This window comes from Chryseobacterium piperi, assembly GCF_002285635.2.
GTDB classification, from domain to species: domain Bacteria; phylum Bacteroidota; class Bacteroidia; order Flavobacteriales; family Weeksellaceae; genus Chryseobacterium; species Chryseobacterium piperi.
On record NZ_CP023049.2, the window covers coordinates 4267683 to 4325353 of the forward strand.

Sequence of the window (57671 nt, forward strand, 5' to 3'; positions counted from 1 at the left end):
TGTACATCCGCAAGATGGTTTTACATTAGCAATTACCAAAGGTTTATCCCCAGTATTAGTTACTGTAAAAAATCTTGTACCGTCAGAACTAGGCTTAATAGTACCATAGTCGAAAGTAGTCTTATCAAAAGTGATAGTTTGCGCAGATGCAAGAGCAAATGTTCCAAATAGTGCAATTCCTGCAATTAATTTTTTCATATTCTTGAATGTTAATATGTTTGTTAGATAAATTTTGAGAAACAAAGTTAAAAATTATTTTAATTCATACTTAAAATTTTTTTTCTTTAGACTATTTTTGCAAATTGTAAGCTAAAGAAATAGAATTTATGCAGATTTCAGAAAAGTATAATCCACAGGAAACAGAACAAAAATGGTACAACTTCTGGATGGAAAATAAGTTTTTTCATTCGGAACCTAATGACAAGCCACCTTATACTGTGGTAATTCCTCCACCTAACGTAACGGGGATATTACACATGGGGCATATGTTGAATAATACCATCCAGGATGTTCTGGTCCGCCGTGCAAGAATGCAGGGCTTTAATGCCTGCTGGATTCCGGGAACAGATCACGCTTCTATTGCTACCGAAGCTAAAGTTGTTGCTAAATTGAAGTCTGAAGGAGTCAGTAAATCAGATATTACCCGTGAAGAGTTTTTAAAACATGCATGGGACTGGACGGATAAATACGGTGGAACCATCCTTGATCAGCTGAAAAAGTTAGGCTGTTCTTGCGATTGGGACAGAACCCGTTTTACGATGGAAGATAAATTATCTGCCCAGGTAATCAAAAGCTTTGTAGATCTTTATAATAAAGGATTAATCTACAGAGGGTACAGAATGGTTAACTGGGATCCGGAAGCAAAAACCAATATTTCTGATGAAGAAGTAATTTTTAAAGAACAAAACGGGAAACTGTATTTCCTTAAATATAAAATTGAAGGTTCAGAAGAATTTCTTTCCGTAGCGACTACACGTCCTGAAACGATTTTCGGGGATACTGCAGTTTGTATCAATCCTAATGATGAGAGGTATGCTCATTTAAAAGGTAAAAATGTAATTGTGCCTATCGTTAACAGAGTGGTTCCTATTATTGAAGATGAATATGTGGATATAGAATTCGGAACGGGAGCATTAAAGATTACACCAGCTCATGATACCAATGACTACGAAATCGGGCAAAAACATCAATTGAAAATGATTGATGCTTTGGATGATGATGCTAATCTTAATGAACATGGATTGCATTATGCCGGGAAAAACAGATTCGAAGTTAGAAAACAGATTGCCAAAGAATTAGAAGAAAAAGATCTTTTACTAAAAGCAGAAGATTATGTCAATAAAGTAGGAACTTCTGAAAGAACAGGAGCGGTTATAGAACCTAAAATATCTGTACAATGGTTCCTTAAAATGTCTGAAATTGCTAAACCTGCACTGGATGTAGTAATGGATGATGAAGTTAAATTTTACCCGGAAAAGTTTAAAAATACCTATAAGCACTGGATGGAAAACATCCGTGACTGGAATATTTCGCGCCAGCTTTGGTGGGGACAGCAAATTCCTGCTTATTATTATGGTGATGGTGAAAATGATTTTGTAGTTGCAGAAACAAAAGAGGAAGCGCTGGTTCTGGCAAAAGAAAAGACAGGAAATAAGGAACTGACAATAGATAGCCTGAGACAAGATGAAGATGCCTTGGATACGTGGTTCTCTTCATGGTTATGGCCAATGTCTGTATTTGACGGATTACTGGATCCTGAAAATAAAGATATCCAATATTATTATCCTACATCAGACTTGGTAACCGGTCCGGATATTATTTTCTTCTGGGTTGCGAGAATGATTATGGCAGGATTGGAATACAGAAAAGAAGTTCCGTTCAAGAATATTTATTTTACAGGAATTGTAAGAGATAAGCAGAGAAGGAAAATGTCCAAGTCCTTAGGAAATTCACCAGACCCATTGGAGCTGATGGATAAATATGGAGCTGATGGTGTTCGTGTTGGGATCTTATTAAGTTCTGCAGCAGGAAACGATCTTCTGTTTGATGAAGACCTGATGCTTCAGGGAAGAAACTTCATGACTAAAATATGGAATGCTTTCCGATTGACTCAGGGATGGAATAAAGAAGATAAACCTGCCAATGCAACTGATAACGAAGCTATAGAATGGTTCGGAAATCAAATGGATAAAACGATTATTGAGGTAGAGCAACAGTTTGAGAAATTCAGAATTTCTGATGCACTGCATTTAATCTATAAATTGATTTGGGATGATTTTTGTGGATGGTATCTGGAAGCAATTAAGCCGAACTATGGAGAAGGGATTTCAAAAGAAGTATATCAGAAAACGATTGCTTTCTTTGAAGAGCTGATGAAGCTTTTACATCCGTTCATGCCATTTATGTCAGAAGAACTATGGCAGCTTATTTCAGAAAGGAGTGTGGAAGAAGCTCTGGTTATTGCTCAGCAGAGAAAAGCAAATGAGTTTGATGAGACAACTATCAAGAACTTTGAAATAGCTAAAGAACTTATTTCAGGAGTTAGAAATTATCGTCAGACGAAGGGGATTTCTCCAAGAGAAACCGTAGAGGTTTATACCAATGCTTCTCAGTTTGAAAATGAAGCGGTGGTAAAAAGATTAGCCAATATCTCTGAAATACATTTTGGAGAAAAAACAGATAAGCCAAGCTTTACATTCCTGGTTGGAGCAACTGAAATTTCTATTCCTTTAAGTGAAAACTTAGATTTAGGGGAAGAGAAAGTGAAGACAGAAGAAGAATTGAAATATTTAAAAGGCTTCCTGGTTTCTGTAGATAAGAAACTTTCTAATGAGAAGTTTGTAGCTAATGCAAAACCGGAAGTAGTAGAAATAGAGCGTAAGAAACAAAAAGACGCTCAGGACAAGATTGCTATTCTTGAAGAGAAACTGAAAAGCCTGTAAGGCTTTTATGCAATAGAGTCTGAAAAATTTGTCTGCTGAGCACAGGTTTACAGATCTGTGCTCAGCCTGACTCATAAAACAATTATAATAGAAATGACACACATAGAAAATATAAAGAAGCTGTTTTCAAGGAATTTTGTAGAAAGTCCCTTATTGGAAAGTTTTGAAGTTGGAAAAATTTATCTTTCCAGTGGAAAATTAGTGGCTTGTGATCCTTTGATCACCAATGATATGCTTCCTTTTTCCGTAGATTTTCCAAAAGGAGATTTCTCGGTTTTACTTCATAAAGAAAGAGAAAGTAATTGTGTGGCATATGCTGAGATTATTTTTAGCAACTCTGAAATTTCTGATTGGAAACTGGCCACTACCGATGGACAAAATATCAAAGACTTAGCTGAAGAAGAAGTTTTCGGATATCCTGTAGAGAGTGGGATGGGATGTTTTATGGATGTTGATACCCAGGAACAGCTAAATGATCTGGAAAAAAGATTATACCATAGTAAAGGCGTTGATTTCATGGGGATTTATGAAGAATTTTTCCATGATTATTTTTTTGATGAGAACGGAGCGATTGACCAATATGCTTTCCTAAAACCAGCTGAAGAACACCCAGGAACTATTTTTGCTTTTGAAACCGGATATGGAGAAGGTTTCTATGCCAGCTATATTGGCTATGATAAAGAAGGGACTCCGGTAAAGATCGTAACAGAATTTATCGAAATAAGTTAATTATTTGTCTTTTAATGTCGCTATTTTTCTATTTTTGTATAAATCAATCTGAAACACAATGAATTTCTCTTCAATACAGCCCAAAATTATAGTCGTTGGTAGCTCTTCAATAGATTTAGTCTTAGAAACTGAAAAGCTTCCGGCTCCGAATGACACTGTTTTAGCTGTTAATTCGGATAGTTACTTTGGCGGGAAAGGTGCCAATCAGGCGGTAGGTACTGCAAGATTAGGAGCCAGTGTATACTTTATAGGATGCGTAGGAATGGATCCACTGGGCCAGCAAATCATGAGGAATCTGGTGAATGAGAATGTCAATGTGGGTTTTGTTGCAGAAACAGACAGGGAAGCAACTGGAACGGCTTATGTAACGACATCTGAAGGAAATGCTGCTATTGTAGTGGTTCCTGCGGCCAATAAACTTTTAAGTACAAAACATATTGAGGAAGCAGACCGATACTTCCACACCGTTGACCTTATTCTTGTTCAGCTTGAGGTTTCCATGGAAGTTGTAGAGTATACGGTAAGAAAGGCTAAGAAATATGGAAAAAAAGTAGGATTATATGCTTCGCCGGCTATGAGAGTCAGTGAAGAGATTTTAGAAAATGTTGATTTCGTTATTGCTAAAAGTAGCGAACTTTATATCGTTTTTGGTGAGGAGCAAAAAGAGGAAGTCCTTAAGAAATATTTCAATAAAGTTTTTGTAAGGGATGACACGAATTCCACCATTTATTTTGATGGGACGGAAATGAAGTACTTCAGAAATCATAATGATGATAAAACGGCTCATAAAATGGGAATGGGTGATGCTTTCACATCAGGATTTGCCATTGCTTTGTGTCATAATAACTCAATAGAAGATTGCGTAAAGTTTGGTAATGAAGTATCTCTGAAGGTTTCTACAAAAAAAGGATCACAGACCGGATTGCCGAGAATATCGGATTACTTAGCCTAAAGCTATTTGCTACATATCGATAGTTTATCAATTAACATAAAATGAGTACTAAAATTTCCACTTTTGAGTGGATTTTTTTCTTTATAAAATATGGAAAAGTTAACTCTTACTACAACGGATCATATTCCTATTATTGCCCACCTTTTTTCACCGAAAAATAGTAACAACAAATTATTGCTGATTAATTCTGCTACAGGAGTAAAGCAGCATGTATATTTTTCCTTTGCTAACTATTTTTCAGAGAAAGGATTTACGGTAATTACTTATGACTACCGTGGGATCGGACTTTCCAAGCCCAAGCGAATGAAAGATTTTAAAGCATCTATGAGAATCTGGGGTTCTGAAGATTATAAAACATTGACCCAATATATCAAAACCCATTTTGAAGGGCATGAGAAATATTGTTTGGGGCATTCTGTTGGAGCATTGATTCTGGGAATGAATAAAGATTCAACAATGTTTAAAGAATTCTTTTTCGTTGGGACTCAGAATGCTTTTGTCGGCAACCTGAAATTTAAAACAAAAATAGAAGCATATCTTGGCTTTGGAATTGTACAACCTCTGGCGACACAATTACTGGGTTATTTTCCGGCACATTGGTTTGGCTTAGGAGAAAGTCTGCCTAAAAATTGCGCTTATGACTGGAGAACCTTAATTTTGAATAAAAAATCAACCAATGGTCTTTTAGAAAAAATTGATGATTATTCTAAAGAATTGACCCAAAAAGTTTTTGTCATCCGAGCAGAAGATGATGTATGGCTTACGGAGAAAGGAGTAAAGAGTTTGCTAAACACTACTTATCCTAATCTCAAACCTACATACAGGCTCGTAAAGACAGCTGAATCAGAAAAGGGGGAGATAGGGCATGTTAATTTTTTTAGAAGCTATAACCGTAAGCTTTGGGATATTATTTTAAATGAACTAATACATAATGGAGAGTACAATTGATAAAACAATAGAATTTGTAAAAGAAAAACTGGCAGGAGCCGAAGCAGGACATGACTGGTATCATATTGAAAGGGTATGGAAACTTTCTCAAGAGATTGCTCAGCATGAAAACAGCAATAAAGAAGTTGTTGAACTGGCAGCCTTGCTTCACGATATTGCTGACCCTAAATTCCATAATGGCGATGAAACGATTGCCTTAAAAGTTTCCCGTGAATTTTTAGAAGGGCAAAATGTGAAGGAAGAAACCATAGAAGAAGTTCTGTTTATCATTAAGAATATTTCATTTAAAAATAGAGGAGAGGTGCCCAAAGATCTACCAATTGAACTTAAGATCGTTCAAGATGCTGACCGATTGGATGCTATAGGAGCTATAGGTGTAGCAAGGACATTTAATTTTGGAGGATTTAAAAACAATTTGATGTATCATCCTGATATTGAGCCTAAGCTAAATATGTCTAAGGAGGAGTATAAAAAATCAAACGGGACTACTATCAATCACTTTTATGAAAAACTATTGCTTTTAAAGGATTTAATGAATACTGAAACAGGAAAAGGTTTAGCTCAGGAAAGACATGATTTTATGTTAAAATTTCTGGAGCAGTTTTATAAAGAGTGGAATGTTGAATAACATTCCCTCTAAAATTTCTTAAATGAGTATATTTGCAGTATGGGATTAATCATCTTTGTTATATTTCTTTGTTCTGTTCTCTCCCTTATTTTATCTAAAGTGAAATCAGGAAAAGGTGCGGAATGGGCGAAATTATTTCGTATAGCTACACTTATTTTTTCAATATCCGTTTTCACCTATTGGTTTATTAAAAAGAGCGCCGTGGGAGTGGTTAGTAATTCTGTGGGTCTCCAGGTCGTTAATAAGCTTCCGCAGACTTTGGATTTTTATGTAATCAATGTAAATAATCCGGACAAAAATGCCACATTGGAAGCGAAGCATATTGGAAAAATCCGTCCGGAATATTACAGAATTGAATATCTTAAAATGGATAAATCTGATGAATATTGGGTAATAGGATATCTTGGTAAGAAAAATCTTGTTTATTATTCCCAGCATTCGGTTCCTAATAAAAATATAGATCAGATTGTAGAGGTGAAAAATTATATCAATCAAAGCGCAAAACTTTCTGAAATTGCCAGAAAACAAATAGACGCTTATAATTATGATAACGTAAAACTTGGAATCTGGGTAACACTTGATTTCTTGCTTTTATTCCTTAACTTGGTTTTATTAGTAAGGGTAAAGAAGTAGAGGTGATAAAAATTTAAATTATCCTTTTTAAGGATAATTTAAAATCAGCATTATTCTTTCTTTAAGTTCTTCGGGGCAATTTTTAATCAGCCTGTCTTTACTTTGATGGCTTATCTGATCAGCTTCCAGCCATTCTATGATGCCTGTACGCAGACTATTGCTGTCATATACCCTTTTTATTTTTTGATTTTCATAAAATGTGTATATATCACTAAGCGACTTATTGGTGATATCAATCTTGCAAATTTTCTTTTCCATAATTTTATTAGTTGTGCCTGGTTATATAATGGGTTATATTTCCTAATATATTAAATTATGGAAGATGAAAAGTCTTTTTATCAATAAAAAACTTTTTTACACTAATTGGTGAATTATATTTCTGAAAAATTCAAAAATTCAAAGTAAAATCTTAAAAAATACAATGAAAAAATAATGATTTACGCTCCCTAAAATAGCGTTTGCATTCCTTCATTTGCCATTTTGGGTATGTGTAGATCTGTTTTCCACTCTTCATTCATTCTTTTTATCAGGTAAGCCGATAGTAAAGGAGAGGCTTTTTCGATATTTTGATGGACAAAAAAGTACAGATTTTGAAGACCTTCTTTTTTCCATTGAGCTAGTCTTTTCAGCCAATCATCAAGTCTTTCGTAATCACTTTCTGCATTCGCTCCCACATAGCGGATGAATGCATTAGGGGTTGTAAGCCTCATATGGAGCATATCTCTCCGCCCTGCTGTGTCTACAATAATGTTGGTAATATTGTTGGCTTCAAACAGCTCGCAGGTAGTATTCAGGATATTTTCATCAGTAAACCATTCCGTATTTCGCAATTCTATTGCCAGAGGAACTTCTTTTGGCCATTCTTTCACAAACTTTTCTAACCTGTCATAATCCTTTGGTTTGAAATTATCGTGAAGCTGTAAAAATGCCATCCCTAGCTTATGATCAAAATTAAGCACTGACGTGGCAAATTGAGTCACAGGTTCTGTAACGTCAATGAGTCTTCGGAAATGAGAAACTGTATTGGTAATTTTCGGAAAGAATTTAAAATTGTCTGGAGTTTTGTCTTTCCAAGTTAATACCTGTTCCGGAGTAGGCATTCCATAAAAAGTTGCATTTAACTCTATAGAATTAAATTGAGTTGCATAATATGTCAATTCATCTTTAGTTCCTTTAGGATAAAAGCCTTTAAGGTCTGTCTTATTCCATTTTGCACAACCGATAGAGATATTTTCTAATCCTTTTTTGTTTTGCTTTAGAATTTCTTTAGTTCTCAGGTGATCTTTTGGTAAGGTAAAATCTATTTTTGATGGATCTTCTACTTGTCCGAATTTCATATTTGAGGTTTTTAGGAATTAACGATCTAACAAATATAAAACAAAACCACACAAATTTTTATGATTTTCATTAAAAAAATGGTGTGCAATAATGCTATTCCTTTATGATTTTTTTAGAAATTTCATGTTTCTCTGTTGCTATTTTTGCAGTATATATTCCTTTAGAGTAACCTGAAATATCTATACCAAGTACTGTGCTGTTAGCATTTTGATTTAATAACCTGTATTTGTCCATCACCATTAGAATCAACAACAATAGAATTTCCGTTGAAGTCTTTAGCAATTCCGTTTCCTGCTGAAGAATTTAATATTAACGCTTTAAATTTTGAATCAGCAAAATTGAGATTTTGTGTGTAAGCTAAAAAAGAAAAACTTAAACAGAAAGTAAGTAAAATCTTATACATTATTGTGTTTTTAAAATATTGTTTAGTTTTTTATTATGTTTTAAAGAGGGAGTAGTTAAAACTTATGTATGCAAAAATAATGTTTTTTGTTATCAAAAAGCGCATAGTAAAATTATTATTCAACTGAATATTAGTTATTTATGGTATGTTTCTTCGATGTGTTTTTTATATTTAAAAAAGGGTCAATGATTTTTTATGTCCTTTAAAATATTCTTTAAAATGAGACATTAATTTAATAAAATTATACAAGTTCACATTGGGTTCATCTTTAATTAAGAATGGATAGTTATTTAAATGGCTTGTTAATAAGTAGTTATATTGGATTTTGGCTGTGATGCTATATGGGGGAGTTAAGTTTTTTTTAAGGAAATATTAAACATTATGTTATATAATGTTAATTGTATGTTACCACGTTTCCTATTTCTTGCTTCTAATTTTGTCGGACAATTTAGAAGTATAAAAATATGAAGAGAAAAATTATCTGTGCTTTTGCGATTTTGTCATTCGGGTTTGCATTTTCACAGGAAACCAGCTCTAAAATTTTCGGAAGATTAAAGGGAATCACTTCTGAAGTTACTGTGAAAGTAACTCACGTTCCTACCAACAGTACCTTTGAAACTAAAAGTAACAACAAAGGTCAGTTCAGTTTAGATAACTTACAACCAGGAGGACCATATGTCATAGAGATTTCTGATGGTTCACAGGTTATCTATTCTAATGCCAATTTGCAACTTTCATTGGGAAGTAACGATTTACCGGTAGTGGAAATCAAAAACCGTGAGAAAGTAATTGATGAGGTAAAACTTACTTCTAAGAGAACCGTTGTAAAAAATGGGGTGGGAATCACCCAGGCGCAGATCTCAGGACTTCCTAATATCAACAGGGGAATCCAGGATGTGACCAAACTTGTTCCCCAAAGTGCCAACAACTCTTTTAACGGAACTAACTTCCGTTATAATAACGTGACTATTGATGGATCTATCAATAATGATGCTATCGGTTTCAGTCCGTCTTTAGGAGGTCAAACCAATACATCAGGAATGCCGGGAAGTAGTACCCGTTCCAATTCAATAAGTTTGGATGCTATCCAGGATGTTCAGGTTTATATTGCTCCGTATGATGTGAAATTAGGAAACTTTTTAGGAGGAAGTATCAATGCAGTTACCCGTAGCGGTAGTAATAATGTAGAGGGATCCCTTTATTTTTACGGACGTAATGCAGCTATTACAGGAAGAAACAGGGTAGGTGATAATTCAAAAATGCCAAGCTCTTTTCAGGATTTTATTTATGGAGGAAGAGTAGGGCTACCTGTTATAAAAGATAAGTTATTCTTATTTACAAACATGGAGTATACCAGAAGAAGAGATCCTGTTTTCTATAATGCCAATGACCCTAATGCTTTAGTCAATGAAGGAGTTGCTCAGGAAATCTCCAAATTTGTACAAGATAGATATGGCTTTAATGTAGGAAGCTATAATCAGTATACTAACTTCTCTGAGAGTGCTAAACTTTTTAATAAATTAGATTGGAAAATTAATGATAAACATACTTTATCCATTAAAAACAATACGGTATTTTCACAGGCATCCAACCTTGAAAGAGATGGGGCTAACTTCAGATTTTCCAGTATGGATTTTATCCAGAAAAATAATGCCTCAACAACCACATTGGAATTAAAAAGCCGTTTCAATGATAAATGGAATAACAATTTGGTGTTAGGCTATTCTTCTATTAATGATTACAGAGACCCGACTTCTTCTAACCCGATGTTCCCACAAGTGGAAATTGCTTACAATGGCGGAACAATCCTTTTAGGAAATGAAAGAGAGGCTACTGTATTTAACATGAAGCAGAAAACCTTCGAAATCACCAATAATCTAACGTATAAAACAGGAGTTCACACGTTCTTATTAGGAACCCATAATGAATTATATAATATCAATTATGGTTTCGTTAACGCTCTTAATGGAAGGATCTCTTACAGAACTCTTGCAGACTTCTACAACTCTACTCCTGCTAGGATAAGAGGGACGTATCCGTTTAATGGAGACAGCAGAGAAACTCTTTTCAATAACCCATATGCTCAATATAAAGCTAATCTTCTTTCCTTGTATTTCCAGGATGAAATCAACTTAGGAAAATTAAGATTATCACCAGGGGTAAGAGTAGATTACACCGATTTACCCAATAAACCACGTTTAAGTCCACAGGTTAATAATTCACCTATGGATCCAAATTATGGAAATACTTATACGTATACACCACTAAGCCAGCTTACCAATAGCTACCTTAACAAGCCAACGATTTCACCAAGATTAGGATTTACACTCGATCTTACAGATAATAGATCTGTAGTATTAAGAGGAGGTTCAGGTATTTTTGTAGGAAGGATTCCTTTTGCATGGTTAGGATATGCTTACTATAATGATGGGGTAGGTTTCGGAAGTTATGATTATAATTCGCCGACAGCTGCTCAGATTGCTGCCAACGGAGATCCTTTGATAAGTGGAAATTTTGCTAACTGGCAAAATTCTTCAAAAGTACAGGTAGACCTTATTGATAATAACTTCAAAATGCCAAAAGTTTGGAGAAGCTCATTAGGACTTGACTATACCGTGGGAGGATATAAAATGACATTAGAAGGTATTTATACCAAAGTGCTTTACGATTTGAAATTCCAGCAAGTGAATAGAAGGGATAAGGTAACGTATTACAGTTATGATGTAAATCAGGAAATGCCGATCTATTCAGGAAGCATCAATAGTAATTTTTCTAATGCTTATTTGTTATCCAACACAAAACAAGGATATAGATATAATGTAACGGCACAAGTTTCCAAAGCATATAATTTTGGATTTAACTTCTTTGTAGCCTATACTTATGGTGATGCCAAAGATATTACCAATGGTATCAGAAACTCTATGGAAAGTAACTGGCAGATGAACCAGTCTTTGACTCCTAATAATCCTCAGCTTACTACTTCTAACTTTGCGATCAAAAACAGAGTAGTTGCCAATTTGGGATATGCTTTCAATACTTCACAATCCAACAGGATATCAGCGAATGTATATTTCAATGCTCAGTCAGGAAATCCTTTTTCATGGGGGTTCATCAACGGGACGATTGCTAATTCAGGACAGGCTGCCGGACTGGCTTATATCTTCAAAGATGCCGCTGAAGCTGCCAAGTATATCGTTCCTATTAGAGATGCCGCAGGAACTGTTTTAGTGACAGCACAGCAACAGGTTGCTGATTATGAAAGTTTTATTAGTAATAATAAATATCTGAACAGTAGGAGAGGAACATTTACTCAAAGAAACGGAGATGTTACTCCGTGGAACATACAAGCTGATATCAGAATTATGGATGAAATCAGATTGAGTCAAAAATCTAAAAACAGTCTTCAGATTTCTTTAAGCATTATCAACGTTACGAATCTTTTAAATAAAGACTGGGGGAAAGTATACTTTGTACCAAATACCTTTAACTCTACGGCAAGTGTAGGCCTTACGAGAAATGGAAGTGTAGGTGCCGGACAACCTGGTGCGGGAGATCCAACTTACAACTTCAGATCTCCGGGGTTACCTTATACGATTGATCAGTTTGCATCAAGATTCCAGGCTCAGTTAGGAGTTCGATACAATTTTTAATTTTTACTTTATATATTCTTTCAAGAGTCCAGATTTTCTTTCTGGGCTTTTTTTATATATCATTCTGGATGCATTGAGATATTCTTGTAAGTTAAGTTCCTACAATGTTGTGTAACTATAGAGTGATAAAATCGCTGGTTGGCTAAATTATGAAAAGGTGTTTGTTTTTTTACATTAGTCATAGCAGCTTAAACTTGATGGGTTGAATGATTTTATATTTATCTAATTATCTAAGAGGTAGGTAAATAAATTATAGATATCGTATTTGTAAGAGTTCTATTGTAGTTATTTGCTTCGGTATTAAGGTTGTATTGACCTTCAGTACTTCCAGGTGTAATATATTTCACAATGGGGACTGTTTTTTCTCCGGTTTTAAGATATATAATACTCTTTAAATTTAAATAAGTTATAAAATTAGCTCCTCGTGCAGAGTCCAGATTTTCAATAGCATTATAAAAGATATTGTCTGTGAGGCCACTGGTAGGAAATGAGTTGGTATATGGTTTTGATAATCCTAGAAGGAGAGGTGTTTTAACATTGTTGTTGGGGTCAAAATTATTTTTCCACGGCTTAAGAAGTATGTTCATATTGACCAGGTAATACCCGGTGAAAGGCGCCGTAAATTCTCCTGTTGTTGTATTAAAGGTATTTAGTTTGTCTGTAACCTTACTGTCAAATATAAATCTTCTGATATTATTTCCCAGATCACTGCTCACGAAACTTAAATCATTTCCTGAGGGCTTCATATTGACTAATGTAATAAGCCTATTTAAAAGAAGGTCGCTTATTTTCTGGTTGAGTTCTTTTTCTTCTGTGAAAAGATGCCATCTCCCATTACTAAAAGAATAGAACCTATTTTCCAGCACATCATCTGTAGTGTCTGCAGGAGTCTCGTTATTGGCATTTACCAAATTGAATACCAATAAGCCTTCTGCCGGCTTGGGAATTGTGGTGATATCAGTGGTTCCGGATAGTGAAACCCGTGAAATTAATAGCCCTTTATGGGTTGCATTGGCATGAAGTATTGCACTTTTATCAGGGAAGTTGGTGTTTATTCCTACTTGAGAATAATGAAATAGGCTAGATAAAATGCTAAATAATAGAATTGTTTTCATATTGGCTAATTAGTGATAGGGAGATAAATAATGGTAATATTGTTTGCCTGCGCTCTGTTGTACCCTAAGCTTTCAGTTGACATAGAATAGATATTATCACCTGAAGTTGTGCCTGGGGTGATATATCTGGTTAAAAAACAAATCTTTTCGTCCTTATTCATATATATGACACCGGAGACTTTAACTGTCAGAGGCTGCTGAGCGTCTGTTACAGCATTGAGAGGTTGATTAAGAAAAGCAAATGTTGCATTTCCATTATAAGTAAATGTAGTATAGGGCTTACTTACGCCTAGCCTTACAATATTGGTTGTATTTTGAGACTGATAGCTCTTTAAAAGAATTGAAGCGTCTATCTGATAATAACCGTTTTTAGGTGCTTTGAATTCTGAGTTTATAGCATCGTAAGTATTATTTCTGTCAAAGACTTTATTAGTGAAGAAAAGCTTTCTGATATTGGCTCCTAAATCATTTCCTGCATAGGAAACATCATTTCCACTCGAAGAAGCATTGGCTACTACTTGTAATTGAGTGACACCAAGACCTTCAATGGCATCATTGAGTACGGTATCAGTTACCAAAAGCTTCCATGAGTTATCCGCTGAGGAAAAAGTATAAAAATTATTTGCAATTACCTGATTATTGGTATTGGTAGAAGAGTTTGAGTTTGATAAATTATAGACCAATAAGCCATTTGCCGGATTGGGTATTGTGATAAGATCTGTTTTGTTTACCAGATTGACCCGTGGGATCAGTAACCCTTTATTAGAATGCCGAATATCCAATACGGCACTAGGATCTGGAGTGGTTGTGTTAATACCTACTTGTGCGTAGGTCTGCATTCCACATAAAAGAAATGCGTAAATAATTAATGTTTTCATCCTTGTAGTGTAATTAAATTAATAATTAACGGTAAATATATTTGTTTTATAACTGAAATGTTTGAGCTGAAAACTAGATGTATTTGTCTTTATTTCAATTATTTAGGATGTTTTAGTTACATATATTTTATACGGATAATAAATTGATAATAATATATATTTATACTTGAGGTATTTAATCTATATTAAGTTTTCATTAATTTTTATTTTACAACAAAAAAAGCACGTTAAAAACGTGCTTCATATATAAATTGTTTATTATTTGTAGTCTAAGCTTCGCAGCTTGAACATGATACAAAGTTCACCATCATTTCTTTAGATACTGATGAGCTTCTCTGATAATATAATGTTTTTACTCCTTTTTTCCATGCTTCAATATACAGGTAATTAACATCCTTTACAGGCATTGTAGATGGAATCTGTAAATTCAAAGATTGTGCCTGATCAATATACTGCTGTCTTTGAGCTGCCTGAGAAATGATCTCCATTGGAGATATTTCTTTGAAGGTTTTAAATACTGCTTTTTCTTCGTCAGTCAATTCAGTTAAGTGCTGTACGGAACCATGATTCAACATAATTGTTCTCCATGTCTCTTCGTTATCCAATCCTTTTTCTTCCAACAATTTTGCCAAATACTTGTTTTTACGCATAAAGTTTCCTTTAGCCAGACCTGCTTTATAATAATTAGATGCAAAAGGCTCAATTCCAGGAGAAGTTTGTCCTAAAATAGCAGAACTTGAAGTGGTAGGAGCAATAGCCATTGTAGTTGTATTTCTCAACCCGTAACCTTTTAATAATTCAGGCTCTCCATAGATATTGGCTAATTCTCTCGATGCTTGCTCAGATTGTTCTTTAATATGTTTGAAAGCTCTTGCATTGAACTGAGTCGCTTCAAAACTTTCAAACGGGATCATATTTTTCTGTAAATAAGAGTGGTATCCTAAAACTCCTAATCCAAGAGCTCTGTGACGCATTGCGAAGTTTCTTGCTCCCTGTAAATAGTAGTTACCTTCTGTTTTATCAATAAACTCAGTTAAAACAGCATCCAGGAAGTATACAGCTAATTTTACAGCATCAGTATCTTTCCATTCGTCATATAATTCCAGGTTCATGGAAGATAAACAACAGATAAATGATTCCTCTCTTGTAGAAGGAAGCATGATTTCAGAACAAAGGTTACTTGCATTAACCGTTAATCCTAAATCTTTATAAACCTGTGGCTTATTTCTGTTTACATTATCTGTAAAGAAAATATATGGAAGACCTTTTTGCTGACGGCTTTCTAAAACTCTTGCCCAGATCTTACGTTTCTCCATATCTCCATCGATCATATCCTGCATCCAATAGTCAGGAACACAGATCCCTGTAAATAAATTCTGGATAGGGCTTCCGATATCTTTGATAGATAAAAATTCTTCAATATCTCCGTGGTCGATGTCCAGATAAGCAGCAAATGCTCCTCTTCTTACACCTCCCTGTGAAACCACATCCATTGCAGTATCAAATAGTTTCATGAAAGAAACAGCTCCTGAAGACTTCCCGTTATCAGTTACTGCAGTACCTCTGTTACGAAGCTCTCCGAAATATCCTGAAGTTCCACCTCCGATTTTTGTCTGCATGATGACCTCACCCATTTTATGAGTAATTCCTTCAATGCTGTCCGGAATGTGAACATTGAAACAAGAGATAGGCAATCCTCTTTGCGTTCCCATGTTAGCCCAAACCGGAGAAGAAAAACTGATCCACCCTTTAGTGATCATTTCTTTGAAAGCCGGCTGTAGCTCAGGTTTGTATAATTTTTTAGCAGCAGCTGTGGTAATTCTGTCGATGGCACCATCTACAGTTTCCCCTTTTAACAGATATCCTCTGTTTAGCATTTGCTCTGACTCCTCATTGAGCCACCATATATTAGTATTTTGTTCCTCCATAGCTGTTATATTTTCGAATTCCCGGGTCTTTTATCGACACGGGAATTTTGTGTTATTAAATTGTTTGTAAAAATTCTACTTTGTGGGAGTTGTTCAATCCACTTTCATCTCTTAATCTTTGAAATTCTTTAAAAGATGGGGTATTCAAAACCTCATGCTGTACCTCTTCATTGATATAGTTGGAATAATGTAAAAAAGTAATACCATCTTCTTTCAGATATATTTTATACTCAAAAGTAGACTGATCGAGTTTCTTGAAATCATCCAGAAAAATGCGGATATTTGCTTTGTTTTCTTGAACAAACTCAGGTTTTACGGTATAGGTTACAATTACATTAATCATCTTTTGTGTTGGTATTTAATGGTCATCCTGAAGAATAAAGAACTTTGATTTATTCGGAAGTTCTTTTATGTATTCAAACAAGAATAAGATTGTATCATTTTTTCTGCCCGATTAAAACAAATCGTTTGCAGTAATACTCTTATCGTGTTTCGTATAATCTACAGGTCTTTTAGCAAAGAAATCATCCATAGAGTTAGCGAAAACTTCCTCTTCAAACCATTTCATTGGACGATATTGCTCAGGAGAGATGTTGTAACGTGTATCCATATTGATCTTCTTTAAACTGTCATCAACACGATATTTCATGAAGTTTAGTAAATCTTCTTTTGAAAATACACTCAATTCTCCTAGTTCGAAGATCCAATCCAGGATTTCACCTTCCAGTTCCACAGACTGATCCACTAAAGTATAAATGTCTTCAATGTCAGAATCCGTTAATAGGTCAGGTTGTTCCTCGCGAATCTTATTAATTAAATAAATTCCTGCATTCGCATGAATCTGCTCATCTACCGAAGTCCAAGCGATAATGTTGGAAACATTCTTCATATATCCTTTAAATCTGGTAAAAGACAGAATAATGGCGAACTGTGAGAAAAGGGATACATTTTCAATCAGGATACTGAATAATAAAAGAGAAGAAACATATTCTTTTGGCGTAGAAGAATTGGCGTGCTTAAGAACATTTGACAAAAAGTCAATTCTCTTTTTCACGGCAGGAACTTCTATAACATTTGTAAATTCTTCATTATATCCTAATACTTCTACTAATCGGGAATAGGCTTCAGAGTGGCGGAATTCACATTCTGCAAAAGTAGCTCCAAGACCATTGAATTCAGGTTTAGGTAGATGATTATATAGGTTTCCCCAGAATGTCTTTACAGACACCTCGATCTGTGCAATTGCCAAAAGTGCATTTTTCACAGAGTTTTTTTCGTGTGGCTCCAACTGCGAATGAAAATCCTGAACATCTGCAGTAAAGTCCACTTCCGAATGTACCCAAAACGATTTGTTAATCGCTTCTACAAATTGAAGAACCTCAGGATATTCAAATGCCTTATAACTTACTCTTTTATCAAAAATTCCCATATTAAAAATGTGTTTAAATTAAAATAATTACATCACTGTGGATAAAATTCAAAGAATAAATAACATCTTGATTTGTTGGAACTTATATTTGAAAGTTTTTCACAAGAAAAGTGTTTTTATTTTTTGCTAGTGCGAAGCACAAAGTTCGAAAAAAAGAACTGATTTAAAAAGGGGTAAATACTAATTGATTGACTTTTAACCTTAAAAGTTTTCCACATTTACATGAAACCACCGTTGATATTGGTTTATACAGAATTATAAGGCAAAAATAAATATTTTTAATAAGTTACAGTTAAACATGCATTCCTAAAATACTATAAATAAAATGAAAAAGTATTAAACGCCAAAAAATATTAATAAATTTTTATTCTTGTAACAAATCGAAAATATCTTCTACTTATTGAGTACAAAAACAGCAACCACTTAATGTTAGTAATTCAGGATTTACATAAATCATACGATACGGGGAAAAGTAAACTGCACGTTCTCAAGGGAATTAATCTTAATATTTCTGAAGGTGAGTTTGTTTCCATTATGGGAAGTTCCGGTTCCGGGAAGTCTACACTCCTTAATATTATAGGTATTCTGGATGAAAAAGATTCAGGGACCTATGAGTTGGATAAGGTTCCTATCGAGCATTTATCCGAAGTAAAAGCGGCAGAATACAGAAGTAAGTTTCTGGGATTTATTTTTCAGTCTTTTAACTTGATCGGATATAAAACGGCTTTAGATAATGTTGCTCTTCCTTTATATTATCAGAATGTACCCAGGAAAGAACGTAATCAAATAGCAATGGAATATTTGGAAAAAGTAGGCCTTGCTCAATGGGCTACCCATCTCCCTAATGAACTTTCGGGTGGACAAAAGCAGAGAGTAGCTATTGCAAGAGCTTTGATTACCAATCCTAAAGTTGTATTAGCTGATGAACCTACGGGTGCTTTAGACTCAAAGACAACACATGATATTATGAAGCTTCTTCAGGATATTAATAATGAAGGGAAGACTATTATTGTGGTTACCCATGAACCTGACGTTGCAGCACAAACCAAAAGAAATGTCATTTTAAAAGACGGAATTATTGAAAGTGATGAATTTATCAAGCAGGTTGTTTTATAAATGGATTTGCAGAAGTGTAAAGAGCATTTAGCCTTAAGTTATTAAATATCTAAATCTATTAAATTATGTTTGACCTGGATCGTTGGCAGGAAATATTCAGTTCCATTCGCAGTAATGTATTGCGAACGGTACTTTCCGGATTTACGGTAGCATTGGGCTTATTTATCTTTATTGTTCTTTTTGGTATAGGAACAGGACTTCAGAATGCTTTTTCTGAAGGGTTTGCAGGAGATGCTAAAAATCTGATTACCATTTATACTGGGAAGACTACTTTAGCCTATAAAGGATTACAATCTGATAGGGATGTTACAATGAATAATGATGATTATGATTTTCTGATCAATACAGATAAGGAAAAAGTAGGAGCAGCCAGTCCTAGATATTCCGCTAATTTAATGGTGAAATACGGAAAAGAAAGTGGAACTTATCAGATACATGGTGCAGAACCAGGAGAACAAATTATTGAGAACAGAAAAATTATTGATGGCCGTTATATCAATCCTTTTGATTTGCAAAGAAAACAAAATGTAGCAGTCATTGGAAGAATGGTTCAAAGAGACTTGATCAAAAATGGAAGTTCCATAGGAAAAGAGCTGGATATTAATGGAACCATGTTTAAAGTAATAGGTGTATTTTCAGATGATGGCGGAGATAGGGATGAAAGACATATTACAGTTCCGATTACGACCTTACAACAGATGAAAAAAGGGTCTGATACTGTGAATATAGCCTATATCTCATACAGTGATAAGTTGACCCCTGAGCAAGCGATTAAATATGGTGATGAATTGAAAGACAAATTAAAAGTAAGAAAAAATGTTTCTCCTGATGATGAAAACGGAGTCCGTGTTTGGAATAACGCTAAAAATATGAATGACACATTTACATTTATGGCAGTTCTTACAGCAATTGTAGGGTTTATTGGATTGGGAACTTTGTTAGCTGGAATTATTGGAATCAGTAACATTATGGTTTACATCGTAAAAGAAAGAACTAGAGAAATTGGTGTAAGGAAAGCTATTGGTGCTAAGCCACGAAGTATTGTCACTTTAATTGTGCAGGAAAGTGTTGTTATTACAGTTATTTCAGGATGTGTAGGAGTGGGAATTGGGGTTTTGACTTTAAATCTAATTGGAGGGAGTCTTGAAGAATTTTTTATTAAAAACCCAAGTGTGGGATGGGGAGCAATTTTTATGGCTTTCATTGCATTGGTTTTTTCCGGATTGATTGCTGGATTTGTTCCGGCTTACCGAGCATCGAAGATTAAGCCAATTGAAGCATTAAGAACAGAATAAACATTAAAGACTAGTAAATAGGGCCAAGTTTTAGCAATTTCACCCTTTTGCTCTTTTGTAAGTATTAATATAATTTATAATTAGAAGACGTGAATATCATATTTAAAAAAGATACCTGGCAGGAGATTTATTATTCGTTAAGAAATAATAAACTCCGGACATTTCTTACTATGATTGGAGTAGGCTGGGGAATGTTTTTGTACGTAAGTCTTCTTGGTGCAGCAAAAGGGATGGAGAATGGTTTTGATAAATTATTTTCTGGTTTTGCTACCAATTCGATTTTCCTTTGGGCACAAAAGACCTCAATTCCATATGAGGGATTTCCTAAAGGAAGAGAGGTTCATCTTTACTTGTCAGATATGGAAATGTTGAAAAGAAAGGTTACAGGTGTAGATTATATATCACCACAAAATGCGAGAGGAAGTTTTACAGGAACACCTGGAGAGTCCATTTCAAGAAACGGTAAAAAAGGAACTTATTCACTTACTGGAGATTATTCGGTAGGGAATAAAATTTCAGAAAAGAAGCTTATTTTCGGTCGTTACATCAATGATGCAGATGTTTCAGGTAATAAAAATGTAGTGGTGATCGGAGAAGAGATTTATAAGAATTTTTTTGATTCCAAGAAAAAAGAAGATCCTATTGGGCAATCAATTAACATCAAAGGATTATTTTTTAATGTAATTGGTGTTTTCAGGGTGAAAAAAGGTGGTGGTTGGGAAAATGATCAAACTGCTTTTATTCCCCTATCTACATATACTAAAATGTATAATGCTGGAGATCAGATTGATATGTTTGCTATTGTAAGTCAACCTAGTGCTAATTTGTCTTCGGTAGAAGAAGATGTAAAACAGGTACTAAAGAATAAGAATAAAATCTCTCCTGAAGATACCAATGCTTTTGGTAGTTTCAATTTAGGGAAAGAGTTTAAAAAAGTGACCGGTTTTCTTACAGGAATGCAACTTTTGACTATTATTGTTGGAACACTAACGATCCTTGCAGGAGTAATTGCGATTTCCAATATCTTATTGATTACGGTAAAAGAAAGAACTAAAGAAATAGGTATCAGGAGAGCGTTGGGGGCAAAACCATCCGAAGTAAGAAACCAGATATTATTGGAAAGTGTTGTAATCACTCTTTCATCTGGCTTACTTGGCTTTCTTTTTGGAATTTTTGTATTAATGATTTTAAATGCAGCAACACAAGGGCAAGATGCATTTCCCTTCTATAACCCAACGGTGAATTATGGAAATGTATTTGCAGCTATGGGAGTAATGGTCATTTTAGGACTGATTATTGGAATGATCCCGGCTCAGAGAGCTGTGAAAATAAGGCCTATTGAAGCATTGAGAAGTGAATAATTGTGACATTATATTAAAACCATTTAAATAAAAAATAAACTAGATATATGAAAAAGAAATTCACTTGGAAAAAAGCCATTTATATACTGTTAGGGCTTTTATTTGCAGTGGCATTGTTCTCAGGGATTGGCTATATGATAAAATCTAACTCTAAAGAGAATGAAGCATTCCTTACCCGAAAACCTACGATCCAAAATATGGATGATAAAGTTATGGCTACGGGGAAAATTACCCCAAAAGAAGAAATTGAAATCAAACCCAATATTACTGGGATTATTGATAAAATTTTAGTGAAAGAAGGTGATAAAGTAGAGGTGGGGCAATTGGTTGCTACAGTGAGAATTGTTCCTAGTATTTCTGAGGTAAATGCTGCACAACAAGAAGTTCAAAATGCACAACTTCAAATCAATAATTCTCAAATGAATGTTGGAAATGTGCAGAAACAGTATGAGATGCAAGAGAGGCTTTATAAGCAAGGAGTAATCTCTAAACAAGATTATCTTAATTCACAGCAACAATTGTTTACTCAGCAGCAAAATCTTAAAAATGCTCAACAGCAGTTAAATACAGCTCAAAAAAGATTGCAGATTGCAAAAACGGGTGCCACTCCTGAACTTCAAGGGCAAGGATTGGCTACTACACAAATCCGTTCCAAGGCTTCAGGAACTGTTCTTGAAGTTCCTGTAAAAAAGGGAAGTCAGGTTATTGAAGCAAATAACTTCAATGCCGGTACAACCATATGTTCAGTAGCAGATTTAAACTCTTTGATCTTTAAAGGAGAAATTGATGAAGCTCAAGCTGGAAAACTGCAAGAAGGTATGGGTATGAATATTGTGATTGGCGCTCTACAAAATAAAACTTTCCCCGGAAAGTTAACCATGATTGCTCCAAAGGGGAAGGATAATTTAGGAACAATAAAATTCCCAGTTGAGGGTGATGTTAGTAATCCTAATAATGAATATATCAGAGCTGGATTCTCAGCCAATGGAGAAATTGTATTGAATTCTCAGAAAAATGCTTTACTGCTTGACGAATCATTGGTACAGTATGAAAAAAGCAATGGTAAGGACAGGTCTTTCGTTGAGGTTAAGCAGCCCGATGGAAAATTTAAGAAAGTGTATGTAAAATTGGGTGCCAGTGATGGTATTAATGTGCAGATTCTTTCCGGGATTACTAAAGACTCTGAAATAAAAGTATGGAACCCTTCCGATAAAGATAAGGAAGAGCTTAAAGAAAAGACAAAATAATAAACTAAATAGATATATTTATCTGAAATCCCGGGAACTTTTTCTCGGGATTTTTTTATTGCAATTAAGTTGCATTATTGGATTTTGTTTTATCTTTGTGTGATAATTATTTTAGAAATTATGAAGGATAGAATATTTGATACCATTATTATAGGAGGAAGTTATGCTGGACTTTCTGCAGCGATGGCTTTAGGAAGGGCTTTAAGACAAGTTCTGATTATTGATAGTGGGAAACCTTGTAACAAGCAAACTCCACACTCCCATAATTTTCTGACACAGGATGGGAAAACTCCTATGGAAATCAGTAACACAGCGAAGGAGCAGGTCCAAAAATATGAAAGCATACAATTTTATGATGGATCTGTTATTAGGATTATAAAAAATAATGAAAGATTTCAGGTCGAAACTGAATCCGGGCAAAACTTTAATGCTAAAAAACTGATAATTGCTACGGGAATTAAAGATGTACTTGCTGATATTCCGGGATTTGATAAGTGTTGGGGGATTTCAGTTCTTCATTGCCCTTACTGCCACGGATACGAAGTGAAATATGAAAAAACAGGTATACTTGGAAACGGAGATTTAGCGTATGAGTTTTCTAAAATGATTTCACATTGGACAAAAGAGTTTACATTATTTACGAACGGGAAATCAAATTTTAATGAGGATCAGATAGTAAAATTAGAAGAAAAAGGAATAAAGATCAATGAAAGTGAAATTGAACAATTCGAACATCATAATGGGAATATCCAAAATGTAGTTTTTAAAGACGGAAGCAAAAATCAGGTAAAGGCTGTTTATGCAAAGATTCCATTTGAACAGAATTTGAATTTCGAAGAAGACCTTGGAATTGAAATGACGGAGTCAGGCCATATTAAAACAGATGCCTTTTATAAAACGAATGTATATGGAGTCTATGCGTGTGGTGATAGTTCGTCAATGATGCGGTCTGTAGCCAATGCTGTGGCTTCAGGAAATACTGTTGGAGCAATGGTAAACAAAGAACTTATTGATGAAGTATTTTAAAGCGAAAATATTGAGATTTTATTCAAAAAATCATATTTGTCATTAACAAAATCTAAAGGGAAATTCCGTACATTTGGGGGAGACAATCTCAAAAATTTAAAGTAAATGGATATTATTTTCGACCTAATTGAAAAGGAAAGACAAAGACAAACCCACGGATTAGAGCTTATTGCTTCAGAAAATTTTGTTTCTGACAATGTGATGAAGGCAATGGGAAGTGTATTGACAAATAAGTATGCAGAAGGGTACCCTGGTAAAAGATATTATGGCGGGTGTGAAGTAGTAGATGAGGTCGAAACATTGGCAATAAACAGGGCAAAAGAGCTTTTCGGAGTAGATTATGTAAATGTTCAGCCCCATTCAGGTTCTCAGGCAAATGCAGCTATTTACCTTGCAGTATTGAAGCCTGGAGATAAAATCATGGGAATGGATCTTTCAATGGGAGGGCATTTAACTCATGGATCTGCCGTTAACTTTTCGGGGATTCAATACAATGTTGTTTCTTATGGAGTGCAGCAGGAAACTGGTTTGATCGATTATGATCAAATGAGAGAGGTTGCTCTTAGAGAAAGACCTAAAATGCTGATTGCTGGTTTTTCAGCATATTCCAGAGATTTAGATTATGCAAAATTCAGAGATGTTGCTGACGAAATCGGAGCGACTCTTTGGGCAGATATTGCGCATCCTGCAGGTTTAGTCGCTAAAGGATTATTAAACTCTCCTTTCGAATATTGCCATGTAGTAACAACAACTACTCATAAAACATTAAGAGGGCCTAGAGGTGGAATGATTATGATGGGAAAAGACTTCGAAAATACATATGGACACAAAACTCCAAAAGGTGAAACGAAAATGATGAGCCAGGTTTTGGATGGTGCTGTTTTCCCAGGTATTCAAGGTGGACCGCTTGAGCATGTTATTGCTGGTAAAGCAATTGCCTTTGGAGAAGCTTTAGATACTCAATTTGAAACCTATGCGAAGCAAGTTAAATCTAATGCCCAGGCTTTGGCAAAGGCTATGATCAACCGTGGGTTTGATATTGTAAGTGGAGGAACAGATAATCACCTGATGCTTGTAGACCTTAGAAATAAAGGAGTGAACGGGAAAGAAACCGAGAAAGCATTAGTATTGGCAGATATCACATGTAACAAGAATATGGTACCTTTTGATGATAAATCACCTTTTACTACTTCAGGAATCAGATTAGGAACGGCAGCAATTACTACAAGAGGATTAAAAGAAAATGATATGGAAACCATTTCAGAATTAATTTCGGAAGTTGTTGACAATATTAAAAATGAAGAAGTGCTTACGTCTGTGAGAAAGAAAGTCAATGAATTAATGGAAGGGAAAGCATTGTTTAATTATTAATTGATATTGAAACTTAAATAATAGGAGAATGAGCAATAGCTCATTCTTTCTTTTTTGTATTATGGAAAAGAAATCTTTTACTTTTGAAGAAATCAAACAAAAGTTAGTTAATTACTGTGTTTATCAGGATCGATGTCATGCGGAAGTTGAGCAGAAAATGAGAGAATTCATGCTTATTCCCGAGGCAAAAGAAGAGATATTTTTATACTTGCTGCAGGAGAATTATCTAAATGAAGAAAGATTTACAAGAAGTTATATCAGAGGTAAATTTTATATAAAGCACTGGGGGCGAAATAAAATAAGGATGAATCTTAAACAAAAGCAGATTTCGGAAAAATTAATTAATACCTGTTTTGACGAAATAGATGAATCGGATTATTTTAATGCTGTTGAAAAAGCATTTGAAGATTACTACACTAAACAGAAGGGATTAAAAGAGTACCAAAAAAAATCAAAAACTATAAAATATCTGATAGGAAAAGGTTTTGAATATGATATTATTCTTCAGGTTATAGAAAATTAATATACTTTTAATTTATGTAAAATAAGTTTTAGATTAAAAAAAATATTTTTGCAGATACTAAAATATATATAATTGTTTTTTGCATTTAACGGAAAGAAAGGTGTTGAATATCCTTGTTGTTTACGAAGTATATAATTTATATTAAGCACTTTTTTTATTATAAGCCTTTTATATGTAATATTTTATATTATTTGATTAAAAAAAAATTAAAATTGGAGATGTGAAATATATAAAGTGGCATGAAAAATGCATGTGGTCTTAAATATTTCTCTTTTGAGATTTATATATTTAAAAAAATGAAAATACTTTATGAATAAGTGAAATAAAATATAAATTATATATTGTATTATTACTATAAATAGTGATAATTAAAAGGAAATTTTTTTATATCTGGAAGTAGATAACATATAAAAACAAATTAATTATACCATTTTAAATTATGAATATTATCTATTACCTTTGCCAAGCTAATAAAATCACTTAATGTTGATGAAAAAGTTGCGTGACGCTTTTGATGCTCTTTACAATGGAGATAACATTGTGAAAATCACTAAATTAAGATATATACCAAGGTGGTTGGTTATCCTAATTGATATTTTAATTATTTTATTTTCTATATTACTTTCTCGTTTATTCTTGAAGAATTTAGAAGTTAAAGTCAATTTTCCGGAATATACTCTCCAAAAAAGATTGGTTCTTATTGGGACTAATATTCTATTTATGTATGTCTTTAAAACCTATGCAGGAATTATAAGACATTCAACTTTTTTTGATTTTTTTAAAATCATACTATCCTCCGGATGTACACTTCTTACTCTTTTAGTGATCAATTATATCTCGGAATTAACACTGGATAAGTCGTTGTATTTATATCCTAATCTTTTCTTGTATTTCCTTATCTCAGTTTCTATAATGTTCTTTTTTAGAATGATAACTAAGCAATTTTTTAGCATTCTAATAGACTTTAAGGGAGCTTCATCTAAAGTAAGGGTTGCTGTTGTGGGGGTGGGAGAAGCTTCTGTAGCCTTGGCCAGAGCTATTATGCATAATCCTAATTATCCATATCGATTGGAGGGATTTCTTACAGGGAGATCCGATTCTAACAGAGCATTATTATTAGGATATAAAATATATAACAAAAACCATTTCTTCAAAAACGATAAATTAATAAAGCAATTTGATGCTGTTCTATTAATTAAGGAAATTATGGGAAAGCAGGAAATCGAAGAATGGATGACTTTGGCTTTGGATAATGGACTAAAGGTGCTAAAAGCCCCTACGCTCAGTAAAATGAGGGATAGTGATTTAGTCGGTGGAATTAGTCAGCTTCAGATTGAAGATTTATTGAATCGTAAGCCGATCAAAATAGAAAGTGAGGATGTAAGAAAAAGACATTTCCAAAAAAATGTTTTAGTAACTGGAGGAGCTGGCTCTATTGGTAGTGAAATTGTGAGGCAAGTATCACAATTCAATCCTTCACTTATTGTAGTACTTGATCAGGCAGAATCTCCTTTATATGAATTGGAATTGGAGTTATTAGAGAAGTTCCCAGATCAAAAATTTAAGTTCGTTCTGGCAGATATTTCTAATAGATATAGATTGGAAAAAGTTTTTGAAGATTATGAATTTTCAATGGTTTATCATGCTGCAGCTTACAAACATGTACCCTTAATAGAAGAAAATCCACATGAGGCTATTTTTGTGAATGTTTTAGGAACGAAAAACTTAGCTTTATTATCTAAAAAATATAAGGTAAATCGTTTTGTAATGGTTTCTACAGACAAGGCTGTAAACCCAACCAATGTAATGGGTGCATCTAAAAGAACTGCAGAATTATTTGTACAATCTTTACAGAATTCACCAGGGAATACCACTAAATTTATTACAACACGTTTCGGAAATGTTTTAGGTTCTAATGGTTCTGTTATCCCTCATTTTAGAAAACAAATAGAGAAAGGGGGACCTGTGACAATTACTCACCCCGATATTATCCGTTATTTTATGACTATTCCCGAAGCATGTGAATTGGTCCTTCAAGCAGGAACGATGGGGAATGGGGGGGAGATTTATGTATTTGATATGGGAGAACCTGTTAAAATCCTTGATCTTGCAAGAAGAATGATCAAATTATCGGGTTATACCCCAGATGTAGATATCAAAATTACTTTTATAGGTTTAAGACCGGGAGAAAAACTTTACGAAGAACTTTTGAGTAATAATACAGTCACTATTCCTACACACCATGAGAAAATTTTAATTTCAAGAGATCCTTTAATGGAATTCGCAGAAGTTGACCTCTTGAGTAAACAAATTATTATTGCAGCAGTAAAAAGAAATAAGTTACAAGTAGTTAGGATACTGAAAAAAATAGTTCCTGAATTTATAAGTAATAACTCAGAATTTGAAGTTTTAGATAATGAAATTATTGAAGCTCCTGAAGCTCCTGAGATTAAAAATTTCATCTCTGAAAACTAAATTAAAGAAGATGTTGGGTTTAAATAGTTTCTGTTAAACAAATAATTAAATTGAAATAAATAGTATAAAATCGTAAATATAGTAAATATTTGATGTTTAAGATAAATATTTTACAATTTTATCAATAACAAGCATTCGCGGGCATGTTTAAAAACATAGTTGGTGTAAAAATAATTATCCTATTTTTGTGAAAAATTTATCAAAAAAATGAATTGGAAGTATTTTATCTATGGTGCTATAAGTCTAATGATAGTTTCTTGCGGGAGTAGGCAGGAAATCAATTATATGAAAGATATTGATAGTATTGCACTGGAAAATTCGATAAAAAACAGCCGGGTTGATTTTCAGCCTGGTGATCAGTTGATTATCAGTGTCTCTGCTAAAGATATGGAGGTAGTTAAACCATTTAATCAAAATTATTCTTCCAGTACTACTACTACGCAATATTCAATACCGAGTTCCAATAGCCTTCCACAACAAGTTCCGGTTTCAGGCCCTACTTATACTGTAGATACTAATGGAGATATTATTTTCCCTCAGATAGGAGCAATTAGCACTAAAAATGAAAATATTGAAACATTACGTACTAAATTAACAGATCTTCTTAGAGAGTATGTTAAAAATCCAATTGTTGACGTTAGGCTTATCAATTTTAAAGTTTCTGTTCTTGGAGAGGTTACTAAGCCAGGAACTTACGTAATTCCTGATGGAAACACTACATTATTAGGAGCTCTAGGCTTGGCCGGAGATCTTACTCCTTTCGGGGTTAGGAATAATATCTTAGTTGTTAGAAATACGGATGGACAGATTAACAAAGAAAGAATAGATCTTACAAGTGCTAATTTTATCAACTCTCCTTATTATTATCTTAAGCAAAATGACGTTGTTTATGTTCAGCCTAATCCAAATAGAGAAAAAGCAGCAAGGGTAGATCCAAATACTGGACTATATATTTCAGTAGCTTCGGTAATTGCCTCAATAACAGTAGGTATATTAGCTCTAATAAAAAAATAATAAAGAAATAAAACGATATCAAGGCTAACTTTTCAAGAAGATTAGTACAATATCATAAATAATAAAATCATAAATAATAAAAAAATCAAAGGGAATTAATATTTAATTATAGTACAAATATCGTAAGCTTTAATAAAGCGTTAACTCCTTAGACTTAAGTAAAATCATGAACAAAACTATTATTACATATCTTATACTGTTAGCGTTTGTTTTTTTATCATGCAAACCTAAACAGAATATGGTATATATGTCGCAACATAATATGGAACAAGAAATTGCTCAGGCAAAGTTTCAAGGGCTTCATATCCAGGAAAGTGATGTCCTCTTAATTCTTGTTTCTGCACTTGATGAAAATGCTGTAAAACCATTTAACCTTAATACGGTAAACCGTGTAGGTAGTGAAGCTCCTAATGGAGTAAATCAGTATGTACAGCCGAGTGAATATTTGGTTAATGAAGAAGGATATATTAATTTTCCTGTATTAGGAAATGTTTATGCAAAAGGAATGACTCAAGTGCAATTGAAAAATGATCTTGAATCTCGTTTGAAAAGATATCTTACAGATCCTTTGGTAACGATCACTCTGAAGAATTTTAATGTAAGTGTTTTAGGAGAGGTGAAAAATCCAGGACAAAAGGAAAGTGCAACACAAAAATTAAATATTTTCCAGGCACTTAGTCTTGCTGGAGATATGACAGATTTTGGAAATCGTACTAAAGTTAAGCTTATTCGTACTGGAGACGACGGGACTGATCAGGTTATTAATTTGGATATGTCAAGGTCAGATATCGTTAATTCACCCTATTACTATATGAAACAAAATGATGTACTTTATGTAGAGCCTGATCAAAATAAACAAATACAGGCAAACTCAAATCCTAACAGAGCCCTCACATTTCAGATTATTGGTTCTGTGTTAACGGCTGCGGCTATTGTAATTTCTTTAACTCGATAAATTAAGGTATGCAGCAGATAGAACTTCAGGAAAATGAGGAAACCTTAAACTTAAGGAAGGTTATTGGGAAATATATTAATAAATGGCCATGGTTTATTGGATTTATACTACTCTTTTTGATTGGTGCATATGTATATCTTAGATATTCTATACCTCAATATCAATCAATAACAACACTCAAATTTGATAAAAAGCAAAATGATATTACTGGTGCTTTGGCAGATCTTGATAATCTGGGCTTAGGGCTAGGTAATGCGGATGAATTGAAAAGTGAAGTGGCCGTAGTTACTTCAAGGCCAATTCTAATGAAAGTTGTTGAAAATCTTAATTTAAGTGTCCAGTATTATAATTCTGGAGAGATTAAAGATTCTGAATTATTTACCAAAATACCCATTACGGCTAAGGTTATTTCTTATAATGATAATAAAAAATTTATTTCTTCAGAATATATTGTAAAGGAGGTCAATGGGAATGATTTCACTTTAGGAAGTGATGAAAAAGGAGATGTTAAGGGTAGTTTCAATAAAGCTTTAAAACTGGACTTTGGAATTGTAGTTTTGCAAAAAATTCCAGGACTGACATTTCGCTCAAAATATAAGATTGTTTTTTGGAATCCTCTGGAAAAAGTTAAAGCATTAGAAAATAAAATTCAGGTTAATTTACCTGATCAGAAAGCTATGCTGATGGATATTAATATTGTAGGGACAATTCCTGAAAAATCAGAGGCTATCCTAAATGAGGTAACTAAACAGTATAATCTGGATGGTCTTAAAGATAAAAATTTGCAAGCTCAAAATACTCAAGAATTTATAGATAAGAGACTGGAGGTTATTACCCGGGACCTTTCAGGAGTAGAAAACCAAAAAGAGGATTTTCAGAATAAGAATCGTATTGTTGATCTACAGGCACAGGCTGAATTAGCACTTCAAAATACTAGTGATAATACGAAAGCTCTTCTTCAACAACAAACTCAACTTGATTTGCTAAATTCATTGCAAACAGAGGCATCGAAAGGTAGTAACCAACTTATGCCTTCAAATCTTGGACTTAACCTTTCTTTGGAACAAGCAATTTCGCAATATAATACATTACTTATCAGCAGAAATAAAACATTGAAGCAAGCAACAAATGAAAATCCAGCTATAGTGGAAATGAATAAAGAAATTGCTTCATTGAAGGAAATTGTTAGAGATAATATTCGTCAACAGAAATCAACGGTACAAGCATCAATAGCTCAAATAAATAATCAAATTTCATCGAGCACGGGAATGATAAATAAAGTTCCTGGCCAGTCCAAGATTTATAGAGGGATTGAACGACAACAAAATCTTAAAGAACAACTTTTTCTCTTTCTTTTACAAAAGAGAGAGGAGAATGCAATCAATTTATCAGTAAATGTTCCTAAAGCAAAAATTGTAAATCCTGCATTTACTGAAGATATTCCAGTTTCACCTAAGAAAAGTTTAATTATTTTGGGTGCTATACTATTGGGGATACTTTGTCCTTTTGCAATATTTTACTTTTTCTTTATGTGGGACGATAAAATATATAGCCGTTATGATATAACCGAGCGTACATCACTAGGTGTTTTAGCTGATATACCTTCATTAAAGAATGAACAGAGTCATTTGGTACAGAAAAATGATTTTTCAGAATTAGCGGAGGCATTCAGGGTATTAGTTTCCAATTTAAAATTTATACTACCTTCTAAAAATTCAGCTAAAGTTGTTATGGTAACTTCTTCCGTAAAGGGTGAGGGGAAAACTTTGGTTTCTGTTAACTTAGCACTTACATTAGGTAATAAAAATGGGAGATCACTTCTTATTGGTTCGGATATTAGAAATCCTCAGATTCAGAGGTATGATAATGAGCCAATAAAGAGAAAAGGGCTTACCGAATATTTGTATGATGATTCCACTGATGTTGAAGAACTTATTCATACATCAGATACTAATCCTAATTGTGATGTTATCTATGCTGGAAGTATTCCTCCAAACCCTCAGGAATTGTTATCAAATGGTAGGTATCAAAAGCTTATTGAGCAGATGGTTAATAATTATGCTTATGTTGTTATAGATTCAGCTCCATTGATGTTGGTTTCAGATACTCTCAATATTGCAGATACCGCTGATGCGACGTTATATGTTGTGAGATCAGGAGTTTCCAGAAATATATTAATAGATTTTGCTAATGGATTGGTAAAGGAGTCAAAGTTATCAAATGTTTCGTTTGTACTTAATGACGTCTCTAAAAATGCAGGTGGATATGGCTACGGTAATAATTACGGTTATGGTTATGGCTACTCGAGTGAGAAAAAGAAAAAATGGTGGCAAAAAATATTTAAATCATAGAATATGCATAAAGTTTTAATTACAGGAGGAGCTGGTTTTATAGGTTCTAATTTAACCGAATATTTTTTAAATAAAAATTATAAGGTTGTTTGCTTAGATAATTTTGCTACAGGGCATAGACATAATGTGGAACCTTTTTTTCAAAATCCTAATTATGCTCTAATAGAAGGAGATATTCGTGACTTAGAAATTTGTAGAAAAGCAGTTGAAGGTGTTGACTATGTTTTACATCAGGCTGCTTTAGGTTCAGTGCCTCGTTCTATTAAAGATCCTATTACAAGCAATGATGTAAATGTTTCAGGTTTTTTGAATATGTTAATTGCTGCACGTGATGCAAATGTTAAACGCTTTGTATATGCAGCTTCATCTTCTACATATGGTGATTCTGAATCTTTACCAAAAATTGAAGAAGTTATTGGTAAACCATTATCACCTTACGCGATTACAAAATATGTAAATGAGTTGTATGCAGATGTATTTAGTAAAACCTATGGGATGGAATGTATTGGTTTACGATATTTCAATGTTTTTGGACGACGTCAGGATCCAAATGGAGCTTATGCAGCTGTAATTCCATTATTTGTAAAACAATTAATGAATCATGAAGCACCAAAAATTAATGGCGAAGGAAACTATTCAAGAGACTTTACTTATATAGATAATGTAATTCAAATGAATGAATTAGCAATGTTAACAGATAATACTGAAGCTATTAATACAGTATATAACACTGCGGTAGGGGACAGGACTACTTTAAATGATTTGGTTAAATATCTAAAAGAATATCTAAGCGAATTAGATTCGGAAATAAAAAAGATTGAAGTTGTCCATGGTCCAAATAGAATTGGTGATATCGCTCATTCTCTTGCTTCAATTGAAAAAGCAAAAATTCAATTAGGTTATAAGCCAACCCATACTATTGATAAAGGCTTGAAAGAAGCTGTAAAATGGTATTGGGAAAATTTAAAATAATTATAGCCAAAATATTAGTAAAACAAAAATATTAATGAGTACAACATATAAAATTGCAATTATTGGGTTAGGATATGTAGGATTGCCTTTAGCACGTTTATTTGCAACAAAATATTCTGTAGTAGGTTTTGATATCAATCAAAAACGTATTGAAGAGCTAAATGAAGGAAAGGATCATACATTAGAGTTAGATGATGATATTTTACAATCTGTATTAATAAAAAAGAACCCTTTTGAAATTTCAGAAAACGGATTATATTGTTCTTCAGATTTGAACGCTATCAAAGAAGCAAATATTTATGTGGTAACAGTGCCGACTCCTGTTGATAAGCACAATCGCCCAGACTTAACTCCATTATATAAATCGTCAGAAACTGTTGGAAAAGTATTGTCAAAAGGAGATATCGTGATTTACGAATCGACGGTATATCCTGGAGTTACTGAAGAGGAGTGTATTCCTGTTTTAGAGAAAGTATCAGGGCTCAAATTTAATGAAGACTTTTATGCAGGATATTCGCCAGAACGTATTAATCCAGGAGATAAAGAGCATACTGTTGAAAAGATATTAAAGGTTACTTCCGGATCTACCCCTGAAGTTGGAAAGATAGTAGATAATCTATATAAATCAGTTATTGTGGCCGGGACTCATTTAGCACCGACTATTAAAGTTGCAGAAGCAGCAAAAGTTATTGAAAATTCACAAAGGGATATTAATATTGCTTTTGTCAATGAGCTAGCAAAAATATTCAACTTGTTAGAAATTGATACTCATGCTGTTTTGGAAGCTGCTGGAACGAAATGGAATTTTCTTCCGTTTAAGCCTGGGTTAGTTGGAGGACATTGTATCGGGGTAGATCCTTACTATTTAGCTCAGAAAGCTCAGGAGAAGGGGTATCATCCAGAAATCATTTTAGCAGGCAGACGTCTTAATGATTCTATGGGGCAATACGTGGCTTCTCAGGTAGTTAAGACAATGATTAAAAAAGATGTTAATGTCAATGGAGCAAAGATTTTAAACTTGGGAATTACATTTAAGGAAAATTGTCCTGATGTGCGAAATACAAAAGCAGTCGATGTAATTAAGGCCTTAGAAGACTATTCTTTAGATGTTACTACATATGATCCTTGGGCTAGTGAAGCCGAAGTAGAGCACGAATATGGAATTAATTCAACAAGCTCTCTTGATCAAATAAAAGAAAGATTTGATGCTATTGTCCTTACTGTTGCTCATAAAGAGTTTCTGGATTTAGACTTAACACAGTTTTTGAAAGAAAATGGTGTTATTTATGATGTCAAAGGGATTTTAAAGAATTGCGATTCAAGATTATAAATTTATGATGAAGAAAATAGTAATCACTGGAGGTGCTGGTTTTATTGGTTCCCATGTTGTAAGACAATTTGTTCTTAATTATCCTGATATCAAAATTATTAATCTTGATAGTCTTACTTATGCAGGTAATCTAGAGAATTTGAAAGATATTGAAGAAGAGCCAAATTATCAATTTGTTAAGGCTGATATTACTGATTCAAAACATATTCTCGAAATCTTTGAGGAATTTCAGCCTGATGGAATAATTCATCTAGCGGCAGAATCTCACGTGGATAGATCTATTACAAATCCATTAGATTTTGTGATGACCAATGTAGTAGGAACGGTTAATTTATTGAATGCAGCAAAGCATATTTGGAAAGACAGTTTCGAAGGCAAACGTTTTCATCATGTTTCAACTGATGAAGTGTTTGGAGCTCTTGGGGAAGAAGGTTTTTTCACGGAGGAAACAAACTATGATCCGCATTCACCTTATTCAGCGTCAAAAGCATCTTCTGATCACTTTGTTAGAGCTTATGCAGATACATATGGACTTCCTATTGTGATGACAAATTGTTCGAACAATTATGGTCCCAATCATTTCCCTGAAAAGTTAATTCCATTATGTATTCATAATATAATAAATAACAGTCCTTTACCTATTTATGGGGATGGTAAATATACAAGGGATTGGTTATTTGTAATTGATCACGCAAAAGCAATTGATTTAGTATTTCATGAAGGGAAAAATGGAGAATCATATAATGTTGGCGGTTTTAATGAATGGAAAAATATTGATTTAGTAAAAGAGCTATGTAGGCAGATGGATGAGAAGCTGGGAAGAAATGCAGGTGACTCAGAACAGTTAATTACTTTTGTAAAAGACCGTCCAGGACATGATTTACGCTATGCTATTGATGCTACAAAAATCAATAAAGAATTAGGTTGGATGCCCTCAGTAACGTTTGAAGAAGGATTGTCAAAAACAATTGATTGGTTTTTAAATAATCAAGAATGGTTAAACAATGTGACTTCTGGAGATTATCAGAATTACTATCAAAAACAATATAATTAATGAGAGCTAAAGAAACAAAACTGAAAGGATGCTTTATATTAGAGCCGACTGTTTTTGAAGATGAAAGAGGATATTTTTTTGAATCATATAATGAGGTTAAATTAGAAGAGATTTTAGGTTATAGGCCTACTTTTGTACAAGATAATCAGTCAAGATCATCCTATGGTGTTGTTCGTGGCTTACATATGCAGGCAGGAGAATTTGCTCAAGCAAAATTAGTAAGAGTGATAGAAGGTTCAGTAATAGATGTTGTGGTTGATGTTAGAGTTGGTTCACCTACCTATGGTGAATCTGTTGCTGTTGAACTTAATACAGAAAATAAAAGACAACTCTTTATTCCAAGAGGTTTTTTACATGGTTTTTCTGTAATTTCAGAAAATGCTACTTTTTTCTACAAATGTGATAACATTTATAATAAAGCTTCTGAAAGCGGAATTAATCCTTTAGATACTGAACTAAATATAGACTGGAAAATTCCGGTGGAACAAATGATCATTTCCGAAAAGGACAAAGACGCTCAGTTATTTAATTATTTTAGAAGTATTAATTAAAAATAATTTTATTAAAATAAATATATTCATTTAATGGCCTGCGAGGCATTATAAATATTATGTAAAAGAATAGGGTATACTTTTATTTATTGATAACCTTGTAGAGGTAAAGTAATAAAATAATAGAAGTAAAGCTTTCTAAAATAATGTAGATGAAAAATAAAAAATTATTAGTAGATTCTCTTTGGTCATTTGGAAGTCATTTATTTTCGCTTGTGATAGTTTTGATCTCTAATATTTTATTGGCGAGATTAATGACACCAAAAGAATTTGGGCAACTAGGAATCATAATGTTTTTTATAACCGTGTTTAATATCTTTACAGATGGTGGTCTAGGAGGAGCTCTAGTGCGTAAATTAGATAAAAGTAAAGATGACTATTCTACAGTTTTTACTTTTAATTTTTTTATCAGTCTCTTCTTATTTTTTGTAATTGTATTCTGCTCCGGTCCTATTGCCAGATTTTATCATACACCTGAGATTAAACAGCCTATAATTGCTTCTGCATTTATATTGATAATATCCTCATTTCAAACCATTCAAAATATTAAAATGATTTCTGAGCTAAAATTTAAATTAAAATCTATACTCACATTATTTTCTACAGTTTTTGGTGTCAGTGTGGGAATAGGACTTGCTTTATTTTTTAAATTAGGAATCTGGGCTTTAATATCTATCCCAATCTCAACAGTTTTACTCCAGACCATATTATATATATATCATGAAGGATTCTATTTTAATTTGCGATTTAATAGGATGATTTTTAAAGATCTGTTTAGTTTTGGTGTAAACACTACTTTGGTTTCTTTCCTGAATTTAACATTCGATAATATATATCAGTTAATAATGGGGAGGGTATTTAATATGTATCAAGTTGGGTTTTATTATCAGGCTAAAAAATTACAAGATGTACCTAATAACATAGTTAATAATTTATCGCAGGGAGTCTTTTTTTCCAGTCTCTCAAAAATACAAAATGAAAAGGAAGAAATGATTAGAACATATAATTTGATTTCTAAATCCTTCCTTTTTTTAATGGGATTTTCAGTATTGATTATTCAGTTTTTTGGAAAAGATATGATTTTGTTAATGTTCGGCTCTAAGTGGTTAGGAGCTGTTTATTATATTAAACTTTTAATTATAGGTTCTTTATTTTATACCCAAGAGTTGATCAATAAGATGATATTTAAAGTATATAATAAAACTCAAAATTTATTACGGTTAGAGCTTGTAAAAAAAATTTTCCAAGTTATAACATTGGTTATTGGTGTTTACTTAAAAAGGATAGACTTGTTATTATATGGCTATATAGCAACGAATGCTTTCAGTTATTTTATTAATTACTATTTTACCTCTAAAATTATTAATATTGGTAGAAAGGAATTAATTTTATTAATTAGAGTAATTATTTTAGTCTCTATTTTAATAATAGGATATAATGTAATTGAAACAAATATAAAATCACAAATTATTTTGAAAGGGATTGCTTGCATATTGGCTATTTTTTATATAGTTTTTTCTGAAATTTTTAATATTTTTAGTGTTAAGATATTTGTGAATTTGATAAAAAATAACCTAAAGAAATAATTAATTTTAAATGCAAATATTTTCATTATTACTAGCAATAACATTATATTTTTTGGCTCCAAATAAATATGACTTCAGTTTATGTTATATTATTTTCTTTGTATTTTTATATATAGCATTTATTACACTTAAAAAAGAAAGTAAAAAAGGAAGCATAGTTAATTTTTCATTATTTTTTACAGTAAGTTTCTTTTTTGTTAATTTCTTTTACCCAATTTTTATCTATCCCTTTGATAAGTACTATTTTCCAGTTTTTAGTCGTTTTTATTTTAATGAAGCCGTTATTACAAAGTCGACTGCTTTAGCCTTAGTAGGATATTGTAGTTTTTCTGTTGGAACGAAATTTTTTTTAGATAAAAATAAGACAAGCATGGGTAATTATGCATCGAATATTAACGTAAAAAGTAATTTAATACTTCAATATTCTTATAATATTATTTTAGTATTATCATGGGGAGTCTGTTTTTTATTATTCTTTCTAGCAAAAGATGGTATTTTGAAACGAAGCTCTGATGCCTTTTTTGAGATTGAGCCGGCCCTTTTAGTAGTTTCTCAATGCTTAATTAATTTGTTAATAATTTTAAATTTTTATTTAAAAAAATCTTTTAAAAATTTTGCAATAGCATTTATATATACACTAGTTTTTATTTATGTTGGAGATAGGGGATCTGCAATCCAAACGAGTTTAGTATTACTATTTTCATATAATATATTTTATAAAAAAATTAGTAAAACTAAAGTTACTTTGATATTTATTGCCGGTTTTGTAGGTTTAACACTAGTATCCTCTTTACGTAGCCAAGACGGAAATAATAAAAAATTAAATGACGTTCAATTTACTCATTATTATGATTTTACAATGGATCTCATTGTAAATAATAGGAATCTATATGCAGGATATGATTATGCCAATAAAAATGGTATTAACTATGGGATGAGCTCTATTCCTTATTTATTTGCTCCTGTACCAATGCTTCCGTCTTTTATTACAACAAATTTATATGGGGTAAAGCCACAAGAACTTTCAACAGGGTCGATTTTGACCAACGATGTAAATGCAACCTGGGGATTAGGAACCAATTTAATTGCCGATATTTATATGCAGTTTGGTTTCTTGGGAGTTATAATACTTATGTTCCTATTAGGGTATGTTGTTTCTAAATTGGAATTAAATAGAAAGAGAAAGCTATTTGTTACTATTTGTTACATTTTTATTTCTAGTTTTTCTATTTATATGGCGAGATCTAGTCTTTTTGATACTGTAAGATATATTACTTGGGCAGCTATTATTTACTATTTATTATTTTATCTGTTCAAACCATTTTTAACAAAGGCAAAATGAAAAAAATTCTGACAATAAATAATTCAATTTTTTACGAGGAAAATAGACAACTGTTTTTAGATAAAGAAACGGGTAATTTTTTTATAAAATTAGGGGAACTGGGTAATTCAGTGAGTACATTCCAAATTAGTCAACAAAAAACAGAAGATGATACCTTTGCGAATTTTGTATTATCTGATAAAAAAATTAAAATATATGAGGTAAAGAGAAAAAGCAACCGTTTTATACCTTTTCTAATATCATTTTTTGTAATCCAGAAAGCAATTATTAAAAATGATTTTGTATACATATATTTTCCAGGACCAATTTGCAAAGTTATTGCTTTATTATGCATTTTTTACCAAAAACCTTATGGACTTTATATAAGAGGAGAACAAGGAATTGAATCAAAACTCTCACAAATAATTTTAAAAAAAGCAAAAACAATTTTTACAATTTCTCCAAGTTTTACTCAAAAAATGTCAAAGTATAACAAAGATACTCAGACAATACGGCCTATGATGGGTTTTGAAGAAACTGATATAGTTACAAATAGGACAGTTGATTTTAAAGAGACTGTGAAAATGCTATATGTAGGAAGATTGGTTTTTGATAAAGGTCTTTTCGAATTATTGGATGCTCTAGAGATTTTAAAAGAGAGAGGTTATAATATACATTTAAATTTGGTAGGAAGTGGAATTGACTTTAATAACTTAGTTTTATGTATCAAGCAGAAAATGTTGGAAGAAAATGTTACTTTTTTTGGAATGGTTTCTGATAAAGACAGACTTATCAATATATATAAAGAAAGTGATATTTTTGTATTACCCACTTACCATGAAGGATTTCCTAGAGTTTTATATGAAGCAATGATGATGCAAATACCTATTGTGACTACTTTTGTAGGGACAATAGGTTATCTCATGAAAGATCAGTTGAATTGTCTTGAACTTATTCCTAAAAATAGCGAAAGTATAGTAAATCAAATTGAAAAATTAATTAATAACCCTGATTTAGCACAAAGTCTTGCAAATAATGGTTTAGAGACGATTATTTACTATCTGAAAGATAAAAAAATTAATCATGCTGAGCAGTTAGATCAATTTATAAAAAAGTTTTATGAAAGTTAGTGTTATCATACCATTTTATCCAAATATCGGATGGTTAGAAGAGGCTATAGAAAGTGTTTTAGATCAGACATTTTCTGATTATGAAATCATCGTGGTAAATGATGGTTCTTCAGAAGACGACAATCGTTTTATTAATAAATATCATAATAATATTAATTATTTCAAAACAGAAAATAAAGGACCTGCACATGCAAGAAATTATGGAATTAGTAAAGCTAGTGGTGAATATTTAGCTTTTTTAGACTCTGATGATTTGTGGCTGAATACTAAATTGGAAAGGCAAGTTGAATTAATGGATCACCACAATTTGAATTGGTCTCATACTAAATATTCAATTTTTGATGAAGTACCTAATAAGGAAGATAGGATCTATTGTGAAGTCAATAATGAGAATTTTAAGGGAATGGTATATCCACAGTGTTTGACAAAAATTCATATTGGCACACCATGTGTTATGATTAGAAGGTCATTTATTTTGGAAAATAATTTTATAAGATTTTCTGAAGATATGAGATATGGAGAAGATGGCTATTTTTGGATTCTAATGGGCTTTAATAATGAATTAGGATATCTTAATGAAAGCTTAACCTCGGTGAGAAGAGCAGGTACAAATGCTGTACAATTAGCTAGAGTTCATTTAAATGTTAGAGGTAATTTAAATAAATTCCTAATAAGTAAATTAAATATTTTCTATCCTAATATTAAAGTTGGTATATTAACAAGAATTACATACGAGTATTGTAATGTTGTTAATAATTTTATTGATCAATTATTTGGGATACAAAATTTCAAGAAAAAATCTGCAGAAATAATTTCAAAAATAGTTTATTTACCTGCTTATGTAATGTTTAAAAGTATAATTAAATAAAGATGCTGAAAACATATGGTTTATTAGGGCTGATACAATTGATGTATTTTAAAATTAGAACTAAATTTATTTTTAGTAATGCTAGAATAATAAGATTTCCGTTTCGGCTGAGGGGAAAACAATATATTAAAATAGATAAAGGTTTTACAACTGGTTTTAATTGTAGATTAGATGCTTTTAACGTCAAAAATAAGCCGGAACCACTTATTAGTATTGGTAAGCATGTTCAAATCAATGATGATGTCCATATAGGCGCTATTGAAAAAATAGAAATCCATGATCATGTTCTAATAGCAAGTAAAGTTTTTATCACGGATCATAATCATGGTAAATATTCAGGGAATGATGGTGATTCACCTAAAACAGTACCAGATAAGAGGCCTCTTTATTCCAGTCCGGTAATTATAGAAAAGAACGTGTGGATCGGAGAGTTCGTTTCAATTTTACCTGGTGTAACAATTGGTGAAGGATCTATTGTGGGTACAATGTCAGTAGTTAATAAGAATGTTCCTCCATTTTGTATTGTAGTTGGATCTCCCGCAAGAGTTGTGAAAAAATTTGATTTTGATAAAAATGAATGGATATCCTTTAAAAATGATTAATTTATCAATTGTATTATATAATACTTCGGCCGAAGATATTCAAAACATATTTAAATCACTAGATTTTGTGAAATCTTCATATAAATTGTATGTGATAGATAATTCTCCAAGTAATACTTTAATATCTTTTTTCGAAGGTAAAAAAAATATTGAATATATACATAATCCGACAAATCCAGGATTCGGTGCTTCTCACAACATTGCTTTAAAAAAAACATTAGAAGATAACATACCTTACCATTTTGTTATTAATCCTGATGTATATTTTACATCTGATGTTATTACACCTATGGTAGAGCATATGGCTGAGAATGCTAAAATAGGAATGATGATGCCACAGATTTTGAATCTAGATGGAACAGCACAGCATCTTCCTAAATTATTACCTTCACCTTTAAGTTTGTTTTTAAGAAAAATTAAGCAGCCGAAAATTATTTATGATAGTTTTATTGAGAGGTATGAGTTGAGAAATGTACCGGATCATCAGATATATACAGCCCCGATTCTTTCAGGGTGCTTTACATTATTTAATGCAAAAGCTTTACGGGATGTAGGTTTATATGATGATCGTTTCTTTATGTATTTTGAGGATTGGGATATTTCGCGCAGAGTATATCAAAAATTTAAAACGGTATATTTTCCAAAGGTTTCAGTATATCATGGATATGAATCAGGTGCTAATAAAAATAAAAGATTGTTTAAAATATTTGTAAAATCAGCACAATCTTATTTTAATAAATGGGGCTGGTTTTTTGATAGAGAAAGAGATAAAATAAATCAAATCACATTAAATCAATTCAAATGAAAAATCAATTCAAATGAAAAATCAAACACTTTTACTTATCGTGATGCTTATCAGTTTTTCTGTTAATGCACAAACCTTTGCAGTAAAAAAAATAAATACAGAAACGATTACTAAGTATCTTAATAAGCCTGTATTTAACGATGAATATAATAAGTATGTAAAACAAGCTTATTCAGTTACAGTACCTAGTAACATGCAAAAAAATACATCGTCAGATTATACATCTTATATACAGGATGCATTAAACAAGAATGATGTTGTTCTTCTTCCAAACACTGTAATGGAAATTAATGATAAAGGCTTGAACTTAAACAGCAATCAGGTTTTATTGTTTCAACCGAATTCTAAACTGGTCTTGATACCATCTGCCAAAAAAGGTTATAACATGTTGAATATCGAGAATGTTAATAATATTAAAATTTTTTATGCCAATTTAGAAGGAGATAGAGTTAATCATTTGGGAAGTGATGGAGAATGGGGTTTTGGAATTGGGATTAAAGGGTCTGATAGTATAAAAATCTATTCGCCATATATAAAAAATACGTGGGGAGACGGAATCTATTTAGGACAGTCAGGGAATAAACCGTCTACTAATATTTATATTGCGAATGCTGTTATAGATAATGTAAGAAGAAACGGAATTTCTATTATTTCAGCTAAAAATATAGATATTCTTAATAGTTATATAGCTAATACCAATGGGAATATTCCAGAAAGTGGTATCGATATAGAGCCTAATAATATTGCTGATGATCTTGATACAGTTAATATTAAAAATTTAACCACTTTTAATAATAAATGGGCTGGAATTCTTTTAGTGTTTGAACAATATAAATCTAGTCAGAAGAAGACCGTATCAATAAATATTGATGGACATACAGATTCTTATTCGAAATACGGAATTGCTTTCCACGGCTTTAAAAATGATACCACTGCAAGTAATTTAGACGGACTGATTAATCTTAAAAATACAAGATATGATAATAATAAAGATAAATTCTTTTTTTACAAATCAAATCTCTCAAATCTTAATTTAAATACTACTGATTCAACGCTAAAAACAAAATTTAATAATTTTAAACTTAAATGAAAGTAATAATTACTGGAGCAACAGGTTTTGTTGGTCAAAATTTAAGTCAATATCTTATTTCTAAATCGATTGATGTAGAACAAATATCTTTACGCCAACAAAACTGGAAAGAAAATATTAACCTACAGGCCAATGCCATTATTCATTTAGCAGGTAAAGCGCACGATACCGCTAATACATCTGCGGAAGAAGAATACTTCCGTATTAATAGGGATTTAACAAAGCTATTATTCAATGAATTCTTACGGTCAGAAATAAGTGATTTTTTATATTTCAGCTCAGTAAAAGCAGTAGCAGATACAGTTGAAGGGGTACTAACTGAAGATGTAATTGGAGAGCCTTTAACTGCTTATGGAAAATCTAAACTCGAGGCCGAAAATTTTTTATTAAGTCAAAAATTACCTGAAGGAAAAAGGGTTTTTATTATCCGCCCATGTATAATTCATGGTCCATGTAATAAAGGAAATTTGAATCTATTATTTAAGATTGTGGAAAAGGGAATACCTTGGCCATTAGGAGCTTTTGAGAATAAAAGATCATTTTTAAGTATTGATAATTTAAATTTTATAATTTATCAAATACTTATGAATGAAGATATAGAATCCGGCATTTATAATTTTGCTGATGATCAAGCTATATCTACTAATAATTTAATTCAGATAATTACTAAGACATTAGATAAAAAATCCAGGCTTTGGAAGATTCCACAAAAGTATTTGGAAATAACTGCCAGAATGGGAGATAAATTTCATTTACCTTTGAATTCTGAAAGACTAAAAAAATTAACGGAATCTTATGTTGTTTCTAATCAAAAAATTAAATCGGCAATAAAAGTTGATAGTTTACCAATAACAACAGAACAAGGCCTAATAAAAACCATTAAGAGTTTTATAAAATAATATATCAATTGATCATCTAATATTTATTCTCATGATACGCGTACTCGATTTTACATTTTCATTCCTTGGAATCCTTTTTTTATGGCCTGTCGGCTTAATTTTATATATTATAGGTTTATTTGATACAGGATCACCTATTTTTGTTCAAGAAAGAGTTGGGAAAAATAAAAAAAAGTTTAACCTTCTAAAGTTCAGAACAATGCATGTCGATACGAAATCGGTGGCAACTCACTTATCGAGTAACTCTTCGGTAACGAAATTTGGGAGCTTTTTACGAAAGTCAAAATTGGACGAGTTACCCCAACTTATTAATGTTTTGAAAGGTGATATGAGCTTAGTAGGACCGAGGCCTAATCTTTTTAACCAAACAGAATTAATAGAGGAGAGAGAGAAAAGAGGAGTTTACAAATTTATTCCTGGTATCACAGGATTAGCGCAAATCAATGAAATAGATATGTCTACTCCTGTTGAACTTGCTGAAAAAGATGCTGAAATGCTTAAAACTTTAAACGTTTCTAATTATATAAAATATATTCTGGCTACCGTTGGAGGAAAAGGGCAAGGAGACAGAATAGGGAAGTAATATTATTTCATACTATATATAATTTTATCAAATTTTAAATCTGAAGATATAAATTCAGCAGGAAGAATTATATTTGTTATTTGAACAAGCACAATGCAAAATAAAATTTGGCTCTCTTCCCCACATCTTTCCGGAAATGAATTATCTTTTATCGAAGATGCTTTCAATAAGAATTGGGTAACTTCAATAGGAGATAATATTGATGAATTTGAAACCAGTCTGAAGCAATTTCTTAAAGATGATACGGAAGTCTGTGTTCTCAATTCTGCTACATCTGCAATACATTTAGCATTAATACTATTAGGAGTAACAAGTGAGGATGAAGTATTAACATCTACCTTTTCTTTTATTGCTTCGGCGAATCCGATTACATATTGCGGGGCTACTCCTGTTTTTATAGATAGTGAGACAGAAACATGGAATATGTGTCCAGTTACTTTACAAAGAGCTATTGAAGATCGGATTTTGAATGGTAAAAAACCCAAAGCAATTGTTGTTGTCCATCTTTATGGTATGCCTGCTAAAATGGATGAAATTCTAACTATTGCTCAAAAATATGAAATTCCACTTATTGAAGATGCTGCAGAAGCGTTAGGCTCAAAATACAAAGGAAAAGTTTGCGGAACGTTTGGAAACTTTGGAGTTTTGTCTTTTAATGGAAATAAAATTATTACAACTTCAGGAGGAGGAGCATTGGTATGTCATTCTCAGGAAGATAAAAATAAAGTGATATTTCTTTCGACACAGGCAAGAGATTCTGCTCCTCATTATCAGCATTCACAAATCGGGTATAATTATAGAATGAGTAATATTATTGCCGGAATAGGAAGAGGACAGATGATGGTTCTAAATGATAGAGTACTAGCCCGTAGAAAAATGCATGACTTTTATACAGACCTATTGAAAGATGTCGATGGTGTTAGTGTTTTCTCTGAACCAAGTATAGATTTTTACTCTAACCATTGGTTATCAGCAATCGTAATAGATAAAGAGAAAATTGGTAAAAACCGAGAAGAGTTGCGCATTGCTTTTCTTGAACAGGATATAGAATCACGTCCTCTATGGAAGCCTCTTCATATGCAACCTGTTTTTGTTGATGCTCCTTATTATGGAGGAAAAGTGGCTGAAACTCTTTTTGAAAATGGATTATGTCTCCCATCGGGATCTAACCTCACAGATGATGACAGAATTAGAATTAAAAATGTACTAAAAAACTTTTTTGAGATCTGATGCTTGTAAAAGGGCTTGGACCCTCTTCATATCGTAACAAAAAATGATGTAGAAGTAATCTATCTAAGACAGATTTTATATATTTGTTGGGAATACAGATCCTGTGAAAAAATACCCTCTTTGGAAGATGCTGATGGACTACAGTATAGCAATTTTTGCTATTATACTACTGTCTCCTATATTTGTTTTTTTGATATGTCTGACCTCTTGGGATACAGGGTTTCCCGGACTTTTTATTCAAAAACGCATTGGTTGGGATGCAAAACCTTTTTCAATTTATAAATTCAGAACACTTCATCCTCAAACACTTCATAAATCATCTATTGGAAAATGGATGAGAAAAAATAAATTAGATGAGCTCCCCCAATTATTCAATATCTTAAAAGGGGATATGTCACTGGTAGGCCCAAGACCTGATATTCCGGGATACTATGATAAATTAACAGGTGAAGACCGTCTCGTTCTTCAGCTTAAGCCTGGGCTCACAAGTGAGGCCGGAATTAAATATCGTAGCGAAGAAAATCTGCTTAATCAACAGGAAAATCCTTTACAATATAATGATACAGTACTCTTTCCAGATAAAGTAAAAATGAATTTGGATTACTATCATAATCTCTCTTTAAAAGAAGACTGTTATATTTTATTGAAAACCTTTTCACTTTTAAAAAGATAATATACCCCAAATAAAAAAGTTATAGCATAATGAAACCCCTATATAAAAAAATTGTCCTATCGGGAAGCCTATTCTTTGCAGCTTTACTTAATGCACAGACAGAAATAAAAGTAAATACTCTTTTTGCACCAGTTGGAATTTATAATATCGCTGTAGAAAAACCAATTAACAACAAAATTTCTATGCAAGTTGAGGCATTTGTTTCTCCATGGAAATCTTTTAATGGTAGGAATTTACAGATTTATATGGGAACTGTGGAGGGGAGGTATTATTTTAAGGAAAAAATGAAAAACTGGTATGTTGGAACCTATGTCTCAATGGCCGCATTTAATCTTCAAAAGTGGAATTATTGGAAGGATAAACCAGTGTTTGATGAATTAGGACAACCAGAGATATTACCAGATGGAAGTGTCCGTGTTACAGGAAGGTATCAGAAAGGGCTTGCCTTTATTTTTGGTATCAGTGGAGGATATCATTTTACCATTAATAATAACTGGGGATTAGATGTGTATGCTGGAATAGGTACTACGCAATCATTCTACAAAGGATATTTTAAGGATAATGGAGAAAGATATGATGGTGCAAAAAACTTTAATAAAAGTGGAGAGCTGATCCCAACAAGGGGAGGATTAATGCTAACATATAGAATAAATTAGTTTGGATTGCAAAAATTTACGCAATAAAAAATAAGAGATATCAACCTTCCTTCAAACAATATTTTTTTAATTAAGAACACTAATGATAACTTAGGTTTAAATAGGATTATCAAAAATATAATACATCTTCCAATTTAACTGGAAATACTGTTAAGAATATATAAAATATAGATATATTTGCAGACGTTTAAAACGAATAAACTAATAAATTTTTCAATTGATAACATAATCCTAAGAAATGGATAAGAATAATAACAAAGAATTTGATCCTAAAGAAATAATAAGTCCTTTTATACGTAGGTGGTTGTGGTTTTTAGTCAGCTTTATTATAACAATTTTTCTAGCAATATTGTATATCAAGTCTTCACAAACGGTATATAAAGTACAAACATCTGTACTTATTAAAGATGCTAAAAAAATGTCTTCGGCATCAGGTGACTTTGGGGTACTTCAGAGCTTAGGCGGGTTTTCAGGAATGGCAACCAATAGTATTGAAAATGAAATTGAAATATTTAAATCCAAAAATATTATTTATGATGTTTTAAAAGAATACAACTTTCAAACTTCTTTATTTCAAAAAGGAACTTTTCATGATGTAGAATTATATGGAAATACTTCTCCTTATATTTTTAGGATTATAAATGAAAAACAACAAGCTGAATCACCCAAAAAGCCTATTGATGTAAAGGTAGATGGAAACAAAATTGTTCTTTCATCTAAAGAATGGGGTAAAAACATAGAAGGTAGCTTTGACAGAACGATTAGCCTTCCTTTTGCCAATATTATTATTTCAAAAAACCCCTCTTTCAAATTATCACAACTTAAAAACAAATCCTTATCGGATCTCTATTTTAAATATTCAACATTTGAAGAAACTGTAGATTCCTTTCAGGAAGATTTGCATGTAGATTTAGTAGATAAAGAATCTACCGTTTTAGCTTTATCTGTTAACTATCCGGTTGCTCAAAAAGGTAAAGACTTTCTAAATACTGTTGTCAAGCAATACAATTTTTATAATATAAATGACAAGAATATAGAGTCTCAAAAAACAAAGGATTTTATAGACGATCGAATCGTTTTAATTTCTAAACAATTGGGAGACGTTGAAAGTCAGAAAGAAAAATTCAAATCAGATAAAAATATTATCGATTTGGCCACAGAAGCCCAGATTGATTTGGGTATGAAGGAGAAAAGTAAAGCCAAGATGTTGGATTTAGAGACTCAATTAGAGTTGAATAACACACTTCAAAGTTACCTGACTACAAAAACTATTGAAGACATTCTTCCAATTAATGTAGGATTGGAAAGTAATGCGGCAAAAGAAGGTATTCAAGAATATAATGTTTTGGTTTTAACAAGAAATAAACTAATGGAAAATGCTACGGTAAATAATCCATTAGTAAAAGATCTTGAAAATCAGCTTAAAGACCTGAAGTTTTCAATCAAAGAAAGTATCAATAAAAATATTTCTGCTCTTAATCTTTATAAAAGAAAAGCTACAGGAGAATTTAGTGATTCTCGTCAAAAGATTGATCGAATTCCCAATCAGGAACGCTTATTTAGAAGTATTGAGAGACAACAACAAATTAAAGAAAATTTATATCTTTTATTATTACAAAAAAGAGAAGAAGCTGCAATATCTATGGCAATTACGGCTGATAAAGCTAGAGTCATTGATAAAGCTTTTGTATTTAAAAAACCTGTTTCTCCTAAGAAAGTGGTTACTCTTTTCATTGCTTTAGTATTAGGGTTTATAATTCCATTCTTAATTATTTATATCAAAGAATTACTAAATAATAAAATCCTATCTCGAAAAGATATTTCAAAACATTCAGTAGTGCCGTTATTAGGAGAGATTCCTTCTTTGAAAAATAATGAAAATCATTTAGTTCAGAATAATGATCTTTCATCACTAGCAGAGTCTTTTAGAATATTAATGACCAATCTTAAATACTTGATGCAGCCAAAACAAAGTGCTCATAAGATTATGATCACATCAAGTGTCAAGGGAGAAGGAAAAACACTCATTTCAGTTAATCTTGCATTGGTTTTATCTTCGTCTAATAAAAAAGTTTTAGTGATTGGATCTGATATCAGAAACCCTCAACTACAGAGGTATAATCCGCAAATGAAATCTGCAAAGGGACTTTCAGAATATTTGTATGGTGAAGTAACAGATGTTAATACAATTGTTCATCCGAGTGGTTTCCATAAAAATTGTGATTTTATTTATTCTGGAATCATACCACCTAATCCGGCAGATCTTTTATCTAATGGAAAGTACAAAGAACTTGTATCTCATTTTGAGTCTGAGTATGATTTTATTATAATGGATACTGCACCATTAATGCCGGTTACTGACTCCTTTTTAATTATTGATAATGCTGATTTATTAGTGTATGTCATAAGATCTAATTATTCAGAAATATCCTATCTTGAATTTGTAAATAATAATATTGCATCTAACAAGATTAAAAATGTTGCCTTTGTCTTGAATGATGTAGATAGAGATAATTTTGGATATGGTAACCAATATGGATATGGATATAATGCAACAGAAAGAAAATGGTGGCAAAGAAAATAGATAACAAGGATGCTTGAAATACTTAAATATTCATTTGAGTTTAGCTACTATGAGTATTAAAAAAAATTTTGTTTACAGCTTATTATTGATATTAAGTCAGATTCTTTTTCCGATTTTAATATTGCCCTATATCAATAGAATATTAGGCCCGTCAACAATAGGTGTATTTAATCTCGTTGATAATATAGCACAATATATAATTACAATTGCTGCTTTAGGAATTCCAATTTACGGGGTTAGAGAGATATCAATTGCAAGAAACTCTTCAAAAGATGCTCTTAACAAGACTTTTTCAGAACTTATAAGCATCAATTTTTTATTAACGATTTTTTGTACCGTTCTATATCTTGGTTTTATAATTTATAATACTCAGATTGCGGAGTTTAGAATCTATTATTTTCTAGGAACAATTCAGGTTATTGCAGGTATTTTTTCTTTAGAATGGTATTTTCAAGGGATAGAAAACTTTAAATTTATTGCTCTCCGTACATTTGTCATAAAACTACTAAGTATTTTTTTAATATATTTTTTTGTAAAAAGTAGTGATGATGATGTTCTATATTATATTATTACAACAATTGCATTTGCTATTACAGGGCTTTTTAACTTATTGTATGTAAGTAAGAACATTATGTTTAAAGTACCCAGTAAGAAAAATATTCTGAAGCACATAAAGCCGCTTTTTATCTTTTTTACTACAAAATTTATGATTAGTATTTATGTGACTATGACTACTATTTTATTAGGAATATTGAGCACAACTAAAGATGTTGGTCTTTTTTCATTGGCCTTTAGGGTTTTTAATATTTTCGTAATTGTAGTTTCATCTTTGACAACAGTTCTCATATCCCAAGTCTCAACAGCAGTATTAAATAAAAATACTGATTACTTTGCATCACTAATTGTTAAGACTGTTACTTTTAATATATTTTTTGGTTTGCCAACGAGTGTATTTATTTTTACTTACGCTGAAGAGTTTATTTTTTTATTAGGAGGAAATGAGTTTTTGCCAGCGGTATATTCATTGCGTTTTTTTGCAATTTTAGTGTTTTTAATTCCTTTTAGTAATTTATTTGCGCTGAATATCCTCACTCCTTTAAAAAAAGAAAAATTCTTTTTAGGTTCTACTCTTGCAGGAACGGTTTTGAGTGTTATACTTAATCTTATTTTAATGCCACGCTGGGGGTATATGGGAGCTACATATGCTTTTTTATGTACTGAAATTCTGGTTTGCAGTCTTTTATTTTATTTTGCAAACAAATGTTATAAGTTCGAGAAGAAGATTGTTTTTTTGATAAAAACCTTTGCAATTTGTATTGTTTTTATTCCAATATATTATTTCTTGCCAAATGAAAATAAGCTTATAAAATTAGTCATTGGAATAATATCATCTGGTCTTTTTTATTTGTGCTTTCAACTCATTCTGGTACGAGATAGTTTAGTTATTAACTATGCAAACCAACTCTATAAACGATTTAAATAATATGGTTGATTCAGAAAAATACACAAAAATATCCGTTTTAATGGCATGCTATAATGTTGAAAGATATATTGGTATAGCATTAGACTCAGTTCTTGTGCAGACATACCCTCACTTTGAAGTTTTGTGTGTAGATGACTGCTCTTCTGATGATACCCTTAATATTCTGGAAGATTATTGTAAAAAAGATGAAAGAATCAAAGTTTTTAGAAATTCAGAAAATTTAGGAATTACAAAGACAAAGAATGTTTTGCTTTCCCTAGCAATGAACGAAACTGTAGTCTTTTTAGATGGTGATGATATTAGTGACATTCATAGATTTGAAAAGCTTTTACATTGTAAAAATCTCTATAATGCAGATATTGTTTCCAGTGCTTATACATTAATTGGTAGTTCTGGACAAAAATTAAAGACAAGAGGTTTACAATTACTCACCACAAAAATGGGAATAAGATATACGTCTTTCTTTAATTCTCCTATACCACATGCACCATCTATGATTAATAGATCTCTGATTGAGGATAGAGGAGGTTACAAAGAAGACTATATAGCAGCTGAAGATTATGATCTTTTTGTAGATATATTGCTTCAAAAAGAAGTAATAGTAAAAATTCTTCCTTGTCCATTATATCTTTATAGAATTAATGAAGATGGAATATCCCGATCATATAATAAAAGTCAGATCGAAAGTCATATTAAAATTGCGAAAAAATTTATTTTGAAGGAACTAAGTACTGATCCTGAAAATTTTCATTACTGGAATTTATCAAAATATGAAGACACTGTAAAGATTTATCCCTATTCATTTTTGAATACAGCACTAAATCAGATTAACTATATTAGGAAAACATATTTGAATAAATATTCTGTTTCTAGTGCAGAGCGCCAAGAAATTAATGATTATACGTCACAATATTATATATTCACTTATTTATGTATGTTGAGAAATGGTATAAAATATAATCAAGTAATAAAAGTTTCTGCACTTATTACAGTTAGTTTCGTAAGGAATTTTTTTTTAATCTTCAACCTCTCTACTTTTAAATGGATAAGAAAACAGATATAAAACTTTCTATAATAATTCCTACTTTAGGAAGGAGGGCAGAGGTTGAAAAGCTTTTACAATCTATTGCTGATGCTAATATAGCTTGTGCTTTTGAAATTATTATTGTTGATCAGAATACAGAAGCATTGATTGATGATATAGTTGCTATGGCAATGTCATGGCTTCCGATTAGACATTATAAGGTCGGTTTTAAAGGGCTGTCAAAAGCGAAAAATTTTGGTTTTAGAAAGGCTGCAGGAGTATATATTAGTTTTCCGGATGATGATTGTCTTATTTACAAAAATACCTATGCTAAAGCGATTGAATTAATTCGCGCTCAAGATTTGGATATTATTTTTGGAAAATGTCTTGACGAGAAAGGTAACGATAGTGTTTTACAATTTAAAAAAAAAGCATACTATCTCAATAAAAATAATATGGCAGGTGGCTTCGTTGAAGCAACAACGATCTGTAAAGCAGATATCTTGCGAACTTATGAATTTGATGAAAATATGGGAGTAGGAACTTTTTTTGGAGCTGAAGAAGGGTTTGATTGGTTATATAGAATACTTTCTGACAAAAAAGCTCCAAAAAAAGTGTTATTTTCTCCGGATGTTGAGTTTTATCATCCGCAGGTAATACTATCTAAAGGTGATTTGGCATCGCTTAATCGTGTATTTAAGTATAGATGCGGTACGGCTTATTTATGTGTAAAGCATCATTTACATATGAAATATTACAAAAGGATCCTTATTAGTATTTTTGGATATATATTATATAAACTGGTAGATAAGAAGAGTTCTGATTTTTATGCAGTAGAGTTTTCTGCATTATTAATGGGGAAAAGATTTGCAAAAAAAGAGTTGAAATAAATGGGAGTTTTAAAGAAATTATTTAGTACGTTTGCGTTACAGCAATGTTTGTTGCTGATTCTTCTTTACATTATTCTATTCTTCTTCAAGAATGATTATATTTTAGTGTTTGCTTATATATATTCACTTTTTTTAGGTTTTGCAGTCATAAAAACCAGAGTAGAATATTTGTTGGCTAATAATACAGGATTAATTTTCTTACTTTTTCTTTTCCTGTATGGTGCTTTACACAGTATTGCAAGTTTAATTCTCCTTGATGAAATTCCACAGAATATTTACCTGTCAACTATTATTTATGGCGCTACTCTTCCCTCATATCTCTTAGGATATAGTTTTGTGAAGCAGAAGCTTTATAATGAAGCCTACAAAGAAGAAATAAAAGAAAGTGAACCAAGTGTTTTTTATTCCATTTTTTTGGTGATTTTGCTGATTCTTTTAACAGGCTACATGTCTTACTTTTTTATTAGTATTGGGGCTTTCTTTAACTTATCAGTACTGACAAAAGATAGGTCAGAAGTTTTTGAGACACGGGAGCAATCACAAATTGTTGTAGGTCTTTTAATTTCCGGAATATATCTTTATTTTATTTATTATTATAAAAAGATTTCTAAATTAATACTTTTTATAATATCAGCTATTTTGCTTTACTATGTTCTTATGCAGCTGGCAGCAGGGAATAGAAGAGATTTTATGCCAATGGTCACAGGAGTTTTTTGGATTTTTGTGAATATAAAAAAGCTTAAGTTTAATCTTTTTTGGTTTGTGGTACTTCTTTTCTCCATCTTCATTTTTCAGTACTTAGGTACTATTCGTGGAAGCCTTTCTAGTAATACAAATATGAATAGTAGTGAATCTTCGGTAGCCGCACTTACTAATAATGAATTTACCTATCCTTTTTACACCTTAAGTTTTGAGGTTGATGATATGTTGAAGAACAAAATAGAATATAAATATGGTGAGTCTTTATCATATCCGGTTCTGTTTTTCATACCAAGAGCAATTTATCCGGAAAAGCCAAATTCATTAGCCAATCAATTTATACAAAAGCATTTCGGGAAGAGATATAAGATGGGGTTTGCCTATACGCCTGTTTCTGAAGCTTTTGTAAACTTTGGAGTTTTAGGTCCTTTCTTTTGTTACTTTTTAGTTGGATTAGTGATTAGTTTCATTCAAAATAGAAATCATCAGGTTTTAAATTTTGTATTTTTTACGATGATTCTTGATTTTTGTAGAGGAGAGTTAGGTACATTCTTTTATCAGTTTTTCTTTACGGCATTATTTATATATATACTACCTTCTATAAAAAAAGCCATTTTATTACTTAATAGATAGATATGAAAATCATACTAGATAATATTGTTTTTTACTTGCAGAAGTCGGGGGGCGTATCAGTATACTGGTCAGAGTTGGCAAAGAGATTTAATGAGACTTATGAAGATGCCATATTCTTTGAACAAACTACTAAGAACGAAAATTTATCAAGAAAGAAGTTAAAACTTAAAAATCTTGAATATGAAAATTTTCCTAATCTTAAAATTCAAATAAAACGATATCTTCCATTCTTTAATAGGATTAAAGAAAAAAGTATTTTTCATTCAAGTTACTATAGGTTTTCTTTATCTAATAAAGCGTGTAATATTACAACTGTTCATGATCTTATTACTGATAAGTATGGCAGAGGATTGGCGAAATGGGTACATTATTATCAAAAAAAAATAGCATTACAAAGATCCTCAGGAATTGTATGCATATCAGAAAATACAAAGAAAGATCTGTTAGAATATCATCCGGGGTTGAGAAATAAGAACATTACTGTTATTTACAATGGAGTCAGTGATGACTTTTATTATATAGAAAAAAAGCATAATTTAGAAGGTATAGATGAGAGATTTAAAAACCTTCAAAAAGATAGCTATGTTTTGTATGTAGGGCATCGAACCTCATATAAAAACTTTGATATGGCAGTGATGGCGATGTCATTCATAAAAGACGATTTTACTTTTGTGATTGTAGGTGAGCCTTTGTCAAATAAGGAAGTCTCTTTTTTGAATAACCATTTAAAAGGAAGATATATGATATTTAGCAGCCTTGATAATACTAAATTGAATTATCTTTATAATAATGCTTTTACATTATTATACCCTTCTTCATACGAAGGGTTTGGTATACCCGTTGTTGAGGCATTTAAAACAATGTGTAATGTTGTCGCTGCCAATACATCATCCATCCCTGAAGTCGCAGGTGATGGTGCCGTATTAATAGATGACATTAATGCTGAAAAAATTGCAGAGTCTATTTTAAAATTAAAAAATGATTTGTTCTTAAGAGATGAACTAAAAAGGAAGGGTGCTTTACACGCTAAGAAATTTTCTTGGGATAAAACGTTTGAAGAGTATTTGGAGTTTTACAAGAAAGTTTTTAGAGTAAGAAACTAGTCATAATGTGATACTTAACTTCAGAAGCTGTTATAATACAAATTATAAATATTAAGAAAACTGATTATGTAATCTTGAAGTACGTTAAAAATAAAAACTAAATAAATTGTGAAAAAAATTACATTCATATTGATGTTTTACTGCTTAAATCTTTTATCACAAGAGTTGATACAAGAGAACATTAATGGAGAAGCAGTGAACTTTAAAAAAGTTAATGTAGTAGATAATAAAATTAAGTATGAAGTTGATAACATTTTATATATAAAGAAAAACGATCAATTATACCAACGGGTAATTGATAAAAACGTTAATGTAAGATGGTTTGGAGCAAAAGGAGATGGCAAAAATGATGATACTAAAGCAATCCAAAAAGCAATTAGTACAGGATTTCCTGTAGAGTTTGGAAAGGGTGTTTTTCTGGTTTCTTCTCTTACACTTCCTTATTATTTCAAAGGTCTATCCTTAGAAGGAGTTGGCTATAATCATTGGGATGATACAGCAGGGACTGTTTTGAAAGCCATAGGTAATCAGTCTATTCTAAATCCTGTAAATGGGTGTGATTGGATAAGAATTTCTAATTTACGTCTGGATGGAGCTAATATTTCAGATATAGGATTTAATGGACAATTTGGAGCTGGAATCATTTTTCAAAATGTAGGGGTTTATAATTTTAAAAAATATGGAGTTCTTTCTCGCCAAGGGCTTTTAAGGATCTCAGAATGTTTTTTTTCGAATAATAAAATTGGAGTTGAACTCTATTCGGATAGTACTATTTCTAATACCGAAATTACCGGGGGAGAAATTTGCTTAAGAATTGTTTCTGGAGGGAATAGGCTGAATAATATTTGGCTAAACACATCTACAGAAAGCTTATTGCATATGGAGCCACTGGATGCTCAGACAGGGCATCAGAATACTTCTATGAATAATCTCTATCTTGGTGAGGTCATGAATAAAACTCCCAATGAAAAAAAGTTTCAGGTTGTTATCAAAGGGAATGACAAAAAGAGGATACAGCAAGTACAAATTACAAACTCATTCTTTGTCCATGCTACCAATACAGTAGGAAATAATACATTTTTTTCATTAGACAAAGCTGATGAAATAATAATTAGTAATTGTAATTTTTTAGGGCAGAATACATATGCTAAAGGTAATGTGTATACAGATCATTTTATTGTGGCATCAGACAGTCATAATATTAAAATAGCAAATAATATTATTAAAGGAGTTAACAATTCAGCTATTGAAATTGTTAAGTATTGTAATGATTGGAGCGTTTTAGGGAATGACTTTATTAACTGTGGAGGCATGAAACAAAATGCAGTTATATTAGTTAACAGCCAAAATGAGTCAAGAATGTTTTTACAGGCCAATAGATTTATAGATTATAGGGATAATAAGAATATTTTTGCACTAAAGTGCCTGACCGAAAAAGGATGTAATTTTAAAGATAATTATATTATTTATCCCAATTCAACTGTTGATGAATCTGGAAATAAAGTAAATACTCAATTGGAAAAAAATTTCCGTTAGTACTATCTTGTATTATTCAATGATTGAACTTGTAATACATAAAAAAGAATTAAAAACGTAAT

50 protein-coding genes and 1 pseudogene (1 of these 51 only partly in view) are annotated in these 57671 nt (G+C 32.0%); 41 read left to right on the forward strand and 10 right to left on the reverse strand.

Annotation, left to right across the window (positions count from 1 at the left end; translation table 11 throughout):
* Positions 1-198 (reverse strand): annotated as a pseudogene (locus tag CJF12_RS18695) (DUF1573 domain-containing protein); its annotated part reaches 159 nt to the left of the window's first position; the annotation flags it as partial.
* A 128-nt stretch (positions 199-326) separates the two neighbouring features.
* Here CJF12_RS18695 and CJF12_RS18700 point away from each other — a divergent pair.
* The 6 genes from CJF12_RS18700 to CJF12_RS18725 all read left to right on the forward strand — a co-directional run bounded on the left by CJF12_RS18700 (position 327) and on the right by CJF12_RS18725 (position 6832).
* A complete protein-coding gene (locus CJF12_RS18700) occupies positions 327-2942 on the forward strand; it encodes a valine--tRNA ligase (RefSeq protein WP_034682555.1) in 2616 nt (871 codons plus the stop codon).
* A 93-nt stretch (positions 2943-3035) separates the two neighbouring features.
* Complete coding sequence (locus tag CJF12_RS18705; RefSeq protein ID WP_034682556.1) at positions 3036-3671, forward strand: DUF4241 domain-containing protein; 636 nt, start codon at positions 3036-3038, stop codon at positions 3669-3671.
* 58 nt (positions 3672-3729) lie between these two features.
* Positions 3730-4623: a ribokinase gene (locus CJF12_RS18710; RefSeq protein ID WP_034682557.1), complete on the forward strand. Its 894-nt coding sequence runs from the start codon at positions 3730-3732 to the stop codon at positions 4621-4623.
* Between the two features lie 90 nt (positions 4624-4713).
* Positions 4714-5571, forward strand: a complete 858-nt coding sequence (locus tag CJF12_RS18715) for an alpha/beta hydrolase family protein (protein ID WP_034682558.1) — start codon at positions 4714-4716, stop codon at positions 5569-5571.
* Complete coding sequence (locus CJF12_RS18720) at positions 5555-6199, forward strand: HD domain-containing protein (protein ID WP_034682559.1); 645 nt, start codon at positions 5555-5557, stop codon at positions 6197-6199. The genes CJF12_RS18715 and CJF12_RS18720 overlap by 17 nt, the downstream gene beginning before the upstream one ends.
* A 39-nt stretch (positions 6200-6238) precedes the next feature.
* Positions 6239-6832 (forward strand): hypothetical protein, encoded by a 594-nt coding sequence (locus tag CJF12_RS18725; RefSeq protein WP_034682560.1) that lies wholly within the window; start codon positions 6239-6241, stop codon positions 6830-6832.
* Positions 6833-6859: 27 nt separating this feature from the next.
* Here the strand turns inward: CJF12_RS18725 and CJF12_RS18730 are convergent, their stop codons facing one another.
* From CJF12_RS18730 to CJF12_RS18745, 4 genes are all read right to left on the reverse strand, one after another.
* On the reverse strand, positions 6860-7090 hold the full coding sequence (locus tag CJF12_RS18730; protein WP_034682561.1) for a hypothetical protein: 231 nt from the start codon (positions 7088-7090) through the stop codon (positions 6860-6862).
* Positions 7091-7278: 188 nt separating this feature from the next.
* Positions 7279-8169, reverse strand: a complete 891-nt coding sequence (locus tag CJF12_RS18735) for a DUF72 domain-containing protein (protein WP_034682562.1) — start codon at positions 8167-8169, stop codon at positions 7279-7281.
* A 94-nt stretch (positions 8170-8263) separates the two neighbouring features.
* Positions 8264-8410 (reverse strand): T9SS type A sorting domain-containing protein, encoded by a 147-nt coding sequence (locus CJF12_RS20520; RefSeq protein ID WP_084675609.1) that lies wholly within the window; start codon positions 8408-8410, stop codon positions 8264-8266.
* Positions 8370-8573 carry a hypothetical protein gene (locus CJF12_RS18745; RefSeq protein ID WP_034682563.1) on the reverse strand — a complete coding sequence of 68 codons (204 nt, stop codon included), beginning with the start codon at positions 8571-8573 and terminating at the stop codon, positions 8370-8372. Before CJF12_RS18745 ends, CJF12_RS20520 begins: the two co-directional genes overlap by 41 nt.
* A 464-nt stretch (positions 8574-9037) precedes the next feature.
* Between CJF12_RS18745 and CJF12_RS18750 the strand changes: the two genes are divergently transcribed.
* Positions 9038-12223: a TonB-dependent receptor gene (locus CJF12_RS18750; RefSeq protein ID WP_034682564.1), complete on the forward strand. Its 3186-nt coding sequence runs from the start codon at positions 9038-9040 to the stop codon at positions 12221-12223.
* Positions 12224-12453: 230 nt separating this feature from the next.
* On the opposite strand, the gene CJF12_RS18755 is transcribed toward CJF12_RS18750, so the two are convergent.
* The 5 genes from CJF12_RS18755 to CJF12_RS18775 form a co-directional block, all read right to left on the reverse strand.
* Positions 12454-13338: a hypothetical protein gene (locus CJF12_RS18755; protein ID WP_034682565.1), complete on the reverse strand. Its 885-nt coding sequence runs from the start codon at positions 13336-13338 to the stop codon at positions 12454-12456.
* A 5-nt stretch (positions 13339-13343) separates the two neighbouring features.
* Positions 13344-14216 (reverse strand): hypothetical protein, encoded by an 873-nt coding sequence (locus CJF12_RS18760; protein ID WP_051887210.1) that lies wholly within the window; start codon positions 14214-14216, stop codon positions 13344-13346.
* A gap of 269 nt (positions 14217-14485) precedes the next feature.
* A complete protein-coding gene (locus CJF12_RS18765; protein ID WP_034682566.1) occupies positions 14486-16144 on the reverse strand; it encodes a ribonucleoside-diphosphate reductase subunit alpha in 1659 nt (552 codons plus the stop codon).
* 55 nt (positions 16145-16199) lie between these two features.
* On the reverse strand, positions 16200-16487 hold the full coding sequence (locus tag CJF12_RS18770; protein ID WP_034682567.1) for a hypothetical protein: 288 nt from the start codon (positions 16485-16487) through the stop codon (positions 16200-16202).
* Positions 16488-16598: 111 nt separating this feature from the next.
* A complete protein-coding gene (locus CJF12_RS18775) occupies positions 16599-17573 on the reverse strand; it encodes a ribonucleotide-diphosphate reductase subunit beta (protein ID WP_034682568.1) in 975 nt (324 codons plus the stop codon).
* 426 nt (positions 17574-17999) lie between these two features.
* Between CJF12_RS18775 and CJF12_RS18780 the strand changes: the two genes are divergently transcribed.
* The 34 genes from CJF12_RS18780 (at position 18000) to CJF12_RS18945 (ending at position 57609) form a co-directional block, all read left to right on the forward strand.
* Positions 18000-18689 carry an ABC transporter ATP-binding protein gene (locus CJF12_RS18780; protein WP_034682569.1) on the forward strand — a complete coding sequence of 230 codons (690 nt, stop codon included), beginning with the start codon at positions 18000-18002 and terminating at the stop codon, positions 18687-18689.
* A 65-nt stretch (positions 18690-18754) separates the two neighbouring features.
* The gene (locus tag CJF12_RS18785; protein WP_034682570.1) at positions 18755-19984 is read left to right on the forward strand and encodes an ABC transporter permease; all 1230 of its coding nucleotides are present in this window, start codon (positions 18755-18757) and stop codon (positions 19982-19984) included.
* 89 nt (positions 19985-20073) lie between these two features.
* Positions 20074-21345 carry an ABC transporter permease gene (locus CJF12_RS18790; protein ID WP_034682571.1) on the forward strand — a complete coding sequence of 424 codons (1272 nt, stop codon included), beginning with the start codon at positions 20074-20076 and terminating at the stop codon, positions 21343-21345.
* Positions 21346-21392: 47 nt separating this feature from the next.
* Positions 21393-22592, forward strand: coding sequence for an efflux RND transporter periplasmic adaptor subunit (locus CJF12_RS18795; RefSeq protein ID WP_034682572.1), 1200 nt, complete (start codon positions 21393-21395; stop codon positions 22590-22592).
* Between the two features lie 120 nt (positions 22593-22712).
* The gene (locus CJF12_RS18800) at positions 22713-23618 is read left to right on the forward strand and encodes an NAD(P)/FAD-dependent oxidoreductase (protein ID WP_034682573.1); all 906 of its coding nucleotides are present in this window, start codon (positions 22713-22715) and stop codon (positions 23616-23618) included.
* Positions 23619-23723: 105 nt separating this feature from the next.
* Positions 23724-24989: a serine hydroxymethyltransferase gene (gene glyA, locus CJF12_RS18805; protein ID WP_034682574.1), complete on the forward strand. Its 1266-nt coding sequence runs from the start codon at positions 23724-23726 to the stop codon at positions 24987-24989.
* A 61-nt stretch (positions 24990-25050) separates the two neighbouring features.
* Complete coding sequence (locus tag CJF12_RS18810; protein ID WP_034682575.1) at positions 25051-25512, forward strand: regulatory protein RecX; 462 nt, start codon at positions 25051-25053, stop codon at positions 25510-25512.
* Between the two features lie 489 nt (positions 25513-26001).
* On the forward strand, positions 26002-27987 hold the full coding sequence (locus tag CJF12_RS18815; protein WP_084675612.1) for a polysaccharide biosynthesis protein: 1986 nt from the start codon (positions 26002-26004) through the stop codon (positions 27985-27987).
* A gap of 207 nt (positions 27988-28194) precedes the next feature.
* Positions 28195-29001 (forward strand): polysaccharide biosynthesis/export family protein, encoded by an 807-nt coding sequence (locus CJF12_RS18820; RefSeq protein WP_034682576.1) that lies wholly within the window; start codon positions 28195-28197, stop codon positions 28999-29001.
* Between the two features lie 262 nt (positions 29002-29263).
* Positions 29264-29956, forward strand: coding sequence for a polysaccharide biosynthesis/export family protein (locus CJF12_RS18825; protein WP_228423515.1), 693 nt, complete (start codon positions 29264-29266; stop codon positions 29954-29956).
* 8 nt (positions 29957-29964) lie between these two features.
* Positions 29965-32307, forward strand: coding sequence for a GumC family protein (locus tag CJF12_RS18830; RefSeq protein WP_034682578.1), 2343 nt, complete (start codon positions 29965-29967; stop codon positions 32305-32307).
* 3 nt (positions 32308-32310) lie between these two features.
* Entirely contained in the window at positions 32311-33279 is a 969-nt protein-coding gene (locus tag CJF12_RS18835; RefSeq protein WP_034682579.1) for an SDR family oxidoreductase, read from the forward strand.
* A gap of 34 nt (positions 33280-33313) precedes the next feature.
* A complete protein-coding gene (locus CJF12_RS18840; RefSeq protein ID WP_034682581.1) occupies positions 33314-34609 on the forward strand; it encodes a nucleotide sugar dehydrogenase in 1296 nt (431 codons plus the stop codon).
* A 7-nt stretch (positions 34610-34616) separates the two neighbouring features.
* The gene (gene rfbB, locus CJF12_RS18845; RefSeq protein ID WP_034682659.1) at positions 34617-35663 is read left to right on the forward strand and encodes a dTDP-glucose 4,6-dehydratase; all 1047 of its coding nucleotides are present in this window, start codon (positions 34617-34619) and stop codon (positions 35661-35663) included.
* The gene (gene rfbC, locus CJF12_RS18850; protein ID WP_034682582.1) at positions 35663-36214 is read left to right on the forward strand and encodes a dTDP-4-dehydrorhamnose 3,5-epimerase; all 552 of its coding nucleotides are present in this window, start codon (positions 35663-35665) and stop codon (positions 36212-36214) included. Before rfbB ends, rfbC begins: the two co-directional genes overlap by 1 nt.
* Positions 36215-36366: 152 nt before the next feature.
* The gene (locus tag CJF12_RS18855) at positions 36367-37800 is read left to right on the forward strand and encodes a lipopolysaccharide biosynthesis protein (protein ID WP_084675610.1); all 1434 of its coding nucleotides are present in this window, start codon (positions 36367-36369) and stop codon (positions 37798-37800) included.
* 10 nt (positions 37801-37810) lie between these two features.
* Positions 37811-39142: an O-antigen polymerase gene (locus CJF12_RS18860; protein WP_034682584.1), complete on the forward strand. Its 1332-nt coding sequence runs from the start codon at positions 37811-37813 to the stop codon at positions 39140-39142.
* Positions 39139-40251: a glycosyltransferase gene (locus CJF12_RS18865; RefSeq protein ID WP_228379071.1), complete on the forward strand. Its 1113-nt coding sequence runs from the start codon at positions 39139-39141 to the stop codon at positions 40249-40251. Before CJF12_RS18860 ends, CJF12_RS18865 begins: the two co-directional genes overlap by 4 nt.
* The gene (locus CJF12_RS18870; RefSeq protein WP_095591212.1) at positions 40241-41119 is read left to right on the forward strand and encodes a glycosyltransferase family 2 protein; all 879 of its coding nucleotides are present in this window, start codon (positions 40241-40243) and stop codon (positions 41117-41119) included. The genes CJF12_RS18865 and CJF12_RS18870 overlap by 11 nt, the downstream gene beginning before the upstream one ends.
* A 2-nt stretch (positions 41120-41121) precedes the next feature.
* Positions 41122-41721, forward strand: a complete 600-nt coding sequence (locus tag CJF12_RS20435; protein WP_034682586.1) for an LbetaH domain-containing protein — start codon at positions 41122-41124, stop codon at positions 41719-41721.
* Positions 41714-42526: a glycosyltransferase gene (locus tag CJF12_RS18880; RefSeq protein ID WP_034682661.1), complete on the forward strand. Its 813-nt coding sequence runs from the start codon at positions 41714-41716 to the stop codon at positions 42524-42526. The genes CJF12_RS20435 and CJF12_RS18880 overlap by 8 nt, the downstream gene beginning before the upstream one ends.
* Before the next feature lie 13 nt (positions 42527-42539).
* Positions 42540-43616, forward strand: coding sequence for a right-handed parallel beta-helix repeat-containing protein (locus tag CJF12_RS18885; protein ID WP_051887212.1), 1077 nt, complete (start codon positions 42540-42542; stop codon positions 43614-43616).
* Complete coding sequence (locus CJF12_RS18890; RefSeq protein ID WP_034682588.1) at positions 43613-44515, forward strand: NAD-dependent epimerase/dehydratase family protein; 903 nt, start codon at positions 43613-43615, stop codon at positions 44513-44515. The genes CJF12_RS18885 and CJF12_RS18890 overlap by 4 nt, the downstream gene beginning before the upstream one ends.
* Positions 44516-44546: 31 nt before the next feature.
* A complete protein-coding gene (locus CJF12_RS18895; protein ID WP_034682594.1) occupies positions 44547-45098 on the forward strand; it encodes a sugar transferase in 552 nt (183 codons plus the stop codon).
* A gap of 93 nt (positions 45099-45191) precedes the next feature.
* On the forward strand, positions 45192-46328 hold the full coding sequence (locus tag CJF12_RS18900) for an aminotransferase class I/II-fold pyridoxal phosphate-dependent enzyme (protein WP_034682596.1): 1137 nt from the start codon (positions 45192-45194) through the stop codon (positions 46326-46328).
* A gap of 133 nt (positions 46329-46461) precedes the next feature.
* Entirely contained in the window at positions 46462-47001 is a 540-nt protein-coding gene (locus CJF12_RS18905) for a sugar transferase (RefSeq protein ID WP_084675613.1), read from the forward strand.
* 29 nt (positions 47002-47030) lie between these two features.
* Positions 47031-47657 carry a DUF3575 domain-containing protein gene (locus CJF12_RS18910; protein ID WP_034682600.1) on the forward strand — a complete coding sequence of 209 codons (627 nt, stop codon included), beginning with the start codon at positions 47031-47033 and terminating at the stop codon, positions 47655-47657.
* A gap of 238 nt (positions 47658-47895) precedes the next feature.
* Positions 47896-50241: a GumC family protein gene (locus CJF12_RS18915; protein WP_034682601.1), complete on the forward strand. Its 2346-nt coding sequence runs from the start codon at positions 47896-47898 to the stop codon at positions 50239-50241.
* 34 nt (positions 50242-50275) lie between these two features.
* Positions 50276-51724: an oligosaccharide flippase family protein gene (locus tag CJF12_RS18920; RefSeq protein WP_131329513.1), complete on the forward strand. Its 1449-nt coding sequence runs from the start codon at positions 50276-50278 to the stop codon at positions 51722-51724.
* A gap of 1 nt (position 51725) precedes the next feature.
* The gene (locus CJF12_RS18925; RefSeq protein WP_157759874.1) at positions 51726-52787 is read left to right on the forward strand and encodes a glycosyltransferase family 2 protein; all 1062 of its coding nucleotides are present in this window, start codon (positions 51726-51728) and stop codon (positions 52785-52787) included.
* Positions 52766-53638, forward strand: a complete 873-nt coding sequence (locus CJF12_RS18930) for a glycosyltransferase family 2 protein (RefSeq protein ID WP_051887214.1) — start codon at positions 52766-52768, stop codon at positions 53636-53638. The genes CJF12_RS18925 and CJF12_RS18930 overlap by 22 nt, the downstream gene beginning before the upstream one ends.
* Positions 53639-54970 (forward strand): O-antigen polymerase, encoded by a 1332-nt coding sequence (locus CJF12_RS18935; RefSeq protein WP_034682604.1) that lies wholly within the window; start codon positions 53639-53641, stop codon positions 54968-54970.
* A 2-nt stretch (positions 54971-54972) separates the two neighbouring features.
* Positions 54973-56073: a glycosyltransferase family 4 protein gene (locus CJF12_RS18940; protein ID WP_034682606.1), complete on the forward strand. Its 1101-nt coding sequence runs from the start codon at positions 54973-54975 to the stop codon at positions 56071-56073.
* A 108-nt stretch (positions 56074-56181) separates the two neighbouring features.
* Positions 56182-57609, forward strand: coding sequence for a glycosyl hydrolase family 28-related protein (locus CJF12_RS18945; protein WP_131329515.1), 1428 nt, complete (start codon positions 56182-56184; stop codon positions 57607-57609).
* The last annotated feature ends 62 nt before the right edge of the window (positions 57610-57671 follow it).

Bases quoted from the DNA above. Each gene is read 5' to 3' on its own strand.
- CJF12_RS18700 (WP_034682555.1), top strand. From the start codon at position 327: ATGCAGATTTCAGAAAAGTATAATCCACAGGAAACAGAACAAAAATGG.
- CJF12_RS18705 (WP_034682556.1), top strand. From the start codon at position 3,036: ATGACACACATAGAAAATATAAAGAAGCTGTTTTCAAGGAATTTTGTA.
- CJF12_RS18710 (WP_034682557.1), top strand. From the start codon at position 3,730: ATGAATTTCTCTTCAATACAGCCCAAAATTATAGTCGTTGGTAGCTCT.
- CJF12_RS18715 (WP_034682558.1), top strand. From the start codon at position 4,714: ATGGAAAAGTTAACTCTTACTACAACGGATCATATTCCTATTATTGCC.
- CJF12_RS18720 (WP_034682559.1), top strand. From the start codon at position 5,555: ATGGAGAGTACAATTGATAAAACAATAGAATTTGTAAAAGAAAAACTG.
- CJF12_RS18725 (WP_034682560.1), top strand. From the start codon at position 6,239: ATGGGATTAATCATCTTTGTTATATTTCTTTGTTCTGTTCTCTCCCTT.
- CJF12_RS18730 (WP_034682561.1), bottom strand. From the start codon at position 7,090: ATGGAAAAGAAAATTTGCAAGATTGATATCACCAATAAGTCGCTTAGT.
- CJF12_RS18735 (WP_034682562.1), bottom strand. From the start codon at position 8,169: ATGAAATTCGGACAAGTAGAAGATCCATCAAAAATAGATTTTACCTTA.
- CJF12_RS20520 (WP_084675609.1), bottom strand. From the start codon at position 8,410: ATGGTGATGGACAAATACAGGTTATTAAATCAAAATGCTAACAGCACA.
- CJF12_RS18745 (WP_034682563.1), bottom strand. From the start codon at position 8,573: ATGTATAAGATTTTACTTACTTTCTGTTTAAGTTTTTCTTTTTTAGCT.
- CJF12_RS18750 (WP_034682564.1), top strand. From the start codon at position 9,038: ATGAAGAGAAAAATTATCTGTGCTTTTGCGATTTTGTCATTCGGGTTT.
- CJF12_RS18755 (WP_034682565.1), bottom strand. From the start codon at position 13,338: ATGAAAACAATTCTATTATTTAGCATTTTATCTAGCCTATTTCATTAT.
- CJF12_RS18760 (WP_051887210.1), bottom strand. From the start codon at position 14,216: ATGAAAACATTAATTATTTACGCATTTCTTTTATGTGGAATGCAGACC.
- CJF12_RS18765 (WP_034682566.1), bottom strand. From the start codon at position 16,144: ATGGAGGAACAAAATACTAATATATGGTGGCTCAATGAGGAGTCAGAG.
- CJF12_RS18770 (WP_034682567.1), bottom strand. From the start codon at position 16,487: ATGATTAATGTAATTGTAACCTATACCGTAAAACCTGAGTTTGTTCAA.
- CJF12_RS18775 (WP_034682568.1), bottom strand. From the start codon at position 17,573: ATGGGAATTTTTGATAAAAGAGTAAGTTATAAGGCATTTGAATATCCT.
- CJF12_RS18780 (WP_034682569.1), top strand. From the start codon at position 18,000: ATGTTAGTAATTCAGGATTTACATAAATCATACGATACGGGGAAAAGT.
- CJF12_RS18785 (WP_034682570.1), top strand. From the start codon at position 18,755: ATGTTTGACCTGGATCGTTGGCAGGAAATATTCAGTTCCATTCGCAGT.
- CJF12_RS18795 (WP_034682572.1), top strand. From the start codon at position 21,393: ATGAAAAAGAAATTCACTTGGAAAAAAGCCATTTATATACTGTTAGGG.
- CJF12_RS18800 (WP_034682573.1), top strand. From the start codon at position 22,713: ATGAAGGATAGAATATTTGATACCATTATTATAGGAGGAAGTTATGCT.
- glyA (WP_034682574.1), top strand. From the start codon at position 23,724: ATGGATATTATTTTCGACCTAATTGAAAAGGAAAGACAAAGACAAACC.
- CJF12_RS18810 (WP_034682575.1), top strand. From the start codon at position 25,051: ATGGAAAAGAAATCTTTTACTTTTGAAGAAATCAAACAAAAGTTAGTT.
- CJF12_RS18815 (WP_084675612.1), top strand. From the start codon at position 26,002: ATGAAAAAGTTGCGTGACGCTTTTGATGCTCTTTACAATGGAGATAAC.
- CJF12_RS18820 (WP_034682576.1), top strand. From the start codon at position 28,195: ATGAATTGGAAGTATTTTATCTATGGTGCTATAAGTCTAATGATAGTT.
- CJF12_RS18825 (WP_228423515.1), top strand. From the start codon at position 29,264: ATGGAACAAGAAATTGCTCAGGCAAAGTTTCAAGGGCTTCATATCCAG.
- CJF12_RS18830 (WP_034682578.1), top strand. From the start codon at position 29,965: ATGCAGCAGATAGAACTTCAGGAAAATGAGGAAACCTTAAACTTAAGG.
- CJF12_RS18835 (WP_034682579.1), top strand. From the start codon at position 32,311: ATGCATAAAGTTTTAATTACAGGAGGAGCTGGTTTTATAGGTTCTAAT.
- CJF12_RS18840 (WP_034682581.1), top strand. From the start codon at position 33,314: ATGAGTACAACATATAAAATTGCAATTATTGGGTTAGGATATGTAGGA.
- rfbB (WP_034682659.1), top strand. From the start codon at position 34,617: ATGAAGAAAATAGTAATCACTGGAGGTGCTGGTTTTATTGGTTCCCAT.
- rfbC (WP_034682582.1), top strand. From the start codon at position 35,663: ATGAGAGCTAAAGAAACAAAACTGAAAGGATGCTTTATATTAGAGCCG.
- CJF12_RS18855 (WP_084675610.1), top strand. From the start codon at position 36,367: ATGAAAAATAAAAAATTATTAGTAGATTCTCTTTGGTCATTTGGAAGT.
- CJF12_RS18860 (WP_034682584.1), top strand. From the start codon at position 37,811: ATGCAAATATTTTCATTATTACTAGCAATAACATTATATTTTTTGGCT.
- CJF12_RS18865 (WP_228379071.1), top strand. From the start codon at position 39,139: ATGAAAAAAATTCTGACAATAAATAATTCAATTTTTTACGAGGAAAAT.
- CJF12_RS18870 (WP_095591212.1), top strand. From the start codon at position 40,241: ATGAAAGTTAGTGTTATCATACCATTTTATCCAAATATCGGATGGTTA.
- CJF12_RS20435 (WP_034682586.1), top strand. From the start codon at position 41,122: ATGCTGAAAACATATGGTTTATTAGGGCTGATACAATTGATGTATTTT.
- CJF12_RS18880 (WP_034682661.1), top strand. From the start codon at position 41,714: ATGATTAATTTATCAATTGTATTATATAATACTTCGGCCGAAGATATT.
- CJF12_RS18885 (WP_051887212.1), top strand. From the start codon at position 42,540: ATGAAAAATCAAACACTTTTACTTATCGTGATGCTTATCAGTTTTTCT.
- CJF12_RS18890 (WP_034682588.1), top strand. From the start codon at position 43,613: ATGAAAGTAATAATTACTGGAGCAACAGGTTTTGTTGGTCAAAATTTA.
- CJF12_RS18895 (WP_034682594.1), top strand. From the start codon at position 44,547: ATGATACGCGTACTCGATTTTACATTTTCATTCCTTGGAATCCTTTTT.
- CJF12_RS18900 (WP_034682596.1), top strand. From the start codon at position 45,192: ATGCAAAATAAAATTTGGCTCTCTTCCCCACATCTTTCCGGAAATGAA.
- CJF12_RS18905 (WP_084675613.1), top strand. From the start codon at position 46,462: ATGGACTACAGTATAGCAATTTTTGCTATTATACTACTGTCTCCTATA.
- CJF12_RS18910 (WP_034682600.1), top strand. From the start codon at position 47,031: ATGAAACCCCTATATAAAAAAATTGTCCTATCGGGAAGCCTATTCTTT.
- CJF12_RS18915 (WP_034682601.1), top strand. From the start codon at position 47,896: ATGGATAAGAATAATAACAAAGAATTTGATCCTAAAGAAATAATAAGT.
- CJF12_RS18925 (WP_157759874.1), top strand. From the start codon at position 51,726: ATGGTTGATTCAGAAAAATACACAAAAATATCCGTTTTAATGGCATGC.
- CJF12_RS18930 (WP_051887214.1), top strand. From the start codon at position 52,766: ATGGATAAGAAAACAGATATAAAACTTTCTATAATAATTCCTACTTTA.
- CJF12_RS18935 (WP_034682604.1), top strand. From the start codon at position 53,639: ATGGGAGTTTTAAAGAAATTATTTAGTACGTTTGCGTTACAGCAATGT.
- CJF12_RS18940 (WP_034682606.1), top strand. From the start codon at position 54,973: ATGAAAATCATACTAGATAATATTGTTTTTTACTTGCAGAAGTCGGGG.